At 68.3% G+C, this 54,629-nt stretch carries 48 protein-coding genes and 1 pseudogene; 24 read left to right on the top strand and 25 right to left on the bottom strand.

Annotated elements, in window-relative coordinates:
* The 11 genes and pseudogenes from JC881_RS30995 to JC881_RS30945 form a co-directional block, all read left to right on the top strand.
* Positions 1 to 339, top strand: a pseudogene (locus JC881_RS30995) (bile acid:sodium symporter family protein); the annotation flags it as partial.
* Between the two features lie 7 nt (positions 340 to 346).
* On the top strand, positions 347 to 1,273 hold the full coding sequence (locus JC881_RS30990; protein WP_198789603.1) for a LysR family transcriptional regulator: 927 nt from the start codon (positions 347 to 349) through the stop codon (positions 1,271 to 1,273).
* An 89-nt stretch (positions 1,274 to 1,362) separates the two neighbouring features.
* A complete protein-coding gene (gene tcuA, locus JC881_RS30985) occupies positions 1,363 to 2,799 on the top strand; it encodes an FAD-dependent tricarballylate dehydrogenase TcuA (RefSeq protein ID WP_198789610.1) in 1,437 nt (478 codons plus the stop codon).
* A complete protein-coding gene (tcuB, locus tag JC881_RS30980) occupies positions 2,783 to 4,018 on the top strand; it encodes a tricarballylate utilization 4Fe-4S protein TcuB (RefSeq protein WP_269823229.1) in 1,236 nt (411 codons plus the stop codon). Before tcuA ends, tcuB begins: the two co-directional genes overlap by 17 nt.
* A 40-nt stretch (positions 4,019 to 4,058) precedes the next feature.
* Positions 4,059 to 4,847, top strand: coding sequence for a class II aldolase/adducin family protein (locus JC881_RS30975; RefSeq protein WP_198789602.1), 789 nt, complete (start codon positions 4,059 to 4,061; stop codon positions 4,845 to 4,847).
* Positions 4,848 to 4,882: 35 nt separating this feature from the next.
* Entirely contained in the window at positions 4,883 to 5,851 is a 969-nt protein-coding gene (locus JC881_RS30970) for a tripartite tricarboxylate transporter substrate binding protein (protein ID WP_198789601.1), read from the top strand.
* Between the two features lie 15 nt (positions 5,852 to 5,866).
* Positions 5,867 to 6,766 (top strand): amidohydrolase family protein, encoded by a 900-nt coding sequence (locus tag JC881_RS30965; RefSeq protein WP_198789600.1) that lies wholly within the window; start codon positions 5,867 to 5,869, stop codon positions 6,764 to 6,766.
* Between the two features lie 84 nt (positions 6,767 to 6,850).
* The gene (locus tag JC881_RS30960; protein ID WP_198789609.1) at positions 6,851 to 7,810 is read left to right on the top strand and encodes a Bug family tripartite tricarboxylate transporter substrate binding protein; all 960 of its coding nucleotides are present in this window, start codon (positions 6,851 to 6,853) and stop codon (positions 7,808 to 7,810) included.
* Positions 7,807 to 8,766 (top strand): D-2-hydroxyacid dehydrogenase, encoded by a 960-nt coding sequence (locus tag JC881_RS30955; protein ID WP_198789599.1) that lies wholly within the window; start codon positions 7,807 to 7,809, stop codon positions 8,764 to 8,766. The genes JC881_RS30960 and JC881_RS30955 overlap by 4 nt, the downstream gene beginning before the upstream one ends.
* Before the next feature lie 39 nt (positions 8,767 to 8,805).
* A complete protein-coding gene (locus JC881_RS30950; RefSeq protein ID WP_198789598.1) occupies positions 8,806 to 9,774 on the top strand; it encodes a tripartite tricarboxylate transporter substrate binding protein in 969 nt (322 codons plus the stop codon).
* A 169-nt stretch (positions 9,775 to 9,943) separates the two neighbouring features.
* The gene (locus JC881_RS30945; RefSeq protein ID WP_233102143.1) at positions 9,944 to 12,145 is read left to right on the top strand and encodes a glycoside hydrolase family 3 N-terminal domain-containing protein; all 2,202 of its coding nucleotides are present in this window, start codon (positions 9,944 to 9,946) and stop codon (positions 12,143 to 12,145) included.
* Between the two features lie 54 nt (positions 12,146 to 12,199).
* Here JC881_RS30945 and JC881_RS30940 read toward each other — a convergent pair whose 3' ends face one another.
* The 7 genes from JC881_RS30940 to JC881_RS30910 form a co-directional block, all read right to left on the bottom strand.
* Entirely contained in the window at positions 12,200 to 12,550 is a 351-nt protein-coding gene (locus tag JC881_RS30940) for a hypothetical protein (RefSeq protein ID WP_198789596.1), read from the bottom strand.
* Between the two features lie 124 nt (positions 12,551 to 12,674).
* A complete protein-coding gene (locus JC881_RS30935; protein ID WP_198789595.1) occupies positions 12,675 to 14,576 on the bottom strand; it encodes a YadA family autotransporter adhesin in 1,902 nt (633 codons plus the stop codon).
* Positions 14,577 to 14,608: 32 nt separating this feature from the next.
* The gene (locus tag JC881_RS30930; protein WP_198789594.1) at positions 14,609 to 16,867 is read right to left on the bottom strand and encodes a phosphocholine-specific phospholipase C; all 2,259 of its coding nucleotides are present in this window, start codon (positions 16,865 to 16,867) and stop codon (positions 14,609 to 14,611) included.
* Positions 16,868 to 16,933: 66 nt separating this feature from the next.
* Entirely contained in the window at positions 16,934 to 17,152 is a 219-nt protein-coding gene (locus tag JC881_RS30925; protein ID WP_198789593.1) for a hypothetical protein, read from the bottom strand.
* Between the two features lie 109 nt (positions 17,153 to 17,261).
* Positions 17,262 to 18,272 (bottom strand): phosphonate ABC transporter, permease protein PhnE, encoded by a 1,011-nt coding sequence (phnE, locus tag JC881_RS30920; protein WP_198789592.1) that lies wholly within the window; start codon positions 18,270 to 18,272, stop codon positions 17,262 to 17,264.
* Complete coding sequence (phnC, locus tag JC881_RS30915) at positions 18,269 to 19,093, bottom strand: phosphonate ABC transporter ATP-binding protein (RefSeq protein ID WP_198789591.1); 825 nt, start codon at positions 19,091 to 19,093, stop codon at positions 18,269 to 18,271. The genes phnE and phnC overlap by 4 nt, the downstream gene beginning before the upstream one ends.
* Positions 19,094 to 19,101: 8 nt before the next feature.
* A complete protein-coding gene (locus JC881_RS30910) occupies positions 19,102 to 20,037 on the bottom strand; it encodes a phosphate/phosphite/phosphonate ABC transporter substrate-binding protein (RefSeq protein ID WP_198789590.1) in 936 nt (311 codons plus the stop codon).
* Between JC881_RS30910 and JC881_RS32500 the strand changes: the two genes are divergently transcribed.
* Positions 20,036 to 20,173, top strand: a complete 138-nt coding sequence (locus JC881_RS32500; protein ID WP_233102142.1) for a hypothetical protein — start codon at positions 20,036 to 20,038, stop codon at positions 20,171 to 20,173. The two genes, JC881_RS30910 and JC881_RS32500, sit on opposite strands and share 2 nt — an antisense overlap.
* 65 nt (positions 20,174 to 20,238) lie before the next feature.
* Positions 20,239 to 21,114: an HAD-IIA family hydrolase gene (locus JC881_RS30905; RefSeq protein ID WP_198789589.1), complete on the top strand. Its 876-nt coding sequence runs from the start codon at positions 20,239 to 20,241 to the stop codon at positions 21,112 to 21,114.
* Here the strand turns inward: JC881_RS30905 and JC881_RS30900 are convergent.
* A complete protein-coding gene (locus JC881_RS30900; protein ID WP_233102141.1) occupies positions 21,051 to 21,980 on the bottom strand; it encodes a MurR/RpiR family transcriptional regulator in 930 nt (309 codons plus the stop codon). The two genes, JC881_RS30905 and JC881_RS30900, sit on opposite strands and share 64 nt — an antisense overlap.
* Positions 21,981 to 22,088: 108 nt before the next feature.
* On the opposite strand from JC881_RS30900, the gene JC881_RS30895 reads away from it, so the two are divergent.
* On the top strand, positions 22,089 to 22,775 hold the full coding sequence (locus JC881_RS30895; RefSeq protein WP_198789588.1) for a class I SAM-dependent methyltransferase: 687 nt from the start codon (positions 22,089 to 22,091) through the stop codon (positions 22,773 to 22,775).
* Between the two features lie 57 nt (positions 22,776 to 22,832).
* Here the strand turns inward: JC881_RS30895 and JC881_RS30890 are convergent, their stop codons facing one another.
* The gene (locus JC881_RS30890; protein ID WP_233102140.1) at positions 22,833 to 23,663 is read right to left on the bottom strand and encodes an OmpA family protein; all 831 of its coding nucleotides are present in this window, start codon (positions 23,661 to 23,663) and stop codon (positions 22,833 to 22,835) included.
* A gap of 51 nt (positions 23,664 to 23,714) precedes the next feature.
* The gene (locus tag JC881_RS30885; RefSeq protein WP_198789586.1) at positions 23,715 to 26,855 is read right to left on the bottom strand and encodes an ESPR-type extended signal peptide-containing protein; all 3,141 of its coding nucleotides are present in this window, start codon (positions 26,853 to 26,855) and stop codon (positions 23,715 to 23,717) included.
* A gap of 302 nt (positions 26,856 to 27,157) precedes the next feature.
* On the opposite strand from JC881_RS30885, the gene JC881_RS30880 reads away from it, so the two are divergent.
* The 4 genes from JC881_RS30880 to JC881_RS30865 all read left to right on the top strand — a co-directional run bounded on the left by JC881_RS30880 (position 27,158) and on the right by JC881_RS30865 (position 32,687).
* Complete coding sequence (locus JC881_RS30880; RefSeq protein WP_198789585.1) at positions 27,158 to 27,886, top strand: response regulator transcription factor; 729 nt, start codon at positions 27,158 to 27,160, stop codon at positions 27,884 to 27,886.
* Positions 27,883 to 29,148, top strand: coding sequence for a FecR domain-containing protein (locus tag JC881_RS30875; RefSeq protein WP_198789584.1), 1,266 nt, complete (start codon positions 27,883 to 27,885; stop codon positions 29,146 to 29,148). The genes JC881_RS30880 and JC881_RS30875 overlap by 4 nt, the downstream gene beginning before the upstream one ends.
* Entirely contained in the window at positions 29,145 to 31,472 is a 2,328-nt protein-coding gene (locus JC881_RS30870) for a CHASE2 domain-containing protein (protein ID WP_198789583.1), read from the top strand. Before JC881_RS30875 ends, JC881_RS30870 begins: the two co-directional genes overlap by 4 nt.
* A gap of 414 nt (positions 31,473 to 31,886) precedes the next feature.
* Positions 31,887 to 32,687: a winged helix-turn-helix domain-containing protein gene (locus JC881_RS30865; protein WP_198789582.1), complete on the top strand. Its 801-nt coding sequence runs from the start codon at positions 31,887 to 31,889 to the stop codon at positions 32,685 to 32,687.
* Here the strand turns inward: JC881_RS30865 and JC881_RS30860 are convergent.
* The gene (locus JC881_RS30860; RefSeq protein WP_198789607.1) at positions 32,684 to 33,472 is read right to left on the bottom strand and encodes a YdcF family protein; all 789 of its coding nucleotides are present in this window, start codon (positions 33,470 to 33,472) and stop codon (positions 32,684 to 32,686) included. The genes JC881_RS30865 and JC881_RS30860 overlap by 4 nt on opposite strands.
* Positions 33,473 to 33,566: 94 nt before the next feature.
* Here JC881_RS30860 and JC881_RS30855 point away from each other — a divergent pair, with 94 nt between their 5' ends.
* On the top strand, positions 33,567 to 33,854 hold the full coding sequence (locus JC881_RS30855; RefSeq protein WP_198789581.1) for a hypothetical protein: 288 nt from the start codon (positions 33,567 to 33,569) through the stop codon (positions 33,852 to 33,854).
* Positions 33,855 to 33,938: 84 nt separating this feature from the next.
* Here JC881_RS30855 and JC881_RS30850 read toward each other — a convergent pair whose 3' ends face one another.
* The 8 genes from JC881_RS30850 to urtA all read right to left on the bottom strand — a co-directional run bounded on the left by JC881_RS30850 (position 33,939) and on the right by urtA (position 41,323).
* Positions 33,939 to 34,289 carry an alpha/beta hydrolase gene (locus JC881_RS30850; protein ID WP_198789580.1) on the bottom strand — a complete coding sequence of 117 codons (351 nt, stop codon included), beginning with the start codon at positions 34,287 to 34,289 and terminating at the stop codon, positions 33,939 to 33,941.
* Between the two features lie 151 nt (positions 34,290 to 34,440).
* The gene (locus JC881_RS30845; protein ID WP_198789579.1) at positions 34,441 to 34,785 is read right to left on the bottom strand and encodes an FmdB family zinc ribbon protein; all 345 of its coding nucleotides are present in this window, start codon (positions 34,783 to 34,785) and stop codon (positions 34,441 to 34,443) included.
* Positions 34,786 to 34,798: 13 nt separating this feature from the next.
* Complete coding sequence (gene fmdA / locus JC881_RS30840; RefSeq protein ID WP_198789578.1) at positions 34,799 to 36,031, bottom strand: formamidase; 1,233 nt, start codon at positions 36,029 to 36,031, stop codon at positions 34,799 to 34,801.
* 24 nt (positions 36,032 to 36,055) lie between these two features.
* Positions 36,056 to 36,745: an urea ABC transporter ATP-binding subunit UrtE gene (urtE, locus tag JC881_RS30835; protein ID WP_198789606.1), complete on the bottom strand. Its 690-nt coding sequence runs from the start codon at positions 36,743 to 36,745 to the stop codon at positions 36,056 to 36,058.
* A gap of 320 nt (positions 36,746 to 37,065) precedes the next feature.
* A complete protein-coding gene (gene urtD / locus JC881_RS30830) occupies positions 37,066 to 37,809 on the bottom strand; it encodes an urea ABC transporter ATP-binding protein UrtD (RefSeq protein WP_198789577.1) in 744 nt (247 codons plus the stop codon).
* 22 nt (positions 37,810 to 37,831) lie between these two features.
* Positions 37,832 to 39,034 carry an urea ABC transporter permease subunit UrtC gene (urtC, locus tag JC881_RS30825; protein ID WP_198789576.1) on the bottom strand — a complete coding sequence of 401 codons (1,203 nt, stop codon included), beginning with the start codon at positions 39,032 to 39,034 and terminating at the stop codon, positions 37,832 to 37,834.
* A gap of 31 nt (positions 39,035 to 39,065) precedes the next feature.
* The gene (gene urtB, locus JC881_RS30820) at positions 39,066 to 39,980 is read right to left on the bottom strand and encodes an urea ABC transporter permease subunit UrtB (RefSeq protein ID WP_198789575.1); all 915 of its coding nucleotides are present in this window, start codon (positions 39,978 to 39,980) and stop codon (positions 39,066 to 39,068) included.
* Positions 39,981 to 40,057: 77 nt separating this feature from the next.
* Complete coding sequence (gene urtA / locus JC881_RS30815; protein WP_198789574.1) at positions 40,058 to 41,323, bottom strand: urea ABC transporter substrate-binding protein; 1,266 nt, start codon at positions 41,321 to 41,323, stop codon at positions 40,058 to 40,060.
* Between the two features lie 255 nt (positions 41,324 to 41,578).
* Here urtA and JC881_RS30810 point away from each other — a divergent pair, with 255 nt between their 5' ends.
* The 3 genes from JC881_RS30810 to JC881_RS30800 all read left to right on the top strand — a co-directional run bounded on the left by JC881_RS30810 (position 41,579) and on the right by JC881_RS30800 (position 46,733).
* Positions 41,579 to 44,986: a hybrid sensor histidine kinase/response regulator gene (locus JC881_RS30810; RefSeq protein WP_198789573.1), complete on the top strand. Its 3,408-nt coding sequence runs from the start codon at positions 41,579 to 41,581 to the stop codon at positions 44,984 to 44,986.
* Entirely contained in the window at positions 44,949 to 45,878 is a 930-nt protein-coding gene (locus JC881_RS30805) for a response regulator (RefSeq protein ID WP_198789572.1), read from the top strand. Before JC881_RS30810 ends, JC881_RS30805 begins: the two co-directional genes overlap by 38 nt.
* Before the next feature lie 63 nt (positions 45,879 to 45,941).
* A complete protein-coding gene (locus JC881_RS30800; protein ID WP_233102139.1) occupies positions 45,942 to 46,733 on the top strand; it encodes a TIGR04325 family methyltransferase in 792 nt (263 codons plus the stop codon).
* A 30-nt stretch (positions 46,734 to 46,763) separates the two neighbouring features.
* On the opposite strand, the gene JC881_RS30795 is transcribed toward JC881_RS30800, so the two are convergent.
* Positions 46,764 to 47,195: a VOC family protein gene (locus JC881_RS30795; RefSeq protein ID WP_198789571.1), complete on the bottom strand. Its 432-nt coding sequence runs from the start codon at positions 47,193 to 47,195 to the stop codon at positions 46,764 to 46,766.
* A 112-nt stretch (positions 47,196 to 47,307) separates the two neighbouring features.
* On the opposite strand from JC881_RS30795, the gene JC881_RS30790 reads away from it, so the two are divergent.
* Positions 47,308 to 48,204: a LysR family transcriptional regulator gene (locus JC881_RS30790; protein WP_198789570.1), complete on the top strand. Its 897-nt coding sequence runs from the start codon at positions 47,308 to 47,310 to the stop codon at positions 48,202 to 48,204.
* A gap of 110 nt (positions 48,205 to 48,314) precedes the next feature.
* On the opposite strand, the gene JC881_RS30785 is transcribed toward JC881_RS30790, so the two are convergent.
* Together JC881_RS30785 and JC881_RS30780 are read right to left on the bottom strand one after the other, a co-directional pair.
* Positions 48,315 to 49,253, bottom strand: a complete 939-nt coding sequence (locus JC881_RS30785; RefSeq protein WP_198789569.1) for a S1C family serine protease — start codon at positions 49,251 to 49,253, stop codon at positions 48,315 to 48,317.
* 36 nt (positions 49,254 to 49,289) lie between these two features.
* On the bottom strand, positions 49,290 to 49,961 hold the full coding sequence (locus JC881_RS30780) for a CC0125/CC1285 family lipoprotein (protein ID WP_198789568.1): 672 nt from the start codon (positions 49,959 to 49,961) through the stop codon (positions 49,290 to 49,292).
* 303 nt (positions 49,962 to 50,264) lie between these two features.
* Here JC881_RS30780 and JC881_RS30775 point away from each other — a divergent pair, with 303 nt between their 5' ends.
* Entirely contained in the window at positions 50,265 to 51,080 is an 816-nt protein-coding gene (locus JC881_RS30775) for a substrate-binding domain-containing protein (RefSeq protein ID WP_198789567.1), read from the top strand.
* 36 nt (positions 51,081 to 51,116) lie between these two features.
* On the opposite strand, the gene JC881_RS30770 is transcribed toward JC881_RS30775, so the two are convergent.
* The 3 genes from JC881_RS30770 to JC881_RS30760 form a co-directional block, all read right to left on the bottom strand.
* Complete coding sequence (locus JC881_RS30770) at positions 51,117 to 53,423, bottom strand: response regulator (protein ID WP_233102138.1); 2,307 nt, start codon at positions 53,421 to 53,423, stop codon at positions 51,117 to 51,119.
* Positions 53,416 to 53,874, bottom strand: a complete 459-nt coding sequence (locus JC881_RS30765; RefSeq protein WP_198789566.1) for a response regulator — start codon at positions 53,872 to 53,874, stop codon at positions 53,416 to 53,418. Before JC881_RS30765 ends, JC881_RS30770 begins: the two co-directional genes overlap by 8 nt.
* On the bottom strand, positions 53,867 to 54,629 hold a 763-nt coding region (locus JC881_RS30760; protein WP_233102137.1), incomplete at its 5' end, for a sensor histidine kinase. The genes JC881_RS30760 and JC881_RS30765, both read right to left, overlap by 8 nt.

The raw sequence follows: 54,629 nt of genomic DNA, 5'->3' as shown, positions 1-54,629 counted from the left end.
GTGGTCACGACGCTCGCAATCGCGAACGAGTGGAAGACCCTCACCGCCACCTTCGCCGAGATCGGCATTCCGGTGCTGCTGTTCAACCTCGTGAGCCTGCTCGCGGGCTATTACTTGAGCCGCGCCGCGGGCCTGGACAAGCCGCTGGCCACCGCCATCGGCTACGAGATCGGCATCCACAACTCCACTCTCGCCATCTTCATCGCGGTGAGCGTGCTCGCGAGCTTTCCGCTCGCGCTGCCGGCCGCGATCTATTCGGTGGTGATGTACATCACGGCCCCTCTGTTCGGATGGCTGTTGCTGCGGCGCGGCCAGCCGGCCGCCGTGCCTGCGCGATGATGCGCGCATGGAACTGAGGCAACTGCGCTACTTCGTCAAGGTCTGCGAGCTGCGCAGCATGGGCCGCGCGGCCGTGGAGCTGGGCGTGGTCACCTCGGCGCTGAGCCAGCAGATCAGTCGCCTTGAAAGCGAACTGGCCACGCGCCTCCTGCAACGCAGCTCGACCGGCGTCACGCCCACCGATGCGGGCCTGGCGTTTTTGCAGCAGGCGCAGCTCACCTTGCGCCATGCCGACGACGCGGTGCGCGCCGCGCAGCAGGCGCGCCTGTCGGGCCATGTGAGCGTGGGCCTCGCGCCCACCACCGCCACCGTGCTCGGCGTGCCGCTGATGCGCGCGATGCAGGAGCGCTACCCCGAGGTGCGGCTGCACATGGTCGAGGCGCTCTCGGGCCACCTCACGACGATGCTGCATGCGCGCCAGCTCGACCTGGCCGTGCTGTTCCAGACCGACACGCCGCGGCGCTGGAGCGTCGCGCCGCTGCTGGCCGAAAAGCTCTTCGTGGTCGCTTCGCCCACGCTGGCCGAACGCCCCAAGGGCACCAAGGTGCGCCTGTCTCAATTGGCCGATGTGCCGCTGATCCTGCCGAGCGGCAGCCACGGCCTGCGCGCCACGCTGATGGCCGCGTTTCTCCGGGCGCGCGTCACGCCGCGCATCGTGGCCGAGGTCGATGGCCTCGCGCTCCTGATGGACGCGGTGCGCGCCGGCTACGGCGCCACCGTGCAGCCTGGCGCCGCCACCGCGCGGCACGACCGCGACGACCTCGAACTCACGCAGATCAGCGACGCCCACGTCGGCCGCCGCAACCTGCTGGTGAGCCTGTCGGACGACGAGCTCTCGCCCGCCGCACTGGCCGCGCGCGTGGTGGTCGCCGACACCGCCCGCGCCCTCGTTCGCGAGGGCCGCTGGACCGGCGCAAGTCTTCTCGAAAACTGAACACCCGTTGCCTGTTCGGGCCTTTCGCGTGAAGGCCATGCTCCCTAAAGTCTCCTGGATTCCAAGGAGACCCACGAGTGATGGATGTACTGGCAGACGTAGTGGTTGTTGGTGGCGGCAATGCCGCGCTGTGCGCCGCGCTGATGGCGCGCGAGGCCGGCGCTTCGGTGCTGCTGCTGGAAGCTTCGCCCAAGGAATGGCGCGGCGGCAATTCGCAGCACACCCGCAACCTGCGCTGCATGCACGACGCGCCGCAGGACGTGCTGGTCGATGCCTACCCTGAAGAGGAGTACTGGCAAGACCTCCTGAAAGTGACCGGCGGCCTCACCGACGAGCACCTCGCGCGCCTGGTGATCCGCGCCTCCTCGAACTGCCGCGACTGGATGCGCAGCCACGGCGTGCACTTCCAGCCGCCGCTGTCGGGTGCGCTGCACGTGGCGCGCACCAACGCCTTCTTCATGGGTGGCGGCAAGGCACTGGTGAATGCATATTTCCGCAGCGCCGAAAAGCTCGGCGTGCAGATCCGCTACGACACGCCCGTCGCCTCGGTCGAACTCGACGGCGACCGCTTCGTGGCCGTGCGCACCGAGGCCGGCGAGCGCATCGAAGCCAAGAGCTGCGTGCTCGCCTCGGGCGGCTTCGAATCGAACCGCGAATGGCTGCGCGAGGCGTGGGGCCAGAACGAGCGCGGCGAGTGGCCCGCCGACAACTTCCTCATCCGCGGCACGCGCTTCAACCAGGGCGTGCTGCTGAAGTACATGATCGCCGCGGGCGCCGACAGCATCGGCGATCCGTCGCAGGGCCACATGGTGGCCATCGATGCGCGCGCGCCGCTGTACGACGGCGGCATCTGCACGCGCATCGATTGCGTCTCGCTCGGCGTGGTGGTCAACCGCGATGCGCAGCGCTTCTACGACGAGGGCGAAGACTTCTGGCCCAAGCGCTATGCGATCTGGGGCCGGCTCGTGGCGCAGCAACCGGGGCAGATCGCCTGGTCGATCATCGACCAGAAGGCGGTCGGCCGCTTCATGCCGCCGGTGTTCACCGGTACGCAGGCCAGCACGCTCGGCGAGCTCGCGCAGAAGATCGGCCTGGACGAAGCCACGTTCGTGCGCACCGTGCAGGACTACAACGCGGCCTGCCACGTCGGCCGCTTCGACCACACGGCCCTGGACGACTGCCACACCGAAGGCATCGCGCCCGCCAAGACGCACTGGGCGCGCCCGCTCGATACCGCGCCCTTCTACGCCTACCCCGTGCGCCCCGGCATCACCTTCACGTACCTGGGCCTGAAGGTGGACGAGACCGCGGCCGTGCGCTTCGGCGGACGCGCCAGCCCCAACCTCTTCGTGGCCGGCGAAATGATGGCCGGCAACGTGCTGGGCAAGGGCTACACGGCCGGCGTGGGCATGAGCATCGGCACGGCCTTCGGCCGCATCGCCGGAACGCAGGCAGCGAAGGCCGCGAACGCGGCAAAGAACCTTTCGAAGAATTCCCCGGAGACCGCCCTTGCAGCAGCTCACTGATCTCGTCGCACGCGCCCGTGCGGATGCCGACGGCATCGGCAGCGCACCGCCCTCGCAGCGCGTGATCCCGATCCAGCCCGCCCTTCCTTTGACCGCCAGCGAGGGCGAGGTCGCGCGCATCCTGCAGATCTGCAACGCCTGCCGCTATTGCGAGGGTTTCTGCGCGGTGTTCCCCGCGATGACGCGCCGGCTCGAATTCGGCAAGGCCGACACGCACTACCTCGCGAACCTCTGCCACAACTGCGGCTCGTGCCTGCATGCCTGCCAGTACGCACCGCCGCACGAGTTCGCGGTGAACGTGCCGCAGGCGATGGCGCAGGTGCGCATGCAGACTTACCACGACTACGCGTGGCCGCCCGCGATGGGCGCGCTCTACAAGAAGGCGGGGCTCACCGTCGCGCTGGCGCTGGCCGGTGGATTGGCGCTGTTCCTCGTGCTGGCCGTCGCGATGTCGGGCTCGCTGCTGCACGAGCCGCTCGCGGGCAATTTCTACGCGATCTTTCCGCACAACTTCCTCGCGCTGGTGTTCGGCGCGGTGTTCCTCTTCGTGATGTTCGCGCTGGCCATGGGCGTGCGCCGCTTCTGGCGCGAGGTGTCGCCCGCGAACGATCCGGGCAACGCGCCCTCGATGCCCGGCGTGCGCGGCCCCGCGAGCGCCGAGGTCGCGCACGACGCGCTGCGCCTGAAGTACCTGGGCGGCGGCCACGGCGAAGGCTGCAACAACGAGGACGACCGCTTCACGCTCTGGCGCCGGCGCTTCCACCACTTCACCTTCTACGGCTTCATGCTGTGCTTCGCCTCGACCTGCGTGGCGACGCTCTACCACTACCTCTTCAACCTGCATGCGCCCTATGCGCTCACGAGCCTGCCGGTGCTGCTGGGCACTGCGGGCGGCATCGGCCTCGTGATCGGTCCCATCGGCCTCCTGTGGCTCAACCTGCGGCGCAACGCCGCGCACGGCGACGTGGCGCAGCGGCCGATGGACCGCGGCTTCATCGCGCTGCTGCTGCTCACGAGCATGACCGGCCTCGCGCTCCTCGCATGGCGCGACACGACCTTCATGGCGCTGCTGCTCGCGGTGCACCTGGGCGTGGTGATGGCGCTCTTCCTCACGCTGCCCTACGGCAAGTTCGCGCACGGCATCTTCCGCTCGGCGGCGCTGCTGAAGTTCGCGATCGAGAAACGCCTGCCCAGCCGCCTGCAACTGGGCGCCGACTGAATCGAATCAATCGAATCCTCCCCTCGAAAGGAAATCCGCGATGACAACCCCTGGCGTGCTCCAGATCCCTTCCATGAAAGACAAGTGCTCGCCCGCCGAATGGCAGGCCCGCATCGACCTGGCCGCGTGCTACCGGCTGGTCGACCTGTACGGCATGTCGGACATGATGGCCAACCACATCTCCTCGCACGTGCCGGGCGAGCACGGCGCGTTCCTCATCAACCCCTACGGGATGATGTACGAGGAGATCACCGCGTCCAGCCTCATCAAGGTCGACGCCGACGGCCGCATCCTCTCCTCGCCCGACTTCGGCGAGCTGAACTACGGCATCAACAAGGCCGGCTACGTGATCCACAGCGCCGTGCATGCCGCGCGGCCCGACGTGGCCTGCGTGATCCACACGCACAGCTGGGCGTCGATGGCGGTGTCCTCGCTCGAATGCGGACTGCTGCCGCTCACGCAGACGGCCATGCGCTTTTTGAAGATCGGCTATCACGAGTACCAGGGGGTGGTGCTCAACACCGCCGAGCAAGAGTCGCTCCTGGCCGACCTCGGCCAGAGCGAGGCGGTGATCTTTCGCAACCACGGCGCGCTCGTGGTGGGCCGCAGCGTCGGCGAAGCCTTCAACTGGATGCACCGGCTGGAGCTGGCCTGCCGCGCGCAGATCGGCGCGATGTCGTGCAACACGCCGCTCAAGGCCGTGCCGCAAGAGGTGCTCGAAGAGACCTGGAACAACTACCAGCCCGGCACCCGCCGCCCCTACGGGCTCATGGAGTGGCCCGCGCTGCTGCGCAAGCTCGACCGCATGGACCCGGGCTTTCGCGACTGAACGAACACACCGAAGAACAGCAGAGACAACGCCCCATGAAGAGAAGATTCCTCCCCGCCGTGCTCGCGGCGCTCGCAGCCGCGAGCTTCGCGCTGCCCGCGCTCGCGCAAAAATTCCCGCAGAAGCCGGTCACGCTCGTCGTTCCGTTCGCGCCCGGCGGCAACCTCGACGTCGTCGCGCGCACGCTGGCGCCGGCGTTGGGCCAGATCCTCGGCCAGTCGGTGATCGTGGACAACCGCGCGGGGGCCGGCGGCGCCATCGGCGCCTCTTACGTGGCGCGTGCGCAGCCCGACGGCTACACGCTGCTCGTGAGCACGCCGAACGCGCTCGTGGTGCTGCCACTGATGACCAAGACGACCTATGCGCTCGACAACTTCGCCCCCATCGGCCTCGCGGCCACCACGCCGCTGGTGATCGCGGTGCGCGGCCAGGGCCCGTACAAGGACATCGACGCCGTGCTCTCGGCCGCGCGCAGCAAGCCGGGCCAGGTCACGGCCGGCCATGCAGGCCCGGGCACCACCAACCACATCGCGCTGCTGCAGCTGGAGCAGGCCGGCAAGCTGAGCCTGAACACCGTGCCGTACAAGGGCTCGGCGCCTGCGCTCACCGACCTCCTGGGCGGGCAGATCGACCTCGTGGTGGACCAGCTCACGAGCTCGGCCGCGCACATCCAGTCGGGCATGTTGCGCGCGGTCGCCGTGATGTCGAAGGACCGCGACCCTGCGTTGCCCAACGTGCCCACGCTGCGCGAGGCGGGCCTGAAGGATTTCGACGCGACCACCGCGACCGGCCTGCTCGCACCCGCCAGCACACCGCCGGACGTGATCAACGCGCTCAACGCCGCGCTGCGCAAGGCCCTGGCCGACGAGACGGTCAAGCGCCGCCTCGTCTCCGTCGGCAGCCCTGGCAAGGCCTCGTCGCCCGACGAATGGCTCACGACGCTGAAGAAGGAAGACGCGAGCGCCCGGCTGCTCGCCAAGAGCGGCAAGCTCAAGGTCGATTGAGGAGACGCACGCACCATGACCCGCCACTGCCTGCCTCCCCACGACGCATTCACGCCCGTCTCCTTCGCGCTGCCGCCCGGCGCATGCGACAGCCACGCGCATGTCTTCGGCCCCTTCGACCGCTTTCCGCTGGCCGACGACCGCAGCTACACGCCGGGCGAATACCCCGGCGCGGCCTTCATCGCGCACCTCGACCGGCTGGGCCTCACGCGCGGCGTGCTGGTGACCGGCAGCGCGAGCGGCACCGACAACGGTGCGGTGCTCGCCGCGCTCGCGCAGTACCCCGACCGCCTGCGCGGCATCGCCGTGCCGCAGGCGGACACCACCGACGCGGAACTCGACCGCTGGCATGCGGCGGGCATCCGCGGCGTGCGCTTCAACCTCTTCAAGCGCGACGGCCATGCCGTGTACCGCAACGGCGTGGGCATCGAGGTGCTCGAAGCGCTGGCGCCGCGTCTCGCGGAGCGCGGCTGGCACGCGCAGATCTGGATCCATGCGCCCGACCTCGTCGAGCTCGCGCCACGGCTTCTCGGCCTCGGCCTGCCACTGGTCATCGATCACATGGGCCGCATGGCGGCCTCGCGCGGCATCGATGATGCGGGCTTTCGCACGCTGTGCCGCCTGCTCGCGGAAGGCAAGGCATGGACCAAGATTTCGGGCGCCGACCGCAACACCGGCATGGGTCCGCCCTACAGCGACATCGACCCCTTCGCCGCCGCGCTGCTCGAGGCCAACGCCGAGCGCGTGGTGTGGGGCACCGACTGGCCGCACATCAACTACTTCGAAGCGCAGCAGGTGCCCGACGACGGCGCCCTGGTGAACCTCCTCGCGCGCTGGCTGCCCGACGAAGCGATGCGCAAGCGCGTGCTGGTCGACAACCCGGCGGCGCTGTACGACTTTCCCCCGCCCAAGTAGAGACAGAGACGACAGAACCCAAGGATCAGAAAAATGAATCGAGACAAGCCTTCCTCCTCTTCCTCCTTCCTGCTGCGCAAGCTCATGGGCACGGCCACCGCCGTGCTGCTGGCCGCGGGCCTGGCCGCCGCGCCGCGTGCCAATGCGCAATCCGCGTACCCCAGCAAACCCGTGCGCGTGGTCGTCGCCTTCACCGCGGGCGGCACCACTGACATCCTCGCGCGCGCCGTGACGCAGCAGATGTCCGAGAAGCTGGGTCAGCCCTTCGTCATCGACAACAAGCCCGGCGGCGGCGGCAACATCGGCACCGAGTTCGTGGTGCGCGCGCCAGCCGACGGCTACACGCTCATCGTCAATTCGGTGGGCCCGATGGCCGTGAACCAGACGCTCTACAAGAACATGACCTACGACCCGCTCGCCGACCTCGTGCCGGTGGTGCAGATCGCCGACGTGCCCAACGTGCTGGTCGTGAACCCCGAGGTGCCCGCCAAGACGATGGAGGAGTTCATCGCCTACGCCAAGGCCAACCCCAACAAGCTGAACTACGGCTCGACGGGCATCGGCACCTCCTCGCACCTGTCGAGCTACATGCTCAGCAAGCGCATCGGCGCCGAGACGCTGCACGTGCCCTACAAGGGCGCCAATGCGCTGACCGACCTGCTCGCGGGGCGCATCCAGTTCATGTTCGCGACCATTCCCTCGGTCATCTCGCACATCCGCGCGGGCAAGCTGCGCGCCATCGCGGTGAGCAGCCTGAAGCGCTCGCGTTCGCTGCCCGACGTGCCGACCGTGGCCGAGAAGGGCTTCGCCGGGTTCTCCGCGGGCTCGTGGTTCGGCTTCTTCGCGCCCAAGGGCACGCCGGCGCCGGTGATCGCGCTGCTCAACAAACAGGTGAACGACGCGCTGCCTTCGCTCGAAGCGCAGATGATCCGCGAGGGCGCGGACCCGGTCGGCGGCACGCCCGAGCAGTTCGGCAAGTTCACGCGGCAGGAGTACGAGAAATGGAAAGTGATCGTGCGCGAGTCGGGCGCGACGGCCGAATGAGTTCCCCGCTGCGCATTCTGATGACGCCCGCGGCCGCGCAGCAGGCCGGCGCGGGTCTTGGCGAAGCGCTCGGCGGCCGCGCGCACGTGGTGGTGAAGCCGGGAGACGATGCGGACGTCGCCTTCGTCTCGCGCGACGTGACCGGCCTCTCGACCAAGCACCAGGTGCTGCCGCACACGCAGCAGTTTCACGATGCCCTGCGCGGCGCGCCATCGCTGCGCTGGGTGCATGCGCATTCGGCGGGCGCCGACCGGCCCGTGTACGGCGAACTGCGCGCACGCGGCGTCGAAGTGACCACCTCGTCGGGCGCCAACGCGGGCGTGGTCGTGCAGACCGCGCTGGCCGGCGTGCTGATGCTGGCGCGCAACTTTGCGCAATTGCTCGCGGCGCAACGCGAGAAGACCTGGGCGCCGCTCGTGGGCAGCGGCCTGCCGCGCGACCTGGCCGGGCAAACGGCGGTGATCGTCGGCTGGGGGCCGATCGGGCAAGGCCTCGGCGCGCTGCTCACCGCATTGGGCCTGCGCGTGATCGCCGTGCGCAGCAGCGCGGGTGCCGACAGCGTGCGCTTCGAGGACATCCACACCGTGCTGCCGCGCGCCGACTGGCTGTTGCTCGCCTGCCCGCTGACCGATCGCACGCGCGGCCTCGTCGATGCGGCCGCGCTCGCGTTGCTGCCGCCCGGTGCGCGGCTCGTGAACGTCTCGCGCGGCGAGGTCGTCGATGAACCTGCGCTCATCGCGGCGCTGCGCAGCGGCGCGCTCTCCGGCGCCTACCTCGACGTGTTCGCGCACGAGCCCCTGCCGGCCGACTCGCCGTTGTGGGACATGCCGAACGTGATCGTCACGCCCCACACCGCCGGCCACTCGGACGGCAACGAGGCGCGCGTCGCCGCGCTCTTTCGCGACAACCTGAAACGCTGGAACGAAGGCCAGCCGCTGCTGAACCGCGTGGCCTGACGCCATCCCCTTCTCAAACAACAACAGCAAGACACGACCATGAACCGAAAGAATTTCCTCCGCACCGCCATCGCCACGCTGATGCTCGCGGCCGGCGCAGCCTCCGCCGCCGACTGGCCCACCAAGCCCATCACCCTCATCGTCCCCTTCGTGGCGGGCGGCACCACCGACATCGTCGCGCGCACCATCGGCCAGAAGCTCTCCGAGGCGCTCAAGCAGCCGGTGATCATCGACAACCGCGGCGGCGCGGGCGGCACCGTGGGCGCGACCATCGCCTCGAAGGCGCCGGCCGACGGCTACACGCTGTTCCTGGCCACCATCGCGCATTCGATCGCGCCGGGCCTCTACAAGAAGCTCGCCTACGACTTCCAGCGCGACTTCGATCCGGTCGCGCTCGCGGCCTCCACGCCCAACGTGCTGATCGTCAACGACAAGGTGCCCGCGAAAACGGTGGCCGAGCTCGTGGCGTACATCAAGGCGAACCCCGGCAAGGTCAATTTCGGCTCGGCCGGCAACGGCAGCACCGAGCACATCTCGGGTGAGCTCTTCCGCTCGATGACGAAAACCGACATCGTGCACGTGCCCTACAAGGGCGGCGCGCCGATGATGGCCGACCTCATGGGCGGGCAGATCCAGATGGCCATCGAGACCAGCCCCTCGGCCTCGCCGCACGTCAAGGCCGGCAAGGTGCATGCGCTGGCCGTGACGACGAAGACGCGTTCGCCCGCCTACCCCGGCGTGCCCACGCTGGACGAGGCCGGCCTCAAGGGCTACGACATGACGACGTGGTTCGCATTGATGGCCCCGCACGGCACGCCGCCCGAGATCGTGCAGCGCCTGAACACCGAGCTGGCGCGCGCGGTGCAGCAGCCCGATGTGGTCAAGCGCTTCGAGGAACAGGGCGTGACGGCCGGCAACATGAAGCCCGCGGAGCTTTCGAAATTCATTGCGAGCGAGACGACCAAGTGGGTCAAGGTGGCGAAGGAAGCCGGCGCGACAGCCGAGTAACGGAGCCGAGTCAGACATAGCCCTACGGCGACGACGGAAACCCGCTTGCCGGGGGCGGGGCCCGTTGTCTGCAGAATAGGAGGCCATGCATGTTCGAAAAGCGGCGCTCGCCGCCCTCCCCCTCCTCCTTTCCCTTTCCGGCTTCCTCCCCCCCGCTTCAGCCGCCTCGATGCCCGATGACCCCGCGGCCTCCGCCGCCGCGGATGCGCGCGTCGAATCGCTGATCGCGCGCATGACCGTCGAGGAAAAGGCCGGCCAGCTGAGCCTCTACGGCCCGGCCGACATCAACATCCCCAACAACCCGCAGGACGCATGGCGCAACGGCCAGCAGGAGACGGCCGACGTGCGCGCCGGGCGCCTCACCGGCCTCTTCAACAACGCCGGCCTCGAAGGCAAGCTGCGGCTGCAGCAGATCGCGGTGCGCGAATCGCGCCTCGGTATTCCGCTGATCTTCGGCGCCGACGTGATCCACGGCTTTCGCACGATCTTTCCGATGCCGCTGGCCGAGGCTTCCAGCTGGGAGCCGGCGCTGGCCGAACGCACCACGCGCGCGGCGGCGGTCGAGGCCACGGCCGACGGCTTTCGCTGGACCTTCGCGCCGATGGTGGACATCGCGCGCGACGCGCGCTGGGGCCGCGGCCTCGAAGGCGTGGGCGAAGACCCGTTCCTCGCACGCCAGTTCGCGGCCGCGCGGGTGCGCGGCTTCCAGGGCAGCAATCTCTCGAACGCCGATTCGATGCTCGCCACGCCCAAGCACTTCGCGGCCTACGGCGCGGCCGAGGGCGGGCTGGACTACAACGCGAGCGACATCTCCGAGCGCACGCTGCGGGAGGTGTACCTGCCGCCATTCCGCGCGGCCATCGACGCGGGCGCGCTCTCGGTCATGAGCGCCTTCAACGAGATCGGCGGCATTCCCTCGACTGCGAACCCGGCGCTGCTCACCGGCGTGCTGCGCGACGAATGGAAGTTCAAGGGCTTCGTGGTCTCCGACTTCACGGCCGACGAGGAACTCATCGAGCACGGCTACGCGGCCAACGGCCGCGAGGCCGCCAAGATGGCCTTCATGGCCGGCACCGACATGAGCATGCAGAGCGGGCTCTACATGCGCCACCTGCCCGACCTCGTGGCCTCGGGCGAAGTGCCGATGGCGCGGCTCGACGAAGCGGTGCGCCGCGTGCTGCGCGTCAAGCAGAAACTGGGCCTCTTCGACGATCCGTTTCGCGGCCTCGATGGCCCGCCCGCCGCCCAGCGCACCGAGAACCCCGAGTTCATCGCGCTTGCCCGCGAGGACGCGCGCCGCTCCATCGTCATGCTCAAGAACGAGGCCAAGCTCTTGCCGCTGCCCAAGGCCGGTACGAAGATCGCGCTGATCGGCCCGTTCTCCGAAGGCACGAAGGACCTGATGGGCTCGTGGAGCCTGTTCCCGGGCCAGTCGGCGCCGGTGGGCATCGACGAAGGCCTGCGCGCCGCGCTCGGGCCCGATTCCTCGGTGACGATCGTTCGCGGCTCGAACGTCGAGTCGCCGCTGCCCGGCGGCATCGAGGCCGCGGTGGCCGCGGCGCGCAACGCCGACGTGGTGGTGCTGGCCATCGGCGAGAGCCAGAAGATGTCGGGCGAGTCGCGCTCGCGCAGCGACATCGGCCTGCCGCAGCCCCAGCAGGACCTGGCCGAAGCGGTGGCCGCGACCGGCAAGCCAGTCGTCGTGCTCCTGAGCAACGGCCGCGCGATGGCGCTCAAGGGCGCGGTGCGCAATGCGCGCGCCATTCTCGTGACCTGGTTCCTCGGCGTGCAGACGGGCCACGCCATCGCCGACGTGGTGTTCGGCGACTTCAACCCTTCGGGCCGTCTGCCGGTGAGTTTTCCGCAGACCGCCGGCCAGGTGCCCTACTACTACGCCCACAAGCGCACCGGGCGCCCCACGCCCGAAGGCGCGCCGGGCACGTCGTTCAAGACGCGCTATGTCGATGCGACGAACGAGGCGCTCTACCCCTTCGGCTTCGGCATCGGCTACGCGCCGGTGCGCTACGACAACGTCGAGCTGAGCCAGGAGCGCATGACCCTGGGCGACACGCTGCGCGTGCGCGCCACCGTCACCAACACCGGCATGCGCGAGGCCGAGGAGGTGGTGCAGCTGTACCTCTCGGAGCGCGCCGCGAGCGTGACGCGGCCGGTGCGCGAGCTCAAGGGCTTCCAGAAGGTGCGCATCGAGCCGGGCACCTCGAAGGTGGTCGAGTTCACGCTCGCCGCGGCCGACATGGCCTTCATCGGCCGCGACATGAAGCCCGTGGTCGAGCCGGGCGAGTTCGACCTGTGGGTGGCGCCTTCGGCCGCGAGCGGCATCCGAAAGCGCTTCGTGCTCACCCGTGAATGAACCGCGAATGAAACGCGGGTGACCCGCCAGTGAGCCGCCAGTGAGCCGCGCGGCTTACTCGCCGCTGCCAGTCGCGGAAGGCAGGTTCGCCGACGCCACCGGCGGCTGCACCTGCGACTCGAGGATCTCGGTCGGGTGCATCGCGTTGTTGGCGCGCACGGCCTCGGCCTGGACCTGCGCGCGGTCGGCGCCCGACACCGGCCGCTGCACCTGCGATTCGAGGATCTCGGTCGCGTGCATGCTGTTGTTGGCACGCATGGCGTCCTCGGCCACCGCGTCGCGCGACTGGGTGGAGTGCGACATCTGCGGATAGTCGGGGTCGCCGCGCCCGCCCGCGTGCGCGAGCGAGGCCAGCACCAGCGCCGGTGCGGCGGCAATGCAAAGGACTGCGGTACGAACTCTCATGGGTGTCTCCTGGAGTGGTTGGTTTTTTCACTCTAGGACGACCCACTTAGGCGCCGATGACGAGTTGCTTAGACCCGCGTGAGAAGGCGCGCCGGCGTGTGCGCCCTCCCGCGCGTTGCCGGCCTCAGTCGAACACGCCCGTGAACGCCACGCGGCTCACCGCGCCCGAGCTGCTCACGCCCACGCCCAGTGTGACGCTGTAGCGGCCGTCTTCGGAAGTGCGGCGCAGCGACCCGCCCATCGCGCTTTCGCTGCGGAAGTTGCCCAGGCCCACGGCATAGCTGACCTTGCCGGGCACGAGGGGTGCGGCTTCCATCGCCGCGACGCCCGCGATGCCCGCGAAGGCGCGCCGCGAGTTCTCGTCCAGCTGGTTCTGCAGGCGCGCGGCCGTGAAGTCGGTGTAGGCCTTGCCGAACGGCAGGCCCTGCGCGGCGATGGTGTCGGTGTAGGCGTTGGCCGAGGCCACGCCGTTCTGCACCATGCCCTGCACCTGGCCCACGTTGGTCGCGTCGGTCGGCACGCTGCCGGGCGCCACGCCGGTGAGCTGGCGGTTGCCCAGCGCCACTTCGCCGGCCGACGACTGCAGGCCCGCCATGCCCGTGGCCAGGTAGTTGGTTTGCGCGCCGCGCGTGGTCACGCTGCCCGCGCCCAGCGCCACGCTGTTGGCGTGCTGCACCACCGCGTTGGCACCCAGCGCGATACCCCCATCGGCCTGCGCCTGCGCGCCGCTGCCGATGGCCATCGCGTTGTCGGCGTTGGCGCGGGCCGAGGCGCCGATCGACAGCGTCTGGTTCGCGTTGACGTACACGCCCGCATCGTTGCCGATGGCGATGTTGGCGTTGCCGCTCACGTGCGCGCCGGCGCCGTTGCCCTGCGCCGCGTTGTCGTTGCCCGTCACGCCCTGCCCGGCGGTCGCGCCGAAGGCCTGGTTGCGGTTGCCCTGCACGCCGCCGCCCGCGCCCTGGCCCATCGCCAGGTTGTTGTTGCCCGAGACCTGCGCGCCGGCCATCTGGCCCGAGGCCTGGTTGCCCGAGCCCTTGACGCCGCCGCCCGCGCCTTCGCCGGTGGAGATGTTGTTGCTGCCGTTCACGTCGCGGCCCGCGCCGTTGCCGTAGGCCTGGTTGCCATTGCCCGTGACGTTGCCCCCGGCGCTGGTGCCGTAGGCCTCGTTGTCGGAGCCGGTGACGTGCTGGCCGGCGTTGGAGCCGGTGGCGTCGTTGCGGTTGCCGGTGACGAACTGGCCCGCGGCATATCCGTTGGAGTTGTTGTAGTCGCCGGTGACGTTCTCGCCGGCGCTGCGGCCCATGGTCTGGTTCCAGCCGCCGACCACGTCGGTGCCGGCGTAGTAGCCGATCGCCTGGTTCGCGTTCTTGCCCGACACGTTGGTGCCCGCGCCTTCGCCGATGGCCAGGTTCCAGTTGGTGCTGACGTTGTTGCCCGCGCCGTTGCCCATCGAGATGTCGCTGCTGCCGGTCACGTTCTTGCCGGCGTTGGTGCCGATGGCCGTGTTCTCGCTGCCCGTGACGTTGCTGCCGGCGCCGTTGCCCATCGCGTTGTTGTTGCTGCCCGCGACGGCCATGCCGGCGTTGGTGCCGGTGGAGTTGTTGTCCGAGCCGGTCACGCCGCTGCCGGCGTGAAAGCCCGTCGCGTTGTTGTGGTTGCCCGTGACGTTGTCGCCGGCGCTGCGGCCGAAGGACTGGTTCCAGCCGCCCTTCACGTCGGTGCCCGCCTGGAAGCCGATGGCCTGGTTGGCGTTGTCGCCGCTCACGTTGGTGCCCGCGCCGTCGCCGATGGCCAGGTTGTACTTGGTGCTGACGTTGTTGCCGGTGCCGGTGCCCATCGCCTGGTTGTTGGTGCCGGTGACGCCGGTCGTGCCCGTGCCGGTGCCGATGCCCAGGTTGGACTTGGCCGGGTCCCAGGTGATGGTCTGGGCATGGGCCAGGCCCATACCCATGCCCATGCCGGAGCCGAGCGCGACGGCCAGCCCGACCAGGGCTGCGCCGCGCGTTGCGCGCTTGTGTTTCATGCTTCTCCTCTGTGTTGTCGTTGCGGGCGCGTTCAGACCGCCGCGAGATGCAGCGCCATCGCCGGATCGCTCACGCTCGGCTTGCCGGTTTCGACGCGGCCCGAGAAGCGGCGCTCGAAGTTGTCGGCGGCGACGGTGAAGTCGTACCAGTGGCCGCTGTCTTCCAGGTTCCAGTGCAGCAGGCCCGTGGCGCCCGCGGCCACGTCGAGCGACCAGGGACCGTCGGCGCGATAGGCGTTGGCCTTGACCGAGACGGTGCCGCTGCCCGTGCCGGTGTTGTGCACCTTCACGTAGACCTGGCCCGCGGCCGGGTCGTAGCAGACCTGCACCTCGGGCTTGAAGGCCGCGGTGTCGGTGGCCAGCGCGTCGCCCTTGAAGGTGCGCACGAAGCCGTTGCTGCTGTACACCCACAGCTCGTACTTGCCGCTGTCGGTGGCGCCGGCGTTCCAGAAGTCGGTCAGCTGCTTGCCTGCTTCCACGGTGTAGCGGCGCGGGATGCGGTCCAGGTGCAGCTTGTCGTAGACGTGGAACACCGCGCCCTGGTCGCCGGTGTTGCTGAAGATCAGCGACACGAGGCCGCGCGTCTCGATGCGCGCGCTGGTGTGCAGTTCGTAGGGCAGCGCGCGCGAGAAGCGCGTGCCGGTTTCCTGGAAGAGCGGCTGCGGCGTGACCGGGGCCTTGGTGATGACGCCCGTGTTGGCCAGCGCCTTCTGCGCCAGGTTGATCGCGGGATAGCCGCTCGTGTCGGGCAGCTTGGGCACGACCGGATCGTTCGGGCTCACGAAGTCGAAGCACGAGGTGAGGTCGCCGCTGACCGCGCGGTGCCACGGGCTGATGGCGTCGATCGTGATGCCGAAGCGCTTTTCCAGGAAGCGGCCCATCGAGGTGTGGTCGAACACCTGCGAATCGACCCAGCCGCCCTTGCTCCACGGCGACACCACGTACATCGGCACGCGCGCGCTCAGGCCCCAGGGGCGCGTCTTGCCGCTGGTGGTGTCGGCGGCGTTCAGGTAGCTGCCAACCGAGGCGTCGAAATACTCGCCGTCCAGCGGCACGGTGGACTTGCCCATCAGCTCGCCGCTCGCGCTGTACGACGGCACCGACGGCATCGCCATGTGGTCGAAGAAACCGTCGTTCTCGTCGAAGGTGACGAAGAGCGCCGTCTTGCTCCACACCGCGGGGTTGGAAGTGAGCGCGCTCAGCACGTCCGAGACGAAGTCGGCCGCGCCGGCCGTGCCTTCGCTGCTGCCCGGGTGCTCGGCCAGCGCCTGCGTGGGCAGCACCCATGAGACTTGCGGAAGGGTGTCGTTCATCACGTCCTGCTTGAGCTGGGCGAGGAAGTTGACCGCGCCGTCGGCCGCCGCGGGGCCACCCGTCAAGCCGTGCTCATAGATCGGCGAGCCCGGCTGCGCGGTGCGGAAGCTCTCGAAGGCCAGGCACCCGTTCATGGCGCCCGTCCAGTTGTTGTTCATGTTCTGGTAGATGTGCCAGGTGATGCCCGCCTTCTGCAGCACGTCCGGCAGCGTGTCCCACTTGAAGGAGTTGTTGACGTACTTGTAGTTGTAGGCACCCGAGGTCGGGTCGGTCTGGCCCGTGCCGTCGGTCTTCTGCGCGCGGCCCGCGACCCAGTTGGAGGGGCTGGGCCAGCAGCGCGAGTTCACCGGCTCCGAATCGGTGTCCGTGCTGTTGATGCCCTTCTTGCGCAACTCGGGGTTGAAGTTGGAGCCCGACCAGAAGATGACGCGGTTCGGATCGGTGCCGGTGAGGATGGAGCAGTGGTAGCTGTCGCAGAGCGTGAAGGCATCGGCCAGCGCGAACTGGAACGGGATGTCTTCGCGCAGGTAATAGCCCATCGTCACCTGGTTCTTGAACTGGATCCAGCGGTCCATCTTTCCCTGGTTCCATGCGCCCTGCATGTCGGGAAAGCTGTGCGGCGCGCCCGAGCCGATCAGCGCATTGGCGATCGTGGAGTCGCGGCGGAAGGGCTGGATCTCCGGGCCGCCGACGACGGTGTTGGGCTGGAAGAACACCGGCTTGCCGTTGGCCAGCGGAATCGGGAAACGGTCGCCGAAACCGCGCACGCCGCGCAGGGTGCCGAAGTAGTGGTCGAAGCTGCGGTTCTCCTGCATCAGGATCACGATGTGCTTGATGTCGTTGATGGTGCCGGTGTCGACGGCGGCCTCGATGGCCAGCGCCTTGCGGATGACGGGCGGCAGCATCGTCATTGCCGAGGCGGCGCCGATGGCGCCGGCCGACTTGCGGAAGAAATCGCGACGGTTGGGGGTGTTCATGGGTGGTCTTTCAACGCGGGAGAAAAACAAGGAGCGAAGGAGCGGATCGGTGGGCGGGCGGCGCTGTCAGGGCGCGCACTTCAGGGCGGGCGCGGGCTGCTGGGGCTGGTCGCCGCCGGGCTGCTGCGGGCCGCTGCCGGCGGGCGGCGTCTGGCCCGGCGGAAGAATGGGCAAGCCACCACCACCGCCGCCGCCACCACCACCACCACCGCCGCAGGCAGCGAGGCCAAGGCACAAGACGAGGCCCGCCGCAGCGAGGCCGTACCGGGAAGAAGCTGATTTCATGGGTGTGTCCTTTGGAACGAAAGATCGAGGGCGAAGCGATCCCCTGCGGGCCCGCGAAGGGCTCGCATCGGAATCGAAGGAAAGTCGGGATGGGTGCGGGGGCTAGCGCTCAGGCATAGCGGCTGCGCAGGCGGGCTGCGACCCTGTCGAGCACGAGGACCGTGAGGAAGATCGCGATCAGGATCGTTCCGACGTGCGCGTAGTTGTACATGTCGTAGCGGCCCTTCAATTCCTGCCCGATGCCGCCCGCGCCCACCAGGCCCACCACGGTGGCCATGCGCACGTTGCGGTCGAGCACGTAGAGCGTGTAGGCGATGAACTGGGGCATCACCTGCGGCAGCACCGCGAAGCGCATCACCTTCAGCTTGTTCGCGCCGATGGCGCGCAGCGCCTCCTGCGGCTTGTCGTCGGCGGTCTCGATGTCTTCGGCGTAGAACTTGCCGAGAAAGCCCGCCGAGTGCAGCGCGAGAGCCAGCACGCCGGCGATCGGGCCGAAGCCGTAGGCCAGCACCAGGAAGAGCGCGCTCACGAGTTCGGGCACCGCGCGGAACATGCCCACCACGCTGCGCGCGAGCGTGTAGACGGCGCGGTGGGGCGTGTAGTTCTTGGCGCTGCACCAGGCCAGCGGCGCGCTCAGCACGATGGCCAGCAGCGTGGCCCAGATGGCGATCTCGAAGGTCTCGAGCATCTTCACCGCCACGTGCCAGAGGTAGCCGAAGGGCTCCACCAGCACCTCGCGCTGGTCGACCACCTCCTCCATCTGCAGCGTCTGCGGATTGAGCTTGGGCTGGCGCGATTCCTCGGACTCCACGTGCGAGAACCAGGGCAGCCGGTTGCGGTCGAAGCCCTCGATGCGCGCGACCTCGGTGCGCTCGGACACCTGCGGCGGAAACAGCGAGCGCGCGATGGTGCCCAGCCCCGAGAGCACCTGCGACTGGTCGCGCAGGCCCACGGCGGCGAGCACGCCTTCGCCGGTGAGCGAGAGCATGCGGCCCATCTCCACGCGCTGGCCGGCGAAGAAGCCGACGACGATCACGAGAAACAGCACGACGAGGCTGCGGGTGCCGAAGGGGCGCGGCAGCTCCCAGGCCGACGAAGGGCGGGATGCGGGCTGGTTCATTGCGCCATCTCCAGCAAGCCCGCATGGCCGGCGTGCAGCGGCAGCACGGCCTCGGGTTCGTTCAATGGAGCCGGTGGTTGTGCGGCCGCCGCGGGCCGGCCGTAGATCGCATCGAAGACCTTCGGGTCGAACGCTTCGGGCGCGCCGTCGAACACCACCGCACCATGGCGCAGCGCCACGATGCGGTCGGCGAATTCGCAGGCCAGCTCGATCTGGTGCAGGCTGCACAGCACCGTGGTGCCGCGCTCGCGCGCCTCGCGCCGCAGCAGCGAGAGCACGTCGTGGCTGGTCTGCGGGTCCAGGCTCGCCACGGGCTCGTCGGCCAGCACCAGCGGCGGATCGAGCATGAAGGCGCGCGCGATGCCCACGCGCTGCTGCTGGCCGCCCGAGAGTTCGCTCACGCGGCGCATGAGGTGCTGCTCGTGCAGGCCCACCGATTCGATCAGCGCGCAGGCCTTGGCGCGCTGCGCGTCGGTAAAGAGGCCCAGCAGCGCGCGCCACGTCGGCATCGCGGGCAGCGCACCGGCCAGCACGTTCTCGGCCACGGTGGAACGCAGCACGAGGTTGAACTGCTGGTGGATCATGCCGATGCGCGGGCGGATGCGGGCGAGCGCAGCGGCCACGATCGGCACGCCCTCCACCTGCACCGCGCCGCCGGTCGGCCGCACCAACCCGTTGGCCATGCGCAGCAGCGTCGACTTGCCGGCGCCCGAGGAGCCCAGCACCACGCAGAACTGGCCGGTGGGCACCGCGAGCGAGACGCCGTCGAGCGCGCGCGTGCCGTCGGCATAGCGCATGGCGACCGAATCGAAATTCAGCATGGCCGTGCTCAACGCTCCGCGGCCTTGGAGAGGATGCGGCCCTTGAGCTCGTCGGTCAGCAGGCCCAGCTTTTCCGCGGCGACGTTGAACTCGTCCTCCGAGAACTTGGTGTCGTAGCCGTCGATCTTGCCGCCGCCGTAGCCGCGGATCATGTCGGGCGTGATGCCGGGGGCCTTGTTGACCGTCTGGAAGGCGTCCTTGAGCTTGGTCTTGAGTGGCTCGGGCAGCTTCGAATTGAGCGCGAGCGGCGGGTACGGAATGGCGATGCTCTTGGCGATGACCTTCATGGTCTTGGGATCGACGGCGCCTTGCTTGACGGCCTTCTCGTACGAGTCGAACGAGAGCGAGGCCACGTCGACCTGGTCCTGCACGAGCGCGGCCAGGCTGCTCGCGTGGCTGCCGGTCATGCGGATGGCCGAGAGGTCCTTGGCCGGGTCCATGCCCGCGTCCATCAGCATCGCGACCTGGAAGGTGAAGCTGGAGGCCGAGTTGACGTCGCCGAAGGCCACGCGCTTGCCCTTGACGTCCTTGATGGTGGCGATGGGCGCATTGGCCTTGGCGAACATGCCGGCGTAGTACACCGAGGCGCCCTTCTCCACGCCCACGGCCAGGAGCTGCGCGCAGCCGCGCTTGTGGGCCTGCACATACGACACGGGGCCGAAGAAGGCGATGTCGGCCAGCTGGTTGCACATGCCCTCGACCACGGCGCCGTACGACTGGCCGACCTTCAGGTCGAAGTTCAGGCCCGTGGTGCGCGTGATGGCGTTGAAGACCGGCGCGTAGTCGGCCTTGGTGCCCGACTCGGTGCCGCCGTCGGCGGGAATCAGCAGCACGCGCAGCGGGTGCTCGCGCGAGCCGTCGGCCACGGATTGCGCATGCGCCGGGAAAGAGAGTGCTGCGGACAGCGTGAGTGCGGCGGCCGCGACGGCCAGGAGCTTGTTCATGATCGGTTCCTTCGTTTCGGATCTGTGGGCAGAGCGGGAGCGCTGGAGGGGCGGGTTCATCGCTCGGATGCCGGTGAGCTTAGAAACGAAAGATGACAGGAAAATGAAATTAGCTCAGTACAAAACCAACAATTAATTGAGCAATGTTCAATACAATCCGGCGCCATGGCCGAGATACCGGTCGGCCGATACCGGAGATCCATGAGCACGAATTTCAAGACAGCGACAGTGAATGGCAGCAAAGCAACAGCGAACGGCGAATGGCTCACCCGGGCCCGCCACCTGCTCGTCGACCTGGACGGCACGCTGGTGCGCCAGCAGGAAGCGATCGAGGGCGCGGCCGAACTGCTCGCGCACTTTCACGACCGCTACGCCATCGTTTCCAACAACTCCACGCACACGGCGCAGGGCCTGGCGCTGCGGCTGCGCCGGCTGGGCCTGCGCGTGCCGCCCGGGCGCATCGTGCTGGCCGGCGAACTGGCGGTGCGGCAGCTCGCGCAGCAGCACCCCGGCGCGCGCGTGCTGCTGATCGGAAGCCAGTCGCTGCATCGGTTCGCGCGGGCCGAAGGCTGCGAGCTGGTGCAGGCGAATGCGGACTTCGTGCTGCTCGCGCTGGACATGCACTTCAGCCACGCGCGGCTCGCGCTCGCCGCCAACGAACTGCTGCGCGGCGCCAGGCTGATGGTGACCAACGCCGACGCCACGCACCCCGGCCCGCAAGGCCGCGTGGTGCCCGAGACCGGCGCGCTGCTCGCGGCCGTGCTCGCCGCGAGCGGCGTGCAGCCCTGGCGCGTGATCGGCAAGCCCGCGCCGCTGCTGTTCGAGGAAGGTTTGCGCCGCCTGGGCGCGGAGCCCGCGAGCACGGTGGTCATCGGCGACAACCCGCTCACCGACGCCGAAGGCGCCGCGCGGCTGGGCATGGCGTGCCTCCTGGTGGGCCAGGCGCCGGGTGCCGTCGCACCCACCGTGGCGGGGCTCTTCCGCTCCGCCGCGTTCGCGGCCGAAGAAGCGCCTCAGTACCTCTTGAGCGAGAGCACGTCGAAGGTCTGGCGCAACGTGCGCACCGAGGTGTCGTAGTCCGAGAGCGCCAGGCACGCGATCAGCACGTCGATGATCGCCAGCTGCGCGAGGCGGCTGGTCATCGCCTCGGTGCGAAAGCTGGTCTCGCGCGCCATGGTGAAGAGCACCACGTCGGCGAAGGCCTGGATCGGCGACTTGCCGAAGTTGGTGATGCACACCGTCGAGGCGCCCGCCTCTTTCGCAAGCCGCGTGGCCGTGACCGTCTCGTGCGTGCTGCCCGAGTGCGAGATGGTGAGCACCGCCACCTTCGCATCGGTGAGCGAGGCGCTGATGGCCTGCACGTGCGAATCGACCACCACCTTCGCATTGAGGCCGATGCGCAGCATGCGGTAGTGGGCGTCTTCGGCGATGGTGGCGGAGCTGCCGATGCCGTAGATCTCGATGCGCTCGGCGCGGCGGAAGAGCTTGACCGCGCGCTCCATCGCCTTCGCATCGAGCGTGGCCTGCGTGTCGTGCAGCGTCTGCACGTTGCTCTGGAAGATCTTGCGGATCACCGCATCGGCCTTGTCCTGCGGGTCGAGGTCTTCGTGGATGAACTGCACCGGCCGCACGATCTCCTGCGCGAGCGCGATCTTGATCTGCTGGAAGCCCGTGGCGCCCAGGTTCTTGCACAGGCCCACGATGCTGCCTTCGCTCGAACCCGTGCGCTCGGCCACTTCGCTCACCGACATGTGGACCACCTCGCGCGGGTTCTTCACGATGAAGTCGGCGATGCGCTGGCCCACGGGGCCGAGCGACGACCACAGCGTCTCGATGCGCGCGAGCACCGCCGAGACCTGGCCGTCCGGCAACTGCGGCGGCGGCATGCCGGCGGCCTTGGGGCTGGCGGATCGGGGGGTGCTGGGGCTGCTGTTGCGCTTCATGGGCCGCGAGCTTACCCGCCCACGATGGCGGTTTGATGCGGCGGCGCGCATACTGGGCCTCCTTCGCTTTGCCTCGAGGCCTCGCCCGCGAGGCCCCGCCCCCTTCCGATGCCGGGCTACCAAATCAAGCTGGAGCGCATCGCCATCGCGGGTGCGGACGACCTGGTCATCCGGTCCCTGCTCGACCGCCAGCAGTACGCCGATCCGCAAGGCGCCGCGGCAGCGCAAGGCATCTCGTCGGCGGCATGGCCGATGTTCGGGCTCTTGTGGCCCTCGGGTGCGCAACTGGCCGCGCGGATGGCGATACACCCCGTCGTGATCGGCGCCCGCGTGCTGGAGATCGGCTGCGGCCTGGCGCTCGCGAGCCTGGTCGGCCACCGCCGCGGCAACGACATGACCGCGAGCGACTGCCACCCGCTGACGGCCGGCTTCCTGCTGGAGAACCTGCGGCTGAACGCGCTGCCGCCGATGAAGTACCGGCGCGGCCACTGGGGCATGGGCGGAGTGAACACCGAAGGCGACGTGCAAGGCGCGTTCGATCTCATCATCGGCAGCGACCTGCTCTACGAGCGCGATGCGGGCGGCCTGCTGGCCGCCTTCATCGGCCGGCATGCGAGCCCCGCCGGCGAGGTGTGGATCGTCGACCCCGACCGCGGCAACCGCCCCGCCTTCAACCGGCAGATGGCCGACGAAGGCTTCGGCATGTGCGAGGAGCGGCTCGACCAGCGCGCGGCGGTGGGCCGCGTGGCGTACCGGGGGCGGCTGCTGACCTACCGGCGCACTGCTTCAGGATGACTGTCGGCCGTTCCGCACGGCCAGCACGGCCAGCACCACGATGCCCACCGATGTCGATCAGGTGCCGCCGACCACTTCGATCTCCACGCGGCGGTTGGGCTGCAGGCACTTCACCAGGTCCGGGGTGGCGCGCGTTCCTTCGCAGTCGCTCACCACGGGCTGGCGCTTGCCCATGCCCGATGCGCGCACCTTGGCCCGGTCGATGCCGGCCTGCACGAGCAGGTCGCGCACCGTGTTCGCACGGGCCTGCGAGAGCGCCTGGTTGTAGGCATCGGTGCCCAGGCGGTCGGTGTGGCCCGTGACCGTCACGTAGTGCAGCGCCTTGAAGTTGGCCTGGATGTCGCCCGCCAGGCGCGCCACGCGCTCGCGGCCTTCGGGCAAGAGGTCGCCAGGCCCCGCGCCGTCGAAGCGGAACAGCCCGTCGGCATTCAGCGTCACCTTCTGGGGCGGCAGCAACGTGGGCACGCTGCGAACCGGAACGACCTCGGGCGGCTGCGCGAAGAGCGCGCAATCGGGGTCCTTCCAGTGCGTCGATTCCACGCGGTACTGCCCTTCGTCGCGCTTGAACTTCACCTTGAACTGGCACGTCACGTAGGCGTCGGCCTTGCCCGTGTAGAAGTTGAACGCGTAGTCCCACGCCGAGACGCCGAAGATGCCTTCGCTGAAATGCGGATTGCCCAGCTCGAGGCGGACCTGGTCCTTGTTCAGGCCCGGCCGCACGCGCCGCACGTGATCGGGCCCGACGAAATCGCCGGTCTTCAGGTAAGAGCTCTGCAGCTCGGGAAACCGGATGTCGTCGTTCGCTGCCGCTGCTGCGGCGGCGGCTGACAAGGCGCCGGCGCACAGCATCGCTGCGGCGGCCGCGCGGAAGATGAATCGTTGGGGCATGTGTATGGCCATGAAGGAGTTGAGGGAGGAGGCGTTCGGTCCTGGCATCGCTCAGTCCCAGACACCGCCGATGCCGACGCGAAAGCCGACGCTTCCCCGCGTGGTCGCCGATGCGCCGCCGGTGACGCTCCAGCGGCCGTTGTCGGCGGTCTTGCGCAGCGACACGCCCACCGCGCTCTGCTGCTCGTAGTACCCCATGCCCGCCGCATAGGTCACCTTGCCGGGCACGTAGGGCGCGCTCTCCATCGCCATGGCGGCGGCCACGCCGGCGTACGCCTTCTTGCCGATCTGGTCGATCGACTGGCCCATCTGGTTGACCCGTGCGTCGGTGTACGCGGCGCTGTTCGCCACGCTGCCCTGCAGCTGCTGCACGTTGACCGCATCGGTGGGCGCGACGCCCGGCGCCACGTTGCGGATCGTGGTCGGCCCGGTGTTGTTGCCCAGCGTGATGCTGTTGTGGTTGACCGTGCCGTCGCCGTTCGTGTCGTACTGCACGCTGCTGTTCTTGACGGCCTGCAACTGGCGCACGTTCACCGCGTCGGTGGCCTGCGTGCCGCCGGCGACGTTGGTGATCTGGCGTTCGTTGCCCGTGCTCCCCACCGAGACCGCGCCCTGCGCCGAGTTCACGACGGCGTTGGAGAACAACTCCTTCTGCCCGCTCATGCCCGCGCGGTCGGCCGTGGCGTTCGCGCCGAGCGCCACGCCGTTGGTCGCCGTGGCGATCGTGCTGTTGCCGATGGCGATCGAACCGGCGCCCTGCGACACGGCCTGCGGGCCGATGGCCACGCTCTCCGCACCGGCCGCCTGCGAATCGGCAGCCTGCGAATTGGCGTGGAAATACTTGATGCCGCCGCCGCCCTGGATGTTGTTGACCGCCTGGTTGGTCGCATACAGCTGGCTGCCGTTGACCGCATCGGTGCTGGTGGCGCTGAGCTGGCCCGCGGCCACGTTCTGGATCTGGCGTTCGGCACCCGGTGCGCCCACGCTCACCACGCCGACGGGGTTGGCGCCGGCGAAGTTGTAAGTCTGCCCCTGGATCGTGGTGCTGGCCGTGGGCGTGGCCGCGGTGGTGGTCGAGCCGTTGCCCAGGGCCACGCTGTTGGCGGTGCTGGCGGTGGCGTTGGAGCCCACCGCGACGCTGTTGGCCGCGCTGGCCGTAGCCGCGTTGCCCACCGCGACGGCGCCGGCACCCGAGGCGCTGGCCCCCGCACCGGCCGCCACCGAATTGGCGCCGCTGGCGCCGTCGTTGGCGTAGTTGCCCTGCTTGGTGCCGCCGTCGTTCACGCTGTAGTAGTGCGTCTGCGCGTTGTTGACGATGGTGGTGATGCTGCCGCTGAGCGTCGTGACGGCGTTGTACAGCTGGCTGCCGTTGATGGCATCCGTGCTGGTCGCGGTGATCGCGCCCGGCGCCACGTTGACGATCTGGCGCTCGGCCCCTGCCGCACCGACGCTCACCACGCCCGTGGCGGTACCGGCGAAATTGCCGTAGGTGACGGCCGGCCCGGCGCTGTAGCTGACGGTGCCGTCGGGGTTGAGCGTGGCGATCACGGTCGGGACGGTGGCGCTCGTCACCTGCACCGCCGCCTTGTCGGCGCTGTTGTTGCCGAGCACGACGTTGTTGGCGTTGGTCACCGAGACGTTGTTGCCGAGCACGAAGCTCTGGTTGGCGCCGGCGGCGATGGTGTTGTTGTTGCCGATGGCGTAGCTGTCGTCGGCGTTGATGAAGCTCGGGTCGCCGATCGCGCCCGAACGCGCGCCGTTCACCGTGTTGCCCGTGCCGATGCTAATGCTGCTCACGCCCAGGGCCTTCGCGTCCGAGCCGATCGCGATCGCGCGATCCGCGGCAGCCCGGCTGCTGTCCCCGATCGAGATGGCGTAGTCCGCATCCAGCGGCGTACTGGAACTGCCGCTGCCTGCGTTTCTTCCCAGTGCGACGTTGGAATAACCCTGGACGTAGGCCCCGGCACTCACGCCCAGCGCCACGCTCAGGTCGGTCTTCGAATAAAAGCCCGCACCCGTGCCGAAGGAGGCGTTGTTCGAGCCCTCGATGCTCAGGCCCGCGTTGTAGCCGACCGCCGAGTTGTAGTCGCCCCTGACGGAGTTGCCGCCGGCGTAGCCGATGCCGATGTTGGTCGACCCAAGGACGCCCGAGCCGGCGCCAGCCCCCATGGCCACGTTTCTGGTGCCTGTGATGAGCGCGCCAGACTCGCGGCCTATCGCGATGTTCTCGTCGCCCCTTACGGCCTCCCCGGATCTTTGGCCCATCGCCAGGTTCGTACTGCCCACCACGTCCCGGCCGGCCGTCGATCCGAAAGCCGCATTTCCATAACCTTCGACGCCGCCGCCCGCGCTGCCGCCGACGGCGAGATTGTTGCCGCCGTTGACGTACTGACCGGCGTTGTTCCCGAAGGCGGCGTTGGAGTCGGACTGGACCGTGGGACCTCCGCTGTAGGAGGTGCCGGTGTTCTGCCCTGCCTGGTAGCCGATCGCGAGATTGCCCATGCCCTTGCTGTTGATGCCGGCTCCATCGCCGATGACGATGGTCTGGTCGCCGCCGCCATCGCTCGCCTGTCGGCCGATCACGATGTTGCCTTCATAAGACGAGTGCGCCTGCACGCCGACCGCGACCGAACCCGTCGCGGCCGCCAGGCTGTTGTTGCCGATGGCAACCCCGCTGCCGCCGGCGGCGTTGGCGCGCAAGCCGATGGCGATCGACGAACCGCCGGCCGCGTTGGCAAAGGTGCCGATGGCGATCGCGCTGGCCGCCGTTGCCTTGCCGCCATTGCCGACTGCGATGCTTGCGTTGCCAGTGGCCACGGTGGCCGTGTCGCCGAGCAGAAGCGCATTGGTCCCGACACTGGCCGCGGCCGCATTCGCCACGGCGACCCAGTCCGGCGACGATCCGTTCCCGACGTCGGGCAGGCCCTTGATGATCGCGAACCCGCCCTTGCTGTTGGGCACATGGCAGGTCCAGGTTTGGCCCGGCCCGCTTTGGGACATGCAGAGCGTTCCGTCGTTGACGGCCTGCGCGCCCCAAGCCACGTTCGCCACGTTGGCCCCGCCCAGCAGCGTGGCCGCGGCCACGACGCTCGCACGGACACTGCCGCGCCGGCCCCGGGCACGGCTCGTTTCGGCGGTGGCGACCCACGCACCCAAGGATTCGCTCCAGACGGAGCGGAAGATTCTGTTCATGACGAAGATCCAGTTGGAGTGGATCGATCGGCCGTCGGCTGTCGATCCTTTTGCTAGTTTTTTGCTCCCTGGCTATCGGCGCGTTGCAACGGCCTCGACCCGGAGCGGGGACGGCGGATGATTCGTCACGAGGTCGAACCCACCTAGCCGGTTGCGACATTTCGCGAGAATATTTGTATATTTCTGCGTCAAAATGTGAACGTTTCCCTGCTTTTCACAATGTCGTGACAGGTGTGAATTCATCAGATTCCGGCGCAGGCCATCGACCAGAATCCAGCGTTTTGGAGACACCAAGGTAGCCAATGCGCATCGCGATCGTCGAAGACGAACTCTCTCAACAGACCCTCCTGGTCCGCACGCTGGAGCAGCAGCTCGAACGCGACGGACCGGTGAACTGCCAGGCGTTCTTCGATGGCGTCGCGCTGCAGAACGTGCTGCGCAAGGAGTCGTTCGACCTGGTCATCCTGGACTGGTCGATCCCCAGCATGGACGGGCTGGAGCTCTTGCGCTGGCTGCGCGTGTGGAAGGGAGACGCCGTGCCGGTGCTGATGCTCAGCTCCAAGGGTTCCGAAGAGGACGTTGCACATGCGCTGAACTCCGGCGCCGACGACTACATCACCAAGCCCTTTCGCCCCATCGAGCTTCGGGCGCGCGTGCTGCGGCTGCTCAAGCGCGGCAAGCCGCAGTCGCCGGACGGGCCCCTGCACATCGGCCGCTGGACGCTCGATGCGGTCGGCCACCTCGTGCTCTACCGGGAAACGCCGGGGGCCGAGCCCGAGCGCTACACGCTGACCAGCCGGGAGTTCAGCCTGACGCTGCTCCTGTTCAGCCGCCTGGGCCAGACGGTCTCGCGCGCCCACCTGCTCGAATCGGCCGGCTACGAGACCGATGAGTCGCCCTCGCGCACGCTGGACAGCCACATCTACCGGCTGCGCAAGAAACTGCTGCTCGATGCGCGGCGCGGCATGGTCCTCAGGACGGTCTACGGGCAGGGCTACCAACTGGGCTGGGCAGCGGAAGAAAACCCGTGAACCGCGCGCTCGGCCGCAGGGTTCTCTGCATGCTGGCCCTGGGGCTGTGCGCGCCCTTCGGCTACGTCGCGGCCCAGTCGTCGCATGTGGTCCGCCCGGGCGACACGCTGTGGGGCATCTCCGGCCAGCACTATCGAAAGCCGGGCCGGTGGCCTGAAATACAGCAGCGCAACAGCGTGGACGAGCCGCGACTTCTGCAGCCAGGCACGGTGCTGTACTTCGCGGACGGCCGGGCCCTGGGCGAAGACGAGGCGATGGTGCTGGCGGTGACCGGCCAGGCCTGGCAGCGCCGGCCCGGTGCACCCGAGGTGCGCGTGGCCGCCGGTGCCGCCGTGAAGGTCGGCGACACGCTGGCGACGGACGCGGGCTCTTTCGTGACGCTGGGCCTTCCCGACGGCAGTCGCTCGGTGATTCCGTCCCACAGCGCGATCGCGCTGGAGGCCGTCGACCGTCGCCGCATCGGCTTCCGGCTGCTGGACGGCAGCATCGAATCGCAGGTGCGAAAGCAGCACCCCGACCAGGAGTTCAAGATCCGCTCGCGCTCGCTGGTGCTCAGCGTGCGGGGCACGCGGTTCAGGGTGCGCGCGCAGGACGGGCAGGTGGTGAGCGAAGTGCTCGAAGGCCGCGTTGCCGCGAGCCAGGGGAGCACGCAGGCCGAGGTGTCGATCGAAGCCGGCCAGGGGATCGTGCTCGGCGACGCGGCCGATCGCCCCACGGTTCGTGCCCTGCTGCCCGCGCCGCAGTTCGCGAGCCAGCCGCCGTCCGCGGATTCGCCCGGCGTGGAGGTCACGCAGGTTGCCGGCGCGCAAGGCTATCGCTGGCGCATCGCGCAGGACGAGATGTTCCTCGCGCCCCTCGTGGAAGGCGACAGCGCCGGCACTTCGCTGGCGCTCCCCACGGCGCTCGATGCGGGCTTCTATCACCTACAGGTGGCCGCCGTGGACGAAGCCCGGCTGGAAGGCATGCCGGGGAACCTGCTCTTCTACATGCCGCAGCCGGGCGGCACCTCGCAGTGGAAAGAGGACGGCCGCATCGAGCTGCGATGGGCCGGCTCTTCGGCGCGGAACTACCGGCTCGAACTCTCGCGCGATCCCGATTTCGCAGTCCTCGTGACCGACCAGAAGGGCATGCAGGCCAGCAGCGCCATCGTCGGCCCGTTCGTCGTGGGCGGGCGCTACCACTGGCGCGTGAGCGAAACACAGGACGGCGAGCACTACGGGCCGCCCTTCACGGGCGGGAGCATCGACGTGCCGGCCCGATGAGTCTCCATCGGCACCTCCATCGATACCTCCCGCGGCTGCGAACCCTGGGGCCGGCGCTGGTCGCGCTGCTGCTGCTTCCCGCCGTGTTGACGTGGCTCGCCCAGCGCCCCGGCCTCGAACAGCTGGACCTGCTGGCCTACGACCGCGCACTCCCGCTGGTGGCGCAGACGCCCTCCTCCGACATCCTCGTCGTCGCGATCGACGAGACGAGCCTCGCCGCGCTGGGCCAATGGCCGTGGTCGCGCGCGACGCACGCCGAGCTGCTCGAACGTCTCGCCGGCGCGGGCGCGCGGTCCGTGATGCTGGACCTGCTGCTGATGGAACCCGGCGACTACGCGGCGGACGATCGCCGCCTCGCGCGCGCCATGGCCGAGCTGCCGGTCTACCTGCCTCTGCAGGCGAACCGCGCGCCGCAACCGCATGCCGGACAGGACGATTTCTTCGCGCCGCTGCCGCTTCTCAAGGAGCGCGCCAGGGGGGTGGGGCATGTCGAACTGCTGCTCGATGCGGACGGGATCGCGCGCAGCCTGTTCATGCGCATCGGCCCGCCCGGCAATGACGAGCCCTACATCGGGCTGCAGATCGCGGGCGTCGGGCCGCCGCACTCGTCGGCCACGTCCGACGGCGCGGGTTGGCGCTACGCCGATCCGCTGCGCATTCCCTTCGCCGGCCCGCAAGGCAGCTATCGCACCGTGTCCTATGTGCACGTGCTGCGCGGCGAAGTGGCGCCGGAATTTCTCCGCGACAAGATCGTTCTGGTGGGCAGCACCACGCCGGGACTCGGCGACCAGGTCGTGGCGCCGATCGCGGGCCACACGGAGCCGCTCGCCGGCGTGGAGGTGCATGCCAACGTCATCGACCAGCTGATGCACAAGCGCTCCATCCAATCGCCCGGCTGGGCAGGCATCTACGCGTGGATCGCGCTGCCCCTCTGGCTGGCCGCATGGTTTCTGCGGCGGCGCGAAGGCATGGACCTGGCCATCGTCTCGGCCGTGGCCATCACGTGGGTCCTGGGCAGCATGGCATCGCTGCGCGTGCTGCATTGGTGGCTGGCGCCAGCCACGCCGCTGGTGGGGCTGCTGGTGCTCTACCTGGCCTGGAGCTGGCAGCGCCAGCGCAGCCAACTGCGCTATCTGCAGCAGCGCGCCGGGCAGTTGCAGGCGCTGCCGTCGGGGGCGTTCGAGCTGCCTTCGTCCGAGGTGCAACGGCAGCCGCCGCATGCGTCGCCTTCGAACAGGGCGCTGGACCACGCGATCGCGCGCATGGTCGACCTGCAGGTGCTCGCCGATTCCACCATCCAGGCCATGCCGGTCGGCGTGCTGCTGTGCGATGCACAGGGCCGCATCGTCGGGAGCAACGATGCGGCGCGCGAACTGCTGCCGGAGCTCGCGCCATCCGCGGCGCGGCAAGACCTGATCGCGCTCCTGCAGCCCCTGCAGCCGCAGTCGCGCGCGCTCGCGCAGGTCAGCGGAACCCCGCCCGCATGGATCGGACAGATCCACGCCGAATACCTGACGAAGCACCAGCGGCATGTGCAACTGCTCGTGGCATCCGTGGCGCCGCATGCGACCCAGGCGCCCTCGGGCTATCTCGTCGCGCTGGCGGACCTCACGACCGAGCGCCGCGCGCAGCGGCAACGGGAGCAATGGCACCGGTTCCTCTCGCACGACCTGCGCAACCCGCAGGCCAACATCCTGGCGTTGATCGACCTGGAAGCGCTCGACACGGGCGCAGATGCCTCGCCGCTCGCGGCCGCCGTGCGGCGCGAGGCGCTGCGCACGCTGGAACTGGCGGAGACATTCCTCGACGTCTCGCACGCCTGGACGGGGAACTACCGGTTCGCTCCCGCGCACCTGGGCGCGCTGATGCTCGACGTGCATGACCAGGTGCTGGCCTATGCGAACCGCAAGCAGGTGGCGCTGGTGCTGCGGGTCAGCGAGCACGACGAAGAGATCGAACTGAATGCCGATGCGGCCCTGCTCGCGCGCGCCCTCGTCAACCTGCTCAACAACGCGATCCGCCACAGCCCCGCCGGAAAGACCGTGCAGCTGTGCCTCGGTGTCGATGCGCGCGAAGTAACCATCGCCGTGGCCGATGAAGGCGAAGGGATGCGCGAGGACGCGCTCCAACGCCTGCTTTCGGCGCCGCACGAAGCCTCGGTCGGCCGCTCGTCCGGTGAAACCGACGAACCCGGCGTTCGCTCCCATGGCCTGGGCTTCGAGTTCGTTCGCACCGTGGTGGCGCGCCATGGCGGCACGGTCGATGGCCACGCGGCGCCCGGTTTCGGCGCCACCTTCTGCATCACATTGCCGCGCGAGCGATGACACTGCAAAAAGTGTGAACACCTTCACGGCATTCGCGTGAATCCGGCGTGCAACGCGAATGAATGTTGACCAAATCTCGCATTCGACTTTCCTCGGCGCCTCCGCTCGGAGACGATCCGCTCCATGTCATTGTTGTCGCACTTGGGTGGTTGCTCTTCAAGCGGCCAGATGACTGTGTGGTCCCGAAAGGGACCGGATGCCAGCGGGCATTCGCGCATCAACGGAGCAGCGCAATGCAGTCGCCCATGAGGGGGAGGAAGTCGGGATGGAAGAAGAAAAAAAGCACGGCCGGTCTACGCCGGATGGCCCTGTGCCCGTGCAGCACGGTGCTCGCGGGGCGCTTCGATGGAAAGGATTCGAAGGCCTCGCCTGTTCCCGCTCCGGCCCGTGGTTTTCAGCTCTGAAGAAACGCGTATGAAAACCCAACCCGGGGACGCGCTGTCCCTGGCGCTTCTCGATGGCGAGGAACCGCGGAGAACCGCGCTTCGCACCAGGCTTCGGCAACTGGGGCACGAATGCAACGCGTTCGCCAGCGCCAACGAACTGATCCTGGCTTTGAGCAGCGGTCAGCGATACGGACTGCTGCTGGCAGTGCCGCAGGACGAAGCGTCGCTCGGCGGCCTGCCCGCTGCATGCCAGGTGCTCGGAATGCCGGTGCTCGTGGTCATTGCGGACGGACACTGGACGCCACTGTCATCGCAGGGCAAGGGCTTCGAGTCGGGCGGCACGCTCGGTGCCGACGTGTCCCGGATGGCGGATGCGGAGCTCGACTGGCTGGTCCGCGCGATGGTCCAGCGCCAGAGCACCACGGCCAGCATGGCCCGCCCCCAAGGAGCGACGATATGGGGCGATTACCACTTCTACGAAGGCAGCCGCCATGTGCAATTCAACGGACGCGAGATGCGGCTCCAGCCGCGCCAGTTCATCCTTGCATTGCAGCTCTTTCGCCACGTCGGCCGCGTGGTGGAGCGGGAGTGGCTGTGGAAGGTGCTGTGGCGGGTGCCCGTCCTCACCGAAGGCAAGCGGGCCCTGGACGCCTGCGTCTCCAACGTGCGCAAGCGCCTCGAGCTGAACGGCGAGCACGGGTTCCTGCTGCGCGCCGTGTACGGACAGGGCTACCAGCTCATCGAGGTGCACGCCCAGGATGCTGTGCCGGTCGCCATCGCGGCGGCGCAAGGCGCGGCGCCCGCCTCGCCCGCGCACCAGCACGGCTAGTACTCCCGCAGGACCCAGCTGCTGACAAAGGCGAAGTACTCGCGCAGCCAGATGTTGTATCGCAGGTAGAGGGGCGTCTCCGCGCCCAGGGTGGTGACGGCCGGATAGCCAGCGCGCCTGGCGATCAGCCCTGCGCGCAGCGTGTGGAAATCGCTCGTCACGAGATGGATGGGCGCATCGGCGGACACCCCTGCGGCGGCCAGCAGGGGGCGGCTGAAGGCCAGGTTCTCTTGCGTGCTGGTGCTGAGTTCTTCCTTGACGATGCGACGCGCCGACAGTCCGCGCTCCTGGAGGTAGGCGGCCATCACTTCGCCTTCGCTTTGCGCCCTGAAGCTGATGCCCCCGCTCACCACAACCAGCGCGTCCGGATAGCGGGCCGCATCGCGCAAGGCGAGGTCCAGCCGGGCGACGAGTGTGGGCGACGCCGTAACACCCGGTGATCCCGATCCCAGGACCACGATCGCGGCCGGCGCGGTCGCGGGGAGGTCCGTCGATGCCCTGCTTGCCAACACGGCCCAGAAGACAGCCACTGTGGCAAGCCAGAGCAACACGCCGTACCAGAACCAGCGCCAGAGGGCGGCACGTCTCGGGGCGGCGCCCAGCCAGCGTTTCATCGGCACCCACCAGAGTGCAAGGCCGCAAAGCGCGAGCCCCATCACCACAGGCAGCACGACGCCGAGATTAAAGTAGCCGGTCGCCAGCAGGACCAATCCGTCAGACAGCAGCACGAGTCCGAGGACACCGGCCACCGCACGCTTCACGTTATGCATTGCAAGGAAATTCATCGGTCCGAACTCTATCCTCGTCACCGACGCAGGCATCGCGTCCTGGCGGAAGAAAGAGTCCACACGCGATCCACCTTCAAACGACCAACGGACCATGACCACACCCATCTCTCCCATCCCGATCGGGCGGCGCCTGGCCCTCGTCTCGGAGACCGAGATCGAGACCTACCGGTTTCAAGCGGCGGGCCATGTCGCCGCAACGCTGGGCACGACGAATGGACCGGTGTGCGCACCGCTTCTCGCCTACGACGTGCTCTCGGCCGACAGCATCCGGCTGGTCCACAGCGATGACGTCGCCATCACCTGGACAAACATCGAGATCGATGGCGATGTGCTGCGCGCCGAGTGCGATGGGCGCACCAAGACATTCACCATCGAATGACGCAGCAGCCGCGAAAGCGACCGGGCCAGCAATGAAAAAACGGGCCCTCGGGCCCGTTCTTGATGGTGCCGATCAACGACCGGCTCAGCGCGTAGCTTGGCGCGTGAACGACACGCTGGGCTTCTTGTAAGCCTGCGGCACTTCGTCGCGGTAGAAGGCGCGGCGGTCCAGGCTGGCGTACGGATCGTGCGCCTTGGCGACGGCTTCGGCCTGGATGGTGGCGCGGTCGGCGGTCGAGGTGAACGCTTGTGCGCCGGCGCTGGCACCTTCGCCGTATTCGTTGCCGGCGCGAGCGGCGGCAGCGGCTTGCGGCGCAACTTCCGCACGCGACACCGACGAGTTCACGGTGTGCACGCCGTCATAGGTTTCTGCTTGCGCACCGGCGGCAGCCAGGAGCGAGAGAGCAGCAGCAGCGAGGATCTTCGAGGCATTCATTTCAATCTCCTTCAATCGGTTGGTTGGTGAGATGAAGTTTGATCCTGAAGGCCTTGAAAAAACCGCGGCAAAAAGAATCGCGGCGTTCACAGGATTGAAACAATCGTGAATTGCTCCAACTTGCTACATGACCGCGACCCTGCGTGCAGCATCAATGCGAAATCATCCACGGCCGCTTCGATGGCGCCGACTTCGCACCGCTCGGCGCGGTCACCGTTGCGCTCCGGCGGGACGACCCCGAGCAGCAGCCGCAACCAGAGGGATGCTTGAAGCGCGCGTAGTCCCGCGAACTGCCGGGCTCGTGCCGCGCGCGCTCGTTGGTTTCCATCGCGCTGCGCGTGCCCGAAGCCATCAGCGCAAGCCGCGGCGCGGCCGAAAGTACACGCGGCGATGCGCCGCCGCAGTCGGGGCACGCGGCCGGTTCGTCGCGCTGGCCCGAAGGCCGCAGCGCGTCGAAACCGCCGCATTGCCCGCAGGCGTAGTCGTAGGTCGGCATGTCTGTGTTTTCTTCAGCGCAGGTCGTGCGACAGCGGCATGTCGATGCTGCCGTCGATCATCTTCACCGGGCCCGAGGCGTTCGGGTTGATGTCGAAGTCGAAGATGCCCGTGGGCAGCCACAGCGTGGCACATGAATTCGGCACGTCGACCACACCGCTGATGTGGCCTTGCACCGGCGCCGTGCCCAGGATCGAATAAGCCTGCGCGCCCGAGTAGCCGAACTTCTTCAGGTACTCGATGGCGTTCAAGCACGCCTGGCGATAGGCCACGTTCACGTCGAGGTAGTGCTGCTTGCCGCTTTCGTCAACGGAGATGCCTTCGAAGATCAGGTAGTCGTTGTACTGCGGCGTGATCGGGCTGGGCTTGAAGATCGGGTTCTTGATACCGTACTTGGCCATGCCGCCCTTGATGAGCGTGACCTTCATGTGCACCCAGCCCGCCATCTCGATGGCGCCGCAGAAGGTGATCTCGCCGTCGCCCTGGCTGAAGTGCAGGTCGCCCACGCTCAGGCCCGCGCCGTCGACGTACACGGGGAAGAACACCTTCGAGCCGCGCGACAGGTCCTTGATGTCGCAGTTGCCGCCGTGCTCGCGCGGCGGCACGGTGCGCGCGCCCTCTGCTGCTGCCTTGGCGCGCGCGTCACCGGTCATCTTGCCCATGTGGGCGGTGCCGGCAAACGGCGGGTTCGCGAGCCCCGGCACGCGGTCCGGGTCTGTGGCGATGAGCTTGCCCTCGCGCTCGTTCCACATGTCCAGCATCGGCTTGTCGGGCAGGCAGCCGATCAGGCCCGGATGGATCAACCCCGCGAAGTTGACGCGCGGAATATGGCGCGAGCTCGTGAACATGCCCTTGAAGTCCCAGATCGATTTCTGCGCTTCGGGAAAGTGATCGGTGAGGAAGCCGCCGCCGTTCTTCTTCGAGAAGAAACCGTTGAAGCCCCACAGGCTGTCCTGCTTGGCGCCGATGTCCAACAGGTCGACCACCAGCAGGTCGCCGGGCTCTGCGCCCTTCACGCCCACCGGGCCCGAGAGGTAGTGCACCGTGCTCAGGTCGATGTCGCGCACATCGTCGGCGCTGTCGTTGTTCTTGATGAAGCCGCCGGTCCAGTCGAAGGTCTCCAGGATGAAGTCGTCGCCCGGGTTGACCCAGCAGGCCATCGGAATGTCCGGGTGCCAACGGTTGTGGATGTTCTCGTTCTCCGTGGGCGACTTGGTCAGGTCGACCTTGATCAGCGTGTCCGTCATTTGCAGTGGCTCCTGGGGTTGTGGTTAGACAGAGAGATAGGCTTTGATGTGATCCACATCGGTCTTGTCGCGCGCGGTCTCGTGCACGAGCCGGCCGCCTTCGATGACGAAGAGCCGGTCGGCCACGTCCATCGCGAAACTGAGCACCTGCTCGGACACGACGATGGTGATGCCGCGCAGCTTGCGGATCTCGTTGAGCGCCTTGGCGATGTCCTTGATGATCGAAGGCTGGATGCCCTCGGTGGGCTCGTCCAGCAGCAGCACCTTGGGGTCCGTGACGAGTGCGCGCGCGATGGCGAGCTGCTGCTGCTGGCCGCCGGAGAGGTTGCCGCCCTTGCGGCGCTTCATGTCCCACAGCACGGGGAAGAGCGCGTAGATCTCTTCGGGAATGCGCCGGGTCTTGGAGTTCTCCAGGCCCGTCTGGATGTTCTCTTCCACCGTGAGCGTCGGAAAGATCATCCGGCCCTGCGGCACGTAGGCGATGCCCTTGGCGACGCGCTTGAAACTTTCGTCGCGCGACACGTCCTGCCCCGCCACCTCGATGCGCCCGCTCTTGATCGGCAGCACGCCCATCAGGCTCTTGAAGAGGGTGGTCTTGCCCATGCCGTTGCGGCCCATGATCGCGACGGTTTCGTTGGCATGGCCCACGAACGAGATGCCGTGCAGTGCCTCGCTCTGGCCGTAGGCGGTGTGCAGGTCGTCGACCTTCAGCATGATGTTGCTCATCTCGATGGCTCCGGGGTGTTGCTTGCTTGGCTTTGTTGTTCAGGGCGGGTGCACAGGCCACCGGGTACTCCCCTCCGCGAATGTCCCCCGGGCTTCGCCCTCCTCCTTGATTTCGCTGCGGGGAGCACCCGATGCCCTGCGCACTTGGGCACGCTCTGGGTGAACGGCCGGTCAACGACTGCACCGGATAACGAGCACGCCGATGGGGCGCCTTGCGCAGCGAAATCAAGGAGGTGCCGAAGGCGGGGGACATTCGCGGAGCAAGGCACCCCGTCGGCGTGATCGCGCCCTGGAAGACGGCGCTTCATTCAATGCCCCAGGTACACGTCGATGACCTTCGGGTCCGCCTGCACCTTCTCCATCGGCCCTTCGGCGAGGATCTTTCCCTGGTGCATCACGGTGACCTTGTGCGCGATCTGCTTGACGAAGGCCATGTCGTGCTCGATGACGATCACCGCGCGGTTCTGGCAGATGCGCTTGAGCAGCTCGGCCGTGAGCTCGCGTTCGCGCGCGCTCATGCCGGCGATGGGTTCGTCCAGCATCAGGAGCTCGGGTTCCTGCATCAGCAGCATGCCGATCTCCAGCCACTGCTTCTGGCCGTGGCTCAGAAGCCCCGCCTCGGTGCGCAGCTTGTCCGCGAGGCCAATGTCTTCGGCCACCGCCTGCACCTTCGACTTGACCTCGTCGTCGCACTTGAACGCGAGCGCGCCGAACACCGAGCGCCCCTTCGGAAAGGACACCTCCAGGTTCTGGAACACGCTCAGGTTTTCGTAGATCGACGGCGTCTGGAACTTGCGCCCGATGCCCAGCCGCACGCGCTTGTGCTCGGCCATCTTCGTGAGCTCGGTGTTCTTGAACTTGATGCTGCCGCCGCTGGCGCGCGTCTTGCCGCAGATCAGGTCGAGCAGCGTGGTCTTGCCGGCGCCGTTCGGGCCGATGATCACGCGCAGTTCGTTCTTGTCGATGTAGAGCGTCAGGTCGTCGATGGCCTTGAAGCCGTCGAAGGAGACGGTGAGGTCTTCCACGGCGAGCGCGAAGTCGGTGTTGCTCATGAGAGATGTGCTCCGGTGTTCTTCAGGCGCGCTGGCTGCCGACACCGTCGGGCAGCTGCGGCTCGGGCATTGTTGTGGGTGCGGCCGGCGTCGATGGCGTCATCGGCATGGCGGGCGGCGGCTGTACTGCGGCCTCGCGCAGCGCCGCGCGGCGGCCCTTCCACCAGGGCCTGATCTTCTCGTCCCACAAGCCCGCGAGACCCATCGGAAACGCCATGGTCACACCGATGAAGAGGCCCGCCATGAGAAAGAGCCACAGGTCTGGAAAGCTCTCCGAGAACAGCGTCTTGCCCGCGTTCACCAGGAGCGCGCCGTACACCGCGCCCACCAGGCTCATGCGCCCGCCGACCGCGCAGAAGATCACCATCTCGATGGACGGCACGATGCCCACGAAGCTCGGCGACATGAACCCCACCTGCAGCGCGAACATCGCGCCGCCGATGCCCGAGAGCCCCGCCGCGAGACAGAAGATGAAGACCTTGAAGTTCGACACGTCGTAGCCCGAAAAGCGCACGCGGTCCTCCTTGTCGCGCATCGCGAGCAGCAGCGTGCCGAGCTTGCTGGTCTGGATGAAGCGGCACAGCAGGATGCTTGCGACCAGCAAAGCCACGCACACGTAGTACAGGATGTACTTGGCCCCGTCGGTGCGCGTGTCCCAACCCAGCATGGTCTTCAGGTCCGTCATGCCGTTGACGCCACCCGTGTACCCCTGCTGCCCGATGATGAGCACCGTGCAGATCAGCGCCACCGCCTGCGTGATGATCGCGAAGTACACCCCGCCCACGCGCCGCTTGAACATCGCGAAGCTAACGAGCCAGGCCAGCGCCATCGGCGCCAGCACCACCAGCGCGAGGCTCAGCGGCAGGCTCTTGAACGGCAGCCACAGCGCGGGCAATTCGGTGATCTGGTTCCAGTCCATGAAGTCCGGGATGCCGGGCGTGGACTGGATCTTGGTGGTGATGGGGTCCGAGGCTTCGAGCTTCAGGAACATCGCCATCGCATAGCCCCCGATGCCGAAGAAAACGCCCTGTCCCAGGCTCAGCACGCCGCCGTAGCCCCACACCATGACGAGCCCCACGGCGACGAAGGCGTAGGTGAGGTACTTGCCCACGAGGTTCAGGCGAAAGATGTCGAGCGACAGCGGCAGCACGACCGCCAGTAGCAGCACCAGCAGCAAGAGGCTCCCGAGCTGGTAGCGCAGGATCGAGGCCTTGATGAAATTCATCGGAACGTTCTCCAGGAAGAAATCGGGTTCATCAACGACGCACCTTGACCGCGAACAATCCCTGCGGCCGCATCATCAGGATCAGCACGATCAGCGAGAGCGTCAGCACCTTGGCCATCGAGCCGGTCATGAAGAACTCCGAGATCGACTGCGTCTGCGCAATGCCGAAGGCCGAGACCACGGTGCCAAGAAGGCTCGCCGCGCCGCCGAAGGTGACGACCAGGAACGCATCGACGATGTAGAGCGAGCCCGAGGTCGGCCCGGTCGAGCCGATGGTGGTGAAGGCCGCGCCCGCCATGCCGGCAATGCCGCAGCCGATGGCGAAGGTCAGGCGGTCGGTCTTCATGGTGTCGATGCCGGTCGCGTTGGCCATCGTTCGGTTGGCCACGGTGGCGCGCACGCGCAGGCCCCAGCGGCTCTTGTGCAGCGCGATGAGCACGCCGGCCGTGACGAGCCCTGTGAGCGCGAGCACGAAGAGGCCGTTGATCGGAATGTCCAGGCCTTCATGCGGCGTCCACGAGCCCATGATCCATTCGGGCAGTGTGGGGCTCACTTCCTTCGGGCCGATGAAGGTGCGAAAGATCTGCTGCAGCCCCAGGCTCACGCCCCAGGTGGCCAGCAGCGTGTCGAGCGGGCGCTTGTAGAGGTGGCGAATCAGCACCCACTCCACGATCCAGCCCACGATGAAGGCGAACACGAACGCCAGGCCGATGGCGATCGGAAAGTAATACGGCATGAACGCGGGCGCCATGCTTTCGGTGACGCGCGCGGCCAGGTAGATCGAGTAGGCGCCGATGGTCATGAACTCGCCGTGCGCCATGTTGATGACGCCCATCTGGCCGAAGATGATCGCCAGGCCCAGGCCCATGAGCAGCAGCACCGCGAAGAGGCTCAGCCCCGCGAAGCCCTGCATGAGGCCGATGTTCATCATGTCCGACAGAGTCATGGCGGAAGTCCCGGAGAGTTGGATGTACCCCCTCTCCCGCACGCGGGAGAGGGTTGGGGTGAGGGCCGGCGGCCTGCTTACTGGTAGCCCTTGGGGAACGGATCGGGCTTGATCAGTTCGGCCGACTCCGCAACCACCTTGAACGTCCCGTCGAGCTGTCCCTGCCCGATGCGCGCCTTGCTCCACAGGTGGTGGTTCGCGTCCAGCTTCACGTAGCCTTCGGGCGCCGTCTTCAGTTCGATGCCCGGCGAACCCGCGACCACCTTGTCGACGTCGAAGCTGCCCGCCTTCTCCACCGCGGCCTTCCACAGCCAGGGGCCGAGGTAGCCCGCCTGCGTCACGTCGCCGATGACCGCGTCCTTGCCGTACTTGGCCTTGAAGGCCGCCACGAACTTCTTGTTGTTCTCGTTGTCCAGCGACTGGAAGTACTTCATCGACGAATAGAAGCCCGCGAAGTTCTCGCCGCCCACGCCGGTCATTTCGTCCTCGGTCACGGCCAGCGTCAAGAGGAACTGCTTGTCGCCGGTGATGCCCGCGGCCTTCAGCTGCTTGTAGAACGCCACGTTCGAGCCGCCCACCACCGCCGCGAAGATGCAGTCGGGCTTGGCCACCTTGATCTTGTTGATCAGCGAGTTGAAGTTGGTGTGGCCCAGCGGGTAGTACTCCTCGCCCTTGACCGAACCCTTCTGGAAGTTCTCGATGTGCTTGCGCGCGATCTTCATCGAGGTGCGCGGCCAGATGTAGTCGGAGCCGACCAGGAAGAAGGTCTTGGCCTTCTTCTCCTTGGCGCCCCAGTCGAGGCCCCAGATGATCTGCTGCGTGGCCTCCTGGCCCGTGTAGATCACGTTCTTGCTCTGCTCCAGGCCTTCGTAGAAGGTGGGGTAGTACAGGAGGCCGTTCTCTTTTTCGAACACCGGCAGCACGGCCTTGCGCGAGGCGCTGGTCCAGCAGCCGAACACCGCGGCGCAGTGGTCGTTGACCAGGAGCTTCTTCGACTTCTCGGCGAAGGTGGGCCAGTCGGAGGCGCCGTCTTCCTTGATGACCTTGATCTTGCGGCCCAGGATGCCGCCCATGGCGTTGATCTGGTCGATGGCCAGCTGCTCGGCCTGGATGGAGCCGGTCTCCGAGATGGCCATCGTGCCGGTGGACGAATGCAGTTGGCCCACCGTGACTTCGGTGTCGGTCACCGCGAGCTTGGTGGTGTTGACCTTGGCGGTGGGGAACTGCGACTGGCCGAAGCTCAGGCCGGAGAGGCCCATCACGGGCAAGGCGGCGGCGCCCTGCAGCAGGCGGCGGCGGCGCAAGGCCAGGGCATCGAGAGAGGGATCGGAATCACGCGGCATCAGGAACTCCAGGCAGGTTGAAAAATGAGGTGGCCGCGCACCATCGCAGTGCATCGGACGGTGCCCCGAGCACCATGGCTGGTACTTTAGAAATCAGTTCCCTTCCCGCGAATACGTCATTCAACGTAGCGGCGCGAACCCGCCCTGCCCGCAGACTCCCGAGCCAGACATCGGTGGTCCGTCGGTGGCAAGCGGCACAGGGAGCGCTTCTTGCTGTACCTGCCCATGCCACCGCCGCCGCCGCGAGAACCCGCCATGACATCCGTCTCCGGACAGAAGATCTTTCGCATCCGCCGCGACTACAACGCCTGGGTCGCGAACGAAACGCTGGAGGACTACGCGCTGCGCTACACGCCGCGCAGCTTTCGCAAGTGGTCGGAGTTCCGGGTGGCCAATGCGGCGTTCGGCGCCACGTCGTTCCTGGCGCTGGAGGCCATCGGCGGGGCGATCGCGCTGAGCTACGGCTTCTCGAACGCGCTGTGGGCCATCCTGGTGGTGGGGCTCATCACCTTCCTCACGGGCCTGCCGATCTCGTACTACGCGGCGCGCCATGGCGTGGACATGGACCTGCTCACCCGCGGCGCGGGCTTCGGCTACCTGGGCTCCACGCTCACCTCGCTGATCTACGCGAGCTTCACCTTCATCTTCTTCGCGCTGGAGGCGGCCATCCTCGCGCTGGCGCTGCAGATGTACCTGGACTGGCCGCTGTGGCTGCTGTACCTGGTGTCGTCGATCGTGATCATTCCGCTGGTGGCGCGCGGCATCACGCTCATCTCGGGGCTGCAGCTGTGGACGCAGCCGATCTGGATCGTGCTTTTCGTCTGCCCCTTCGTCGCGGTGCTGGTGAAAAAGCCCGAGCTCTACGCCGACTTCACGGGCCTGGTGGGCCGCACCTCCGACAGCAGCGGCTTCGATCCGCTGATGTTCGGCGCGGCCGCCACGGTGGCCTTCTCGCTCGTGGTGCAGATCGGCGAGCAGGTCGACTACCTGCGCTTCCTGCCCGAGAAGACCGCCGCCAACCGCGGCCGCTGGTGGACCGCGGTGCTGGTCGCGGGGCCGGGCTGGATCGTGCCCGGCATGCTCAAGATGATGGGCGGCGCCTTCCTCGCGTTCCTCGCGCTGCAGCACGAGATACCGGCCGCGCATGCGATCGAGCCGACGCAGATGTACCTCACGGGCTTTGCGTACGTGCTGCGCGATCCGGCGTGGATTCTGGGTGTGACGGTGCTCTTCGTGGTCGTCTCGCAGATGAAGATCAACCTCACCAACGCCTATGCGGGCTCGCTGGCGTGGTCGAACTTCTTCGCGCGGCTCACGCACAGCCACCCGGGGCGCGTGGTGTGGCTGGTGTTCAACGTGGTCATCGCGATCCTGCTGATGGCGCTGGGCGTGTTCGCCGCGCTGGAGCACGTGCTGGGCTTCTACAGCAACATCGCCATCGCCTGGGTCGGCGCGCTGGTGGCCGACCTGGTCATCAACAAGCCGCTGGGCTGGAGCCCGAAGACCATCGAATTCAAGCGCGCGCACCTGTACGACATCAACCCCGTGGGCCTCGTCGCGATGCTGGTGGCCGCGGCGCTCGCGATGCTCGCGTACTCGGGCGCGCTGGGCCAGTGGGCGAAGGCCTTCTCGCCCTTCATCGCGCTGGCCACAGCCATGGCCGTTTCCCCGCTGCTCGCCTGGCAGACGCGCGGCCGCTACTACCTCGCGCGCACCGACATCGACCGCTGGGCGCCGGGCCAGAGCGTGAAGTGCTCGGTGTGCGACAACAGCTTCGAGTCCGAGGACATGGCGCACTGCCCCGCCTACAGCGCGCCGATCTGTTCGCTTTGCTGCACGCTCGAATCGCGCTGCCACGACCGCTGCAAGACCGACTCGCGCGCGGCCGAGCAGATGAGCGGCTGGCTGCAGGCGCTGCTGCCGCCGGCGCTGTCGGCGCGGCTTAATTTCCGCGTGGCGCACTACCTGCTGATCGCCACCTCGCTGATCGCGCTGCTGGCCACGGTGGTCGGCGTGGTCTATGCGCAGGAGGCCATCGCGGGCACCAGCGACCCGACGCTCGCCACCGCCTTCCTCAAGGTGTTCGCGCTGCTCTCGGTGGTGGCCGCGGTGGCCGCGTGGTGGGTGGTGCTGGGCAGCGAGAGCCGGCAGATGGCGCAGGAGGAATCGAACCGCCACAACAACCTGCTGGCCCTGGAGATCGAGGCCCACCGCCGCACCGACGCCGCGCTGCAGACCGCCAAGGAAGCCGCCGAGGCCGCCAACCAGGCCAAGACGCGCTACGTCGCGGGCATGACGCACGAGCTGCGCACGCCGCTCAACAGCATCCTGGGCTATTCGCAGATCCTGCTCAAGGGCGATGCCGCCGCGCCGCCGCGCGAGGCCGTGCAGACCATCCACCGCAGCGGCGAGCACATGCTCGGGCTCATCGACGGCCTGCTCGACCTGGCGCGCATCGAGGCCGGGCGCCTGCAGCTGGAGCCGGCGCCGCTCGCACTGCCGGCCTTTCTCGACCAGCTGGTGCACATGGTGCGGCCGCAGGCCGAGAGCAAGGGCCTGGCCTTCGCCTGCACGCACGCGGGGCAACTGCCGGCCTGGGTGCATGCCGATGCCAAGTGGCTGCGGCAGATCCTCATCAACCTGCTGACGAACGCGGTGCGCTTCACCGACAGCGGCACCGTCACGCTGCATGTCGATGCGCGGCGCGAGGTGCTGCGCTTCGACGTGGTGGACACCGGCATCGGCGTCGCGCCGCAGGACCACCTGCGCATCTTCGAGCCCTTCGAGCGCGGGGCCGCGGGACGCCGGCGCGGCGAGCCGGGCACGGGGCTGGGCTTGACGATCACCGCCCTGCTCACCTCGCTGATGGGCGGCGAACTGGTGATGGCCCACACCTCGCCCGCGGGCAGCACCTTCAGCGTACGCGTGTACCTGCGCGAAGTGGCCGACCCCGGCCCGCAGGCCAAGGGTGGTGCCCTGCGGCAGCCGGTGTCGGGCTACATCGGCGCGCGCCGCACGCTGCTCGTGGTGGACGACCAGCCCGTGCAGCGGCAGATGCTCGCCGGCATGCTCATGCCGCTGGGCTTCGAGATCCGCGAGGCCGCCAGCGGCACCGAGTGCCTGGACAGCCTGCGCGAAGAGCTGCCCTCGGCGATCCTGCTGGACCTCACGATGGACGACATGGATGGCTGGCAGACCGCCACCTCGGTGCGCGCCTCGGGCTTCGAAAGCATTCCGATCATCATCGTCTCGGCCAACATGTTCGAGAACCAGGCCGAGCGCCTGCGCGCCGCGGGCTGCCAGGCCTTCGTCGGCAAGCCCGTGATCGAGTCGGTGCTCATCGCCACGCTGGAGCGGCACCTGGGCCTGGAATGGCTGACGGCCGCCGACGCGATGCCGCCCGCGAGCGACGAAGAAAGCGCGCCGCGCCCGCCGCGGCTCGTGCTCTCGGAAGACGACCGCGCCGAGCTCATGCGCCTCGTGCAGATGGGCCACGTGCGCGGCCTGCAGACGGCGCTCGACCGGCTGGCCGCCGCATCGCCCGCGGCGGCCGCGACCTGCACGTGGCTGCGCGGCATGGTCACGCGCTTCGACCTGGACAACCTCCGCAACGCACTGGCAGAAGATGCAGACACTCCTCTCGGTCCCGTCCTTTCGTCCTGAATCCGAACGCCCCGTGGTGCTGGTGGTGGACGACGCCCCCAGCAGCCTGGGCATGCTGTGCGACACGCTGGAGGCCAGCGGCTACACCGTGCTCGTGGCGGCCGACGGCGAGGCCGCGCTGCAGCGGCTCGAACTGGTGGTGCCCGATGCGATCTTGCTCGACGGCCTGATGCCGGGCCTCTCGGGCTTCGAAACCTGCCGGCGCATCAAGGCCAACCCGGCGCTCGCGCACATTCCGGTGCTGTTCATGACGGGCCTCTCGGAAACCGCGCACGTGGTCGAAGGCTTCGAGTGCGGCGGCGTCGACTACGTGGTCAAGCCGATTCGCGCGCAAGAGGTGCTCGCGCGCCTGCACACGCATGCGCGCAATGCCCGCATCACCCGCATGGCGCGCGATGCGGTCGACGTGGCCGGCATGGGCGTGGTGTTCGTCGACACGCACGGGCGCATCGCGTGGCGCTCGCCGCAGGCGGCGCTGTGGCTGCATGCGCTCGAAGACCCGGTGTCGCCGGGGCTGTTGCCGCAGTCGCTCGAGGCGGCGCTCGTGGCGGGCGCGGCGATCGCCGTCGGCACGGCGACGGGCATGCGGCTGTCGGTGCGCAACCTGGGCGCGGCGGCGCTCGGCGAGACGATGCTCCTGTTCGCGATGCAGCGCGATGGCGCCGGGGGCGCCGCGGGTGCTTCTTCGGCGCGGCTGGCCGAGGCGGCCCTCACGCCGCGCGAGACCGAGGTGCTGTCGTGGCTCGCCAAGGGCAAGACCAATCGCGACATCGGCGAGATCCTGGGCACCAGCCCGCGCACGGTGAACAAGCACCTGGAACACATCTTCGAGAAGCTGGGCGTGGAGACGCGCGCGGCTGCGGCCGCGCTGGCGAGCGGACAACTGGCCTGAGGGGGGTAGGTACCCACCCCCCGGGTTTTCCGGTCATTGAATACGCAAGCATTGGTCTGCAGAATGACCGCATCACCGGAGATCAAGATGCTCTCGAAACTGCTCCCGTTCTCTTCCCCCGAAAGCGCCTACCGGCACAAGTTCCTGAACAACCAGGACGAGAACCTGTTCATGGGATCGTTCGAGAGCTTCGCCGCGGCCGAGGCCGGCGCGCCCGCCTCCAAGGCCGTGGGCTACGACCACGCCGAGGCCGCCAGCCTCTACAGCCCGCAGATCTATTTCTACGACTACCCGGGCCTGTTCTGGCTGGGCCGCTCGATCGACGCGGGCCTGGCGCGCATCTTCGATCTCGGCGGCCACATCGGCATCAAGTACTACGCGTTCCGTCGCGTGCTGAGCTACCCCGCGGACCTGCGATGGACCGTGTGCGACGTGCCCAGCGTGGTCGAAAGCGGCCGCGCGCTGGCCGTGCAGCGCGAGGCCACCGAGCAGCTCGCCTTCACCACCGACTACCGCGACGCCAGCGGTTGCGACGTGCTGTACGCCTCGGGCAGCCTGCAGTACCTGCCGGTGCGCATCGACGAGATCCTGTCGTCGCTGGCGGCCAAGCCGCGGCGCATCGTGCTGAACACGACGGCCGTGCACCCCGAGCGCACGCTCTTCACGCTCAACAGCATCGGCGTGGCGGTGTGCCCCTACCGCATCGAGCACTACGACGAACTGCTGGCCATGCTCACCCGCTCGGGCTACCGCAAACGCGACGCCTGGCGCAACGAGGGCAAGCCGATCGAGGTGCCCTTTGTCGACGGCGGCGACAAGACCTACTACGCGGGCGGGTGCTTCGACCTGATCTGAAGCGCGTCCGGCAACCGGACGCTGCGCGCCTCAGACCGCGAACAGCGCATCCAGGTTCGCGAACGACTTCATCTCGATCGCGTTGCCCGAGGGGTCGAGAAAGAACATCGTCGCCTGCTCGCCCGGCTCGCCCTTGAAGCGGATGTAGGGCTCGATCACGAACTTCGTCTGGCGGGCCACGAGCTTGTCGGCCATGGCCTGCCACTTTTCCATTGGAAGAATCGCGCCGAAGTGCCGCACGGGCACGTCGTGGCCGTCCACCGCGCTCAAGGCCTTGTGGCCGCATTCGTCGGGCGCGAGGTGGGCCACGATCTGGTGGCCGTAGAAATCGAAATCGACCCACTGGGGTGCGCTGCGGCCCTCGGGGCATCCGAGCAGTTCGCCGTAGAACGCGCGGGCTTCGGCGATGTCGCGCACGGGGAATGCGAGATGGAACGGGATGCGTGTTTGTTGGTTGCTCATGGGCGTCGTCGTGGTGTTGAGGGAGTCTGGCCTGCCCGGACTCTAAGCAATTGGCTGCATCACCGAAAACGATATATTTCTTCTCTGAGCACCAATAATTTCGTTGGATTCCATGATCGACGAACTCAAGACCTTCATCACCGTCTGCCGCCACGGCACCTTCGCCGCGGCGGGCGAGCGCATCGGCCTCACGCAATCGGCGGTCAGCAGCCAGATCAAGCGGCTCGAGGAAAGCCTGGGCTTCGCGCTCTTCGATCGCACCGGACGCTCCGCCACGCTGAACGCGGCGGGAGAAACGACGCTCGCACGCGCGGAAGAAATCTGCACGCTCTACGCCAGGCTCGGCGACCTGCCCGACGACGCCACCAACCGCGGGCTGCTGCGCATCGGCGCCATCGCCTCGGCGCAGCCGACGCTGGTCGCGCGGGCGCTCGCGCGGCTACGCCAGAGCCTGCCGCTGCTGCGCGTGCACGTCTCGCCGGGCGTATCGATGCGGCTCATGGACGACCTTGACGCGGGCAGCATCGATGCAGCGGTGATGATCCGGCCGCCCTTCGGCCTTCTTCCCGACCTGGCGTGGCGGCCGCTGGTGCAGGAGCCGTATGTGCTGATCGTGCCGGCCGATGTGGCTGGAAAGAACTGGCGCACGCTGCTGCAGGAACAGCCGTTCCTTCGCTACGACCGCGCCTCGTTCGGCGGTCGCATGGTCGAGCGGTTCCTGCGGCGCGAAGGGCTGCAGGTCAGCGACTCCATCGAGGTGGACGAGATATCCGGCCTCATCCACATGGCGGCCAAGGGACTGGGCGTGGGCCTCGTCCCGCTGGTCGAAGCCCATCTGCCGCTGCCACCGGGCGTGCGGACGCTGTCGCTCGGCGCGCACACGTTCCACCGCGAGGTCGGGCTGCTGCAGCGCAAGCCGCGCGCCAGTCCGCCCGTGGTCGCGCAACTGGCGCTGTGCCTGCAGGAAGCGGTTCGAAGCTCACGCACGGGGCGGCCGAAGAAAGCTTGATCGCATCCGAAAGGAAACATCATCCGGAACGCCGCGCCGGTTGCAGCCCCGTCGAGAGGAGCGCGCCGCGCGTCAGCGACCCCACGCGGTGGCCCGATGGGCCGGCGCAGTCACTGCCTGAGTTCTTCGCAGCGGCCGGCCTCGCACTTCACCAGAAGCGCATAGCCGTCCGTGCAGGCGACGGTGTAGGTCTCCACGCCCGCGCCCTTGCCGACCAGCGACGCGCGCGGATCGGTGGTGCAGCGCTGTGCCCTGGCCAGTCGTTCGGCATCCATCGCGTTCTGGCCCACCGGTTGCAGCTCGGCCTGTGGCGATACGGGTATCGCTAGGGCCACCGGTGCCGGTTCCGCGGCCGGTGCAGCCGGAACGATGGGCCTCTCGATGCGCCGGTACTCGGCCATGGCAAGGCGACCGCGCGCGGGCACTTCGCCGATCCACTGGGCGGGCCGCGCGAAGTTCAGGTTCTGCGCGCTGCCGCCGATCGCGGCGGTGGTGATGCCGATCAGCCGCGCCTGGTCGTCGAAAAGTCCGCCGCCGCTGGAGCCGGGAGAGATCGGCGCGGTGGCCTGGATGTACTCCACCTCACCCGCGGCATTGCGCCGCAGCGCGGAAACCAGGCCGTCGCTCAGGGTCTGCTCCAGCCCGCGCGGTGCGCCGATCGCATAGGCCTTCTGCCCCACCTGCAAGGCGGCCGTGGGCACGACGGCCGGCGCCGTCGTGGACGACGGCAGGCCGTCCGCCTTGAGCTGGCAGAGGTCGCGCTCCGGGTCCGGAAACTCGAGGCTCGCGGGCAGCTCTTCGCGCTCGCGCCGCAGCGTGACCGACACGGCCCTGCGAAGCACATGGCAGTTGGTGACGAGGCGGCCGGGGCCCACGACAACGGCGCTGCCGCTGCCGAGCGCACGCCCCTGGTCGTCGCGCGGCACCACGACCCACACGGCCGGCGAGACCTTCCGGAAGATCTCCTCGGGCGTCAGCGCGCTCGCAAGGCTTGGCCACAGGGTGCAGAAAGCCGCGGCCGCAGCCAGGCGTGTCGTTGTTGTTTTCATTGGAGGTTCCGCGAGAAAGATGAACGCCCTGCCCGGCTACTTCGGCAGCAGCCCACTGAGATCCCTCATCTCGACGCGCCCTGCGCCGCCGCCCGACCACGGCACCGAGGCGGGCTGCACTTCGGTCACCGGATCGGGAAAGGTCACCGCGCGCCGGACGATTTCTTCCGCGGTCAGCGCGCCGCTTCGGCCCTGGCTGGTGACGAAGGGCTTGAGCGCGTCCATCACCGCGCTCGCGCGCAGCGAGTAGCGCGCACCGGGCTCGGTCGAGGTCTTGAACATCAGGATCGTGGCCTTGCTGGTCCAGGTGGTGATGGTTCCGCCACCGCCGGGCACGTAGATGTAGGTCGGCGCCCGGTAGCCGCCGCTGCCGCCCCCGCCGCCGCCCTTGAGCTCGATCCACTCGGGCGCATCCGCCTCGTCTTGCGCCAGGCGAAAGTCCGCCTGGTCATCGGGTGCGGAGGCGCTGGCCTTGGGCAGCGCGATGAAGTAGGCGTAGCCCTTTTGCACCGTCAGGTCCGCGCACCGGTAGAGCCAGTAGTTCCACACGGCCTCCTTGGAGGTGTTGCCGTTGCCCGAGAACTCGACGATGTAGCTGTTGTCGGTGAGGCGCGTGTCGGTGTAGCCGCCGGTGGCCCCCTTGGGCTGGTACACCGTGGTGCAAGCGGCCAGGAGACTGGCGGCCGCGACGGCTGCGAGTGCAGCCATGGTCCTGAGGGAGATTCGTGCGTGCAGCTTCATCGTCTTCTTCTTGTTCAAGTGGGAAACCAACACGACGATACAAACATCGACGTGAAAGCACAACGACAGCTTCGGTCCGCCTCCGACCGGTGCAACGGAAACTCCGGCCGCCGTTGCAAAACCGCCGAAACCCGTCACACGGCATCCCCGCCCCGCCCGCGTCGGTAGTAACCCCAAAATCGATGAAGGCGGATTGACAGCCCCGGCCTCTACGATGGCAACGACGAGCAGCGGCCACGCTGCCACCCGCCCCTTTTTCCAGGAGACACCGTGAAGACCCTTTCCCTTCTCACCCGCCGCGCCGCACTCCCCCTCGTCGCGGCCCTCGCGCTCGCCGGCTGCGGCAGCTTCGGCAACGACACCAAGCCGGCCGCGGGCGACGACATCCACGTCATGACCTCGGGCGGCTTCACCGCCGCGTACAACGACCTGCGCCCCGCGTTCGAACGCAGCAGCGGCCGCACGGTGAAGACGGCCTACGGCGCCTCGATGGGCAACGCGCAGGACTCGATCCCGAGCCGGCTCGCACGCAACGAGCCCGCCGACGTGGTGATCCTCGCGCGCCCGGCGCTGGACGACCTCGTCGCGAAGGGCAAGGTGGTGCCGGGCAGCCAGGTCGATCTCGTGCGCTCGGCCATCGGCTTCGCGGTGCGCAAGGGCGCGCCGAGGCCCGACATCGGCACCGTCGAGGCACTCAAGCGCACGTTGATCGCGGCGCCGTCGATCGCCTACTCGGCGAGCGCGAGCGGCACCTACTATGAGACCGAGTTGCTCAAGAAGCTCGGCATCGAGGACCGGGTTTTGCCCAAGAGCAAGCGCATCCTGAGCGAGCGCGTGGGCACCGTCGTCGCGCGCGGCGATGCGGCGCTGGGCCTGCAGCAGGTGAGCGAGCTGTTGCCGGTCGCGGGCATCGACTACATCGGCCCGCTGCCCGCCGAGGTGCAGCAGAACACGGTGTTCTCGGCCGGCATCGCGACCGCATCGAAGCAGCCCGATGCGGCGCGGCAGCTGATCCGCTATCTCAACTCGCCGGCCGCCGCGCCCACCATCACCAAGACCGGGCTGGAGCCGCTGACGGCGCGTTGAGGCGAGGCGCCGACAGCCCCAGCTCAGCTTGAGGCCTCAGGGCGACTCGATCAGCGCCTTCACCCGCCGCGCGAGCACGTCCATCTCGAAGGGCTTGGTCATCACGTGCATGCCGCGGTCCAGGTGGCCGTGGCTCAAGACCGCGTTCTCGGCATAGCCGGTGATGAAGAGCACCTTGAGCCCCGGTCGCGCGGTGCGTGCCGCATCGGCCACCTGCCGCCCGTTCATGCCGCCGGGCAGGCCCACGTCGCTCACCAGCAGATCGATGCGCTGGCGCGACTGCAGGATGCGCAGCGCGCCCGCGCCGTCGCCGGCCTCCAGCGTGGCGTAGCCCAGGCTGCGCATCACCTCCACGATGATCATGCGCAGCGCGGGCTCGTCGTCCACCACCAGCACCGTGTCGCCCTGGTCGGCGCGCGGCGCGAGCGTGGCCTCGGCCGGTTCGCTCGCGGCTTCTTCCTGCTCGTCGTGGCGCGGCAGGTACAGGCTCACCGAGGTGCCGTTGCCCGGCTCCGAATAGATGCGCACCTGCCCGCCCGACTGCTTGGCGAAGCCGTAGATCATCGACAGGCCCAGGCCCGTGCCCATGCCGATCGGCTTGGTGGTGAAGAAGGGGTCGAAGGCGCGCGCCACCACCTCGGGTGTCATGCCCACGCCGTTGTCGCTCACGGTGAGCGACACGTACTGGCCCATGGGCATGTCGCGTTCGCTCGCGGTGCGCGCATCGACCCAGCGGTTGGCGGTCTCGATCACCAGCTTGCCGCCCTCGGGCATCGCGTCGCGCGCGTTGATGCACAGGTTCAACAGCGCGTTCTCCAGCTGGCTCGGGTCGGCATGCACGTTCCACAGCCCCAGGGCCGCAACCACCTCCAGCGCGATCTGCGGGCCCAGCGTGCGGCGCAGCAGCTCTTCCATGTCGGCGACCAGCCGGTTGGCGTTCAGCGGCTTGGGCTCCAGCGTCTGGCGCCGCGAGAACGCGAGCAGCCGGTGCGTGAGCGCGGCCGCGCGCTTGACCGCGCCCTGCGCCACGCCGATGTAGCGCTCCAGGTCGGCCGGCTGGCCGTCGATGGCGCGCCGGCGCATCAGCTCCAGGCTGCCGCTGATGGCCGCCAGGAGGTTGTTGAAGTCGTGCGCCAGGCCGCCGGTGAGCTGGCCCACGGCTTCGAGCTTCTGGCTCTGGCGCAGTTGCTCCCGCGCGGCCTCCAGCTCGGCGGCGCGCTCTTCCACCTGCCGCTCCAGCGATTCGGCAAAGGCCTGCAACTCGATCTGCGCCTCGCGCCGCGCGATGGCCGAGCGCACGCGGTCGCCGGTCTCGCGCACGAAGTCGAGCTCGTCGCGCGTCCATTCGCGCGCCTGCCCGTGGTTCAGGTACAGCAGCCCGACCAGGCCGCCGCGCTCGGTGAGCGGCATGTTGACCACCGCGCGCGCGGTGATGGCGTCCAGCGCATCGGCGGTGTCGCGGGTGCGCGGATCGGTGCGCGCATCGGCGAAGGCCACCGTCACACCGCGCAGCAGGTCCTCGATGTAGGAGCCGTAGTCGCGAAAGTGCAGCACGCCCGCCAGGCTCGCGACGCCGGGCGCGGTCCAGTCGCGGTCGATCGAGATCGTCTCGGCCGCCTTGTCCACCAGGCCGTACCCCGCGCGGTCCACGCGCAGGCGCTCGCCCAGCATCGCCGAGGCCACGTAGGCGATTTCCGCCGGCTCGTCGATGTCGCGGATGCGGTCGCCCAACTCCATCAGCGCGAGCCGGCGCGACTCGGCTTCGCGGAAGGTCTCGTTGGCCACCTGCAGCTGGAACTGCGCCACGCGCTTGGCGCGGCGGTCGGCGGCTTCCGTCAGCGCGCGCTCCAGCACCACCGGCAGGCGCGCCAGGCGCCCCTTGCTCACGTAGTCGGTCGCGCCGCGCTTCAAGAGCTCGACCGCGTTGTCCTCGCCGATGACGCCCGAGACGAAGATGAAGGGCGTCTCGGGCGCCAGGCGCCGCGCGATCTCCAGCGCCTCTTCGCCCGAGAAGCCCGGCAGCTCGTAGTCCGAGAGGATGAGCGCATGGCGCCGCTCGCCCAGCGCCGCGACGAAGCCGCGCTCGTCGCGCACCACATGCGTTCGCGCACCGGGCAGCGCCGCGGAGAGCGCCTCGCCCAGCAGTTCGACGTCGAAGCGCGAGTCTTCCAGGATCAGGACCTCGACCGCGCCGGGCGTTGCGGCATCCATGACCGCGATGCCGCCCACGCCATCCGCGCCATCCGCGCCATCCATGGCGCCCATGGCGGCAGCGGCACCCGCGGCCGCGGCGACCGCCGCGTCCTTCCCGTCCGGCACGCGCTCGACGCCCGGGCTATTCATGTCTGCGCGTCGCCTTCAGCGAACCGGGCGGCGGCTCGTTGAGCACCGCCCAGAAGACCCCGAGTTCGGCGATGGCCGAGACGAACTGGTCGAACGCCACCGGCTTCACCACATACGCGTTCACGCCCAGCTCGTAGCTGCGCAGCACGTCCGACTCTTCCTGCGAGGAGGTGAGCATCACCACCGGAATGCTGCGCAGCCCGGCGTCCGCGCGCACCGCCTGCAGCACCTCCAGGCCGGTCACCTTGGGCAGCTTCAGGTCCAGCAGGATCACGGCGGGGTTGCCCTCGGCGCGCGCGGCGTATTCGCCCTCGCGCCGCAGGTAGTCCAGCGCCTGTGCCCCGTCGCGCAGCACGATCACGTCGTTCGCCAGCTGGCTGCGCTCCAGCGCGATGAGGGTGAGTTCCAGGTCTCGCTTGTCGTCTTCGACGAGCAGGATCGGCTTAAGCATGTCCTTCTCCGTTGTCTGGCGGCGTGCCCGCCGCGTTGTCGTTGCTGTTGTTGTTACCGGTTCCCCGGTTGGGCAGGATGAAGCCGAAGGTCGCGCCCTCGCCCATCGCTCCCTTCGCCCAGACCGTGCCGCCATGGCGCTCCACGATCCGCTTCACGTTGGCCAGGCCGATGCCCGTGCCCTCGAATTCCTCGGCCTGGTGCAGCCGCTGGAACACGCCGAACAGCTTGTCGACGTACTTCATCTGGAAGCCCACGCCGTTGTCCTGCACCTCCAGGCCAATGCCCAGGTCATTGCGAACGGCACGCACCGCGATGCGCTGCGGATCGCGCGTGCGCGAGTACTTCACCGCATTGGCCAGCAGGTTGCGCACCGCCACCTGCAAGAGCAGCGGGTCGGCGTAGAGCACGGGCAGGCCGGCATCGACCTGCCATTCGATGCGGCGCGCCGGCTCCAGCCGCACCAGCTCGCGCACGAGCCCCTCGACCAGCGAATCGGTATCGACCATGCGCTGCTTGAGCGCGGCGCGGCCCATGCGCGAGAAGTCCAGCAGCGCATCGACCATCTGCCCGGCGAACGCGGCCGCGTCCTTCACGTGGCCCAGGTACCGGTGCGCGCGTTCGCTCAGCTGCTTGCCCTCGGTCTGCGCGACCAGGTCGACGTAGCCCGCGATATGGCGCATCGGCGCGCGCAGGTCGTGCGACACGGTGTACGAGAAGGCTTCGAGCTCCTTGTTCACGCGGCCCAGTTCGGTG

It is taken from the genome of Variovorax sp. IB41 (genome assembly GCF_016405905.1).
Taxonomy (GTDB): domain Bacteria; phylum Pseudomonadota; class Gammaproteobacteria; order Burkholderiales; family Burkholderiaceae_C; genus Variovorax.
This window is presented reverse-complemented; position numbering and strand designations above follow the sequence as displayed.

What these genes read in the sequence shown, in the direction of transcription:
- JC881_RS30895 (WP_198789588.1), top strand. Translation starts at nt 22,089, where the DNA reads ATGCCGGGCTACCAAATCAAGCTGGAGCGCATCGCCATCGCGGGTGCG.
- JC881_RS30790 (WP_198789570.1), top strand. Translation starts at nt 47,308, where the DNA reads ATGATCGACGAACTCAAGACCTTCATCACCGTCTGCCGCCACGGCACC.
- JC881_RS30850 (WP_198789580.1), bottom strand. Translation starts at nt 34,289, where the DNA reads ATGAATGCCTCGAAGATCCTCGCTGCTGCTGCTCTCTCGCTCCTGGCT.
- JC881_RS30965 (WP_198789600.1), top strand. Translation starts at nt 5,867, where the DNA reads ATGACCCGCCACTGCCTGCCTCCCCACGACGCATTCACGCCCGTCTCC.
- urtD (WP_198789577.1), bottom strand. Translation starts at nt 37,809, where the DNA reads ATGAGCAACACCGACTTCGCGCTCGCCGTGGAAGACCTCACCGTCTCC.
- JC881_RS30880 (WP_198789585.1), top strand. Translation starts at nt 27,158, where the DNA reads ATGCGCATCGCGATCGTCGAAGACGAACTCTCTCAACAGACCCTCCTG.
- JC881_RS30810 (WP_198789573.1), top strand. Translation starts at nt 41,579, where the DNA reads ATGACATCCGTCTCCGGACAGAAGATCTTTCGCATCCGCCGCGACTAC.
- JC881_RS30975 (WP_198789602.1), top strand. Translation starts at nt 4,059, where the DNA reads ATGACAACCCCTGGCGTGCTCCAGATCCCTTCCATGAAAGACAAGTGC.
- JC881_RS30860 (WP_198789607.1), bottom strand. Translation starts at nt 33,472, where the DNA reads ATGAATTTCCTTGCAATGCATAACGTGAAGCGTGCGGTGGCCGGTGTC.
- JC881_RS30925 (WP_198789593.1), bottom strand. Translation starts at nt 17,152, where the DNA reads ATGAAATCAGCTTCTTCCCGGTACGGCCTCGCTGCGGCGGGCCTCGTC.
- phnE (WP_198789592.1), bottom strand. Translation starts at nt 18,272, where the DNA reads ATGAACCAGCCCGCATCCCGCCCTTCGTCGGCCTGGGAGCTGCCGCGC.
- urtA (WP_198789574.1), bottom strand. Translation starts at nt 41,323, where the DNA reads ATGCCGCGTGATTCCGATCCCTCTCTCGATGCCCTGGCCTTGCGCCGC.
- JC881_RS30845 (WP_198789579.1), bottom strand. Translation starts at nt 34,785, where the DNA reads ATGCCGACCTACGACTACGCCTGCGGGCAATGCGGCGGTTTCGACGCG.
- JC881_RS30800 (WP_233102139.1), top strand. Translation starts at nt 45,942, where the DNA reads ATGACCGCATCACCGGAGATCAAGATGCTCTCGAAACTGCTCCCGTTC.
- JC881_RS30990 (WP_198789603.1), top strand. Translation starts at nt 347, where the DNA reads ATGGAACTGAGGCAACTGCGCTACTTCGTCAAGGTCTGCGAGCTGCGC.
- fmdA (WP_198789578.1), bottom strand. Translation starts at nt 36,031, where the DNA reads ATGACGGACACGCTGATCAAGGTCGACCTGACCAAGTCGCCCACGGAG.
- JC881_RS30805 (WP_198789572.1), top strand. Translation starts at nt 44,949, where the DNA reads ATGCAGACACTCCTCTCGGTCCCGTCCTTTCGTCCTGAATCCGAACGC.
- JC881_RS30885 (WP_198789586.1), bottom strand. Translation starts at nt 26,855, where the DNA reads ATGAACAGAATCTTCCGCTCCGTCTGGAGCGAATCCTTGGGTGCGTGG.
- JC881_RS30945 (WP_233102143.1), top strand. Translation starts at nt 9,944, where the DNA reads ATGCCCGATGACCCCGCGGCCTCCGCCGCCGCGGATGCGCGCGTCGAA.
- JC881_RS30865 (WP_198789582.1), top strand. Translation starts at nt 31,887, where the DNA reads ATGAAAACCCAACCCGGGGACGCGCTGTCCCTGGCGCTTCTCGATGGC.
- JC881_RS30855 (WP_198789581.1), top strand. Translation starts at nt 33,567, where the DNA reads ATGACCACACCCATCTCTCCCATCCCGATCGGGCGGCGCCTGGCCCTC.
- urtB (WP_198789575.1), bottom strand. Translation starts at nt 39,980, where the DNA reads ATGACTCTGTCGGACATGATGAACATCGGCCTCATGCAGGGCTTCGCG.
- JC881_RS30955 (WP_198789599.1), top strand. Translation starts at nt 7,807, where the DNA reads ATGAGTTCCCCGCTGCGCATTCTGATGACGCCCGCGGCCGCGCAGCAG.
- JC881_RS30890 (WP_233102140.1), bottom strand. Translation starts at nt 23,663, where the DNA reads ATGCCCCAACGATTCATCTTCCGCGCGGCCGCCGCAGCGATGCTGTGC.
- JC881_RS30900 (WP_233102141.1), bottom strand. Translation starts at nt 21,980, where the DNA reads ATGAAGCGCAACAGCAGCCCCAGCACCCCCCGATCCGCCAGCCCCAAG.
- JC881_RS30765 (WP_198789566.1), bottom strand. Translation starts at nt 53,874, where the DNA reads ATGCTTAAGCCGATCCTGCTCGTCGAAGACGACAAGCGAGACCTGGAA.
- JC881_RS30930 (WP_198789594.1), bottom strand. Translation starts at nt 16,867, where the DNA reads ATGAACACCCCCAACCGTCGCGATTTCTTCCGCAAGTCGGCCGGCGCC.
- urtC (WP_198789576.1), bottom strand. Translation starts at nt 39,034, where the DNA reads ATGAATTTCATCAAGGCCTCGATCCTGCGCTACCAGCTCGGGAGCCTC.
- JC881_RS32500 (WP_233102142.1), top strand. Translation starts at nt 20,036, where the DNA reads ATGATCGGTTCCTTCGTTTCGGATCTGTGGGCAGAGCGGGAGCGCTGG.
- JC881_RS30960 (WP_198789609.1), top strand. Translation starts at nt 6,851, where the DNA reads ATGGGCACGGCCACCGCCGTGCTGCTGGCCGCGGGCCTGGCCGCCGCG.
- JC881_RS30905 (WP_198789589.1), top strand. Translation starts at nt 20,239, where the DNA reads ATGAGCACGAATTTCAAGACAGCGACAGTGAATGGCAGCAAAGCAACA.
- JC881_RS30950 (WP_198789598.1), top strand. Translation starts at nt 8,806, where the DNA reads ATGAACCGAAAGAATTTCCTCCGCACCGCCATCGCCACGCTGATGCTC.
- JC881_RS30970 (WP_198789601.1), top strand. Translation starts at nt 4,883, where the DNA reads ATGAAGAGAAGATTCCTCCCCGCCGTGCTCGCGGCGCTCGCAGCCGCG.
- JC881_RS30770 (WP_233102138.1), bottom strand. Translation starts at nt 53,423, where the DNA reads ATGAATAGCCCGGGCGTCGAGCGCGTGCCGGACGGGAAGGACGCGGCG.
- JC881_RS30940 (WP_198789596.1), bottom strand. Translation starts at nt 12,550, where the DNA reads ATGAGAGTTCGTACCGCAGTCCTTTGCATTGCCGCCGCACCGGCGCTG.
- JC881_RS30795 (WP_198789571.1), bottom strand. Translation starts at nt 47,195, where the DNA reads ATGAGCAACCAACAAACACGCATCCCGTTCCATCTCGCATTCCCCGTG.
- JC881_RS30780 (WP_198789568.1), bottom strand. Translation starts at nt 49,961, where the DNA reads ATGGCTGCACTCGCAGCCGTCGCGGCCGCCAGTCTCCTGGCCGCTTGC.
- JC881_RS30910 (WP_198789590.1), bottom strand. Translation starts at nt 20,037, where the DNA reads ATGAACAAGCTCCTGGCCGTCGCGGCCGCCGCACTCACGCTGTCCGCA.
- phnC (WP_198789591.1), bottom strand. Translation starts at nt 19,093, where the DNA reads ATGCTGAATTTCGATTCGGTCGCCATGCGCTATGCCGACGGCACGCGC.
- JC881_RS30935 (WP_198789595.1), bottom strand. Translation starts at nt 14,576, where the DNA reads ATGAAACACAAGCGCGCAACGCGCGGCGCAGCCCTGGTCGGGCTGGCC.
- JC881_RS30785 (WP_198789569.1), bottom strand. Translation starts at nt 49,253, where the DNA reads ATGAAAACAACAACGACACGCCTGGCTGCGGCCGCGGCTTTCTGCACC.
- JC881_RS30870 (WP_198789583.1), top strand. Translation starts at nt 29,145, where the DNA reads ATGAGTCTCCATCGGCACCTCCATCGATACCTCCCGCGGCTGCGAACC.
- urtE (WP_198789606.1), bottom strand. Translation starts at nt 36,745, where the DNA reads ATGCTGAAGGTCGACGACCTGCACACCGCCTACGGCCAGAGCGAGGCA.